This window comes from Kitasatospora sp. NPDC056138, from assembly GCF_042264695.1.
Lineage (GTDB): Bacteria > Actinomycetota > Actinomycetes > Streptomycetales > Streptomycetaceae > Kitasatospora.
This window is the reverse complement of sequence record NZ_JBHJVK010000047.1, coordinates 1-57,671: the sequence shown is the minus strand read 5'-3', so window position 1 is coordinate 57,671 and position 57,671 is coordinate 1. Positions and strand designations below refer to the sequence as shown.

The window sequence follows — 57,671 nt, the reverse complement described above, 5'->3', positions numbered from 1 at the left end:
CTCGCGTTCCTTCTGGTCGTCCCTGATCCGGTCCTCCAGCTCCCGCCTGCGCTGCCGCTTCTGCTCCAGGATCTCCTGCCGGCGCTCCCAGCGGCGCTCCGCCAGATCGCGCCGGTCCTCGCGCTTGAGGGACTCCTTGCGCTGCAGCTGGGCCAGCAGTTCGGCGGCGCTCATCTCGCCGCTGGCCTGCGCCCAGTAGGCGGCCATCTCCGGGCTGCCGGCGATCTGCTGGGCCGTCAGGGTGGACTGCCGCAGCGCGAACTCCCTGGCCTCCTTCTCCAGCAGCTGCTCGTGGGTCTGGTTGTCCACGTCCCGGTCCTGGTCGAACCGGCGCTGTCCCTCCTGGATCTCCTGGTCGTACTGCTGGCGCTGGACGTCCAGGCTGTGGTTCTGCTGCTGCTTCTCGAAGGCCAGGACGTTGGTGCGGTCCTGGTCCCGGCGCTGCCGCTGGAACCCGATCAGCTCGTCCGGCTCCAGCAGCTCCACGCTGGCGAACGAGACGGCCAGGCCGGAGATCTGCGGCGGACGCTCCGCCGTGTAGGCCATCATCTGGGCGTTCACGTTCCGTCGGACGGTGGTGATCTGGGAGATCCGGTAGTCCAGGCCGAGTTCGAAGAAGCGCTTGTGCTTGCGCAGGTACGCCAGCAGCGCCAGGCGTGCGTCGCCCTGCCCCTCCCTGACCACGATGGCCGGGTCGACCACCGAGCAGAGGAAGGTCACCTCGACCGTGAACTCCGCCGCCTCGGCGGAGGGGATCTTGAGCTGGACGGTCACCGGTGCGTTCCGCCGCAGGTCGACCACGCTCACGTGGTCGGCGGCCACCAGTTGTTCGTCACCCAGCCGCCGCCTGCCGGTGTCCAGCACGTAGCGTCCGTCCACCCGGTAGACGAGCACCTCGTGCCCGGCGGCCACGGGCAGTTCCTCCGGCGACCGGCGCCGGGCGCCCAGGCCGAACGGGCCGCGCTTGGGCGGATCCGCCAGCGGACGCTGTTCCACGATGGGATATGGCTTGATCATCCTCAACTCTCCGTGGCTGTACGGTGATGGGCCCTGTCCACCGCCGCGAGTAGGACTTCGGTCAGCACATCGGCCTGCGGCCGACGGGTCGAGTTGGCCACCAGTTTGGCCAAGTCCGTGGTGAACGGCTTGCGTTCGGGGAGGGGCAGGGCCCGGGCGAGCGCCTCGCCGAGCCGGCCGGCCTCGGCCGCCGCGTCCTCGCTGATCAGCTCCAGCTCCTCCAAGCCGGTCAGCAGTGCGGTCAACGCCCTTCTGCGCAGCGGCCGGTAGCAGATCACCGCGGCCCAGAGCCGGGCGATCTGCGGGGTCTTGTCCGGCGAGTCGCGCAGGTAGGACATCACGGCCGGGCCGCCGGTCCGCTCGTCCGGCGTGGACACCAGCGCCAGCAGGGTCTCCAGCAGCACGACCGAAGGACGCTGCCCCGGCAGCCGGCCGTCGGACGGCACCAGCTGCCGTTCCAGCCAGCCGGTGATCACCGAAGCCTTGTCGCCTGCCGAGGCGAGGATGCCGAAGAGCCTGGCCAGCGCCTGCTGCGCGGGCTCGCGCAGCCGGACGTCACCGCTCAGCATCGCCCACAGCTGCTTGGTCGCCTGGTGCGGGTAGCGGAGTCCCAGTTCGCCGGTGAAGGCCACCGCCGCGGCCCAGCGCCGCGCCCGGCCCGGGTCGTTCGCCCACCCCTCGGCAACGCTCAGCGCCACCGGCGCGAGCCCGTCGTCGGCCAGGCACATCAGCCAGACGGTGAACACGGCAGTCTGCTGGCCGGCCCACCCCAGCCTCCCGGCGGACCACGGTTGCAGATAGGTCCGCTCGACCTCCTGCACGTCGAGCCGGGCGAGCAGTGCCAGACCGGAGGCCACCGCCATCTGCAGCTGGGGGTCCTCGTCCAGCCCGGCCCGCACGGTGGCTGCGAGCCAGCCGCCGACCCCGTTCCAGAAGGAGCTGTCGAACCGGTCGCAGAGCTCGGCGAGCACCCGCTCGCGGTGCACCGGATCGCGGAAGGCCACCACGGTCCGGGTCCGGACGCCGTCCGGGACCCGCCTGGTGCAGATCAGCCCGCCGGCGCTGACCAGCGCCTCCCGGTTGGCCGGCAGCCTCGGCAGGACCGCCTCCTCCGGATCGGCCTCGGCCGGGGGCGCCAGGCTCGGCACGCAACTCGCCATCCTGGCCTCCAGCTTCGCCAGCCCGTCCTCGTAGGCCCGGACCCCGGCGCCGGCCGTGAACGCCAGGGCCGTCACCTCCAGTACCCGGCGCGGTTCGGGCCCGCTCCGGAACCACTCGGTGACGGCGGCCGACGCGGACAGCTCGAACTGTTCCAGCGCGTCCTGCGGCGAGGCCCCGGCCGCCAGCCGGCGGGCCACCTCGGCCAGGTCGTGCGGCCGGAAGTCCTCCGGCACGCCCGCCAGGACCTCCTCGACCACCTCCTCGGACACCTCGGCGCCGCCCAGCGCGCCGAGCAGCAGCCGACGCGGCTCGGGACGCTCCCAGGCCACCCGCCACGGCGGTCCGGCCGCCTGCACCGCCGTGGTGACCACCAGGTACGCCCCGGCGGCCCTGAGCGTGCTGCGCAGCCTGCGCCACAGGTGGTCGGCGTCCTCGGCCGAGGTCGCGTCCGCGACGCGGCCCGGCACCACGTACCCGCTTCCCCGCCCGTACTCGCGACTCGCCAACTCCTTGAGGGTGACGGTCGGTTGCAGCAGCAGCACCGGGCCCTCGACGACCTCGGCGAGCAGCGCGATGCCGCCGGTCCGTCGGCCCAGCCCGGCCGGGCCCCAGAGCTCCACCACGTGGTGCTTCTCCAGGTGGGCCAGCGCGCGCTCGTAGGAGGCAGGACGGGCGTAGCCCTGGATCGCCTCGTGCAGCTCCTCGTCGGTCAGCTTGCCGGTCTCGGCCGCCCGGCGGCGCGGCTTGCCGTCGCCGTCCTGGCGGCCGCCCGGCGCGCCGTGGCCGAAGACTCCGCCCCGGGCGTCCACCGTCCCGTTGAAGACCTGCATCACGAACTGGTGCTGGACGCTGCCGAGGCGGTCCGCCGCACCGCCCTCGGGCGGCAGGCCGTCGTCGGCCGGCGAATCCGAGGGCTCGGACGGCTCGGGTTCGTCCTCCGCGTCCGCCCGCTCGGGCCCGGGGTCCTCCTCGGCCGGTGAAGCGTCGGCCGCCATCAGAAGGTCCCGCTGGTGTTGACCGTGCCGTTGTTGATGCCGAAGACCGAACCGGGTGCGCGTACTTCGCCGTGCACCACGACCCGCATGGACTGGCCCTGTCCGGCGGGCGCGGCCGCCGGGGTGGGCGCCGGGACTGCCGGGGAGGCGGTCGGGGTGACTGCCGGGGCGGCAGCAGGGGAGGCGGTCGGGTCCGACGGGGTGGTCGACGCCGGGGCTGCGGCCGGGGCCGGGCCGGCGGGTCCGTGGTCGGAGTCGGAGCCGGAGTTCGGGCCGGGCTTCCCGGCGGGGTCGAGGGCGAGCGCGTGCACGTCCACGCCGGGTACCCGGAGCCAGGCGATGACGTCCCGCTCCTTCTTCTTCACCCGCACCTCCCGGAACTCCTTCGGCGACAGCTTGGTGTGCCGCTGGAGCACGGTGTCGGTGTAGACCTGGTCGGAGAGGATCACGGCCAGGCACGCCTGCGGCGCCAGCTCCAGTGCCCGACGCGGCGGCTCGCTGTCGACCAGCCGGCTGACCAGCACGATCCCGTGCCCGGCGAAGCCGTTGTCGGCCGGGATGGCGGTGCCGAAGTGGACGGCGAGCCGCATCCGCAGCCAACGCTCCGCATAGCGGCCGTCGTTGTGCCGCTCCAGGGCGGCCTGGAGTTCGGCCACGTAGTCGTCCACGACCCGGGCCTCCGAGATCTCGGCGGGCATGACGGCGAGTTCGCCGTCGCCGCCCGGCTGCCTGTTCCAGACCGAGCGGTCCAGCCCGGTGGCATCGGCCGCTTCGTCGAACACCCGGATGAGATCGCGCTGGATCGTGAGGTGGGAGCGCTCGTCGCCGCTGCCGTATCCCTTCACATCCGCGGAGAGCAGCAGCCTGCGGGTCACCTCGTGGGTCGGGCTCAAGTCCGCTCAGCCTTCCTCTGTGGTGGTGCATGTGGTGAATCGTCAGTTTCCTGCGTCCGCGCAGGCGGGATTCCTGATCGATACGGCTTCCCCCGGGCCGATCCCACCGGGGACGGGTGACCATGCTCACAGCACCTGATCCCTGATTCATCCGGGGTCGCCGATTCGTTACCGAGGTCCCATGGAGTCAACGACTTTCGCCTCCCGGAGGGCACATTGAGCGATCACCGAACAACCGCCCGGCGGCCGGACTCGTCCGGACTCGAGGTGGCCCTGAACGCGTTGACGATCTTTCAGGGATACGTCCAGCAGGCCGACAGCAAGGTGAACACCCTGCTGGTGGTGCACACCGGCGGTGCCGTGGCAGTGGTCAGCACCCTGGGCGGACGCGGCGATCTGCGGCATCCCGTACTCACCTGGATCCTGCTGGCCGGGTTCGCCACCGCGTTCCTGGTCTCCGGCTACCACGTGACCCAGGCGCTGCGCCCTCGCCTCGATCCGCCGGTGCCGCCCAGCCGGTTCGCCATCACCGGACTGGCCGACGACGACGGCCTCGGGGCGGTCGGGCCCGACACGGCGCGCTGGGACCCGGCCGCGCAGCGGATCGAGGCCTGGGCGACGGCACGGCTGCTCTCACAGATCGCGCTGGTGAAGAACCGGCACGTGGTACGTGCCACTCCCTGGACGGCCTCGATGCTGGCCCTCGGCATGGCGGCAGCCCTGACGGCCCTCTGCTGATCCTTGCTGCCTGGTCTCCGGTGCCTGGTCTCCGGTGCCTGATCCTCGGGGGCTGATATCCGGAGCCCGGTTCCCGGTGTCTGATCCTCGGGGGCTGGTCTCCGGTGTCCCTGCCGTGCGTACGCGGGAGGTCAGTCCCGGTCGGCGAACCGGCGCAGCGCCACCAGGTCGAGCACGGTGACCCCCCGGTAGTGCGGGCGGACCAGGCCCTCACCCTTGAGCCTGCGCATGGCGAGGCCGACCGCGTCCTCGCGCGCGCCGATCAGCCTGCCCAGCTCCAGCTGGGACAGGTGCACCCCGATCTCGTGGCCGTCCACCACCTCGTGACCGTGCCGGTCCACCAACTCGGCCAGTACCCGGGCGAGTCGGCCGGGCACGCCGAAGGCGGCGAAGTCCAGCCTGCGGCGGTTGGCCGAGTCCAGCCGGTCCGCCATCATGCTGCTGACGGCCTCCCAGGCATCCGGGTACTCGTGGAGGAAGCCCAGGAAGCGCTCCCGGGTGACCACGGTCACCAGGACGCTGCTGCAGGCCGTCACGGTGGCCGCCCTGGGCACCATCCGCAGGGCGGCCTGCTCGCCCACCAGGTCACCGCTCACCCGGATGCCGAGCAGGCTCTCCGTCCCGTTCGCCAGGGTCGCCGTCACCTTGGCGCAGACGACCCCGTCCGGATCGGCTGGCTGGATCAGGCAGACGTGGGTCGTCCGGTCGCCCTGGCTCAGCAGCACGCCCCCGGCCTCGTAGCGGGTGGGCCGGCCCAGTCCCAGCAGCTGTTCGGCCCGGTCCTTCGCCAGTCTCGCGAGGAACGTCCCCTTGGCCCAACTCGGGCCCCTCGTAGCGTCAGATCGCACGGCAACCGCCCTCGAATCGCCTCATGACCGCATTGAACCGGCCAATCGGCGGCAGGAGAAGTCCTCTGCGGGCAGGACCACTCCCCGTCCGGTCCGTCCCACCCGAACGAGTGGACGTCATGGTCCCGCCCGCCACACTGGTCCTGCCCGTCACACCGGTCCCGCCGTACCGAATCCGCTGCACCGGTCCCGCCGTACGTGTGGGGCCGGGGGAGTCCAGGGGCCCCCGGGTACCGCGGTCTGTCACATCGGCCGGGTTCCGCGGGTCACCGCTGTGACACGAGGCGACGGAGGAGTGGGACCGATGGACCGGAACGACTTTCTGGTGGAGCAGTTCGAGGCCCACCGCTCTCATTTGCGCGCGGTGGCCTACCGCATGCTCGGTTCCCTGAGCGAGGCGGACGACGCGGTCCAGGAGACCTGGCTCCGGCTCGACCGCGCCGACAGCAGCGGCGTCGAGAACATGGGCGGATGGCTGACCACCGTCGTCGGCCGGATCTGCCTGAACATGCTGCGCTCGCGCACCTCGCGGCGCGAGGACCCGCTGGGCGTGCACGTGCCCGACCCGGTCGTCGGCCCCGCGGACGGCATGGGACCCGAGCAGCAGGCGCTGCTGGCCGACTCGGTCGGGCTCGCGCTGCTGGTGGTCCTCGACACGCTGGCCCCGGCCGAGCGGCTGGCCTTCGTCCTGCACGACATGTTCGCCGTGCCCTTCGACGAGATCGCCCCCATCGTCGGGCGCACCCCGGCCGCGACCCGCCAGCTCGCCAGCCGGGCCCGCCGCCGGGTCCGGGGAACCCCGGCCCCCGACGCCGACCTGGCCCGCCAGCGCGAGGTCGTCGACGCCTTCCTCGCCGCCGCGCGGGGCGGGGACTTCGAGGCGCTCGTCGCGGTCCTCGACCCGGACATCGTGCTGCGCACCGACGCCGGGGCGCTGCGACCGGGTGTCGTGGTGCGCGGTGCGCAGGCCGTGGCCGGCGGGGCGATCACCTTCGCACGCCTGGCGCAGGTCGCCCGGCCCGCGCTGGTCAACGGAGCCGCGGGGTTCGTGGCGATCTCGGAGGGCCGGCCGGTCTCGGTCGCGGCGTTCACGATCGCGGGCGGGAAGGTCGTCGCACTCGACATCCTCACCGATCCCGAGCGCCTCGCCCGGCTGGACCTGACGGTCCTGGACGACTGACCGGTCGGCTGCCGGCCCAGGGGTGGGACCCCGGGGCGGGGCCCCGAGGCGCGGGCCCGGCGGTGAGAGCGTGGCGCGGGCCGGAGAGTGGCGGCGGGCCGGGGCAGGCCGGGGCGGGCCGGGGTAGGGAAGGCCGGGGCGGGGCGGCGAGCCGGGCCGGAGCGCTGACCCCGTTTCCGGCTCGGGGCGGGGGCGGGGCGGGGGCGGCGGAAGGACCCGTCCTCGCCGTCCGGGAAGCCCCGGTCCGGACGGTCCTCACCTAGGCGGTCCGTGGCGGGCGACCGTCGTGGTGGTGCGCGGATGCCGTCCTTCCGGTGGGCGGCTCCTGCCGGAGAGTAGGCGCGAGCCTGGAACGGGCTTCTCCGGGGCCGGCCCCCGGAATACGGGGAAACGGTTGCCCGGCAGCGGAGTTGGCGGTGCGGGCGGTGGCGCCCGTTTGCATGTCTTCGACAAGATGATGACCCGTCAGTAACATCAGCTCTGCGGCTGTCCCACGCCGCCTGCGTCTACTGATCTCGCGCGGTCGTGTCCTCGTCCGCCGCGCCAAAGGGGACTTGTTGAACAGCACAGCCCGCATAGTCGTCCTGCCCGCCCTCGCGGCGGCGCTCGTCCTCGGCGGTTCCGCCTGCGCCGCACCGGGGGCCGGGCCGCAGGCCGCCGGGCCGGCCGGGACGCCGAGTCCCGCCGACGCCTCGGCCACCGCGGCTGCCCGCCCCGGTACGGAGGCCCTCGTGGTGGCCGCCGCCCAGCCGGGGGCGGAGCAGTCCGCCGTCAGCACTCCGGGCACGGCCGGCCGGCCCACCGCCTCCCCGGCCGCGCGCAATGTGCGGCTCGCCTCGTACGACCCGTCCACCGGCACCGCCGTGCTCACGGCCGGTACGACGGGCGGCGCCGCCGGTGGTTCCGGAGGGGCCGGTACGGCTCCGAGCGCCTCGCCGGCCGCCAGGACTCCGGGCGCCTCCGCCGCGAAGCCGTCCGCGAAGCCCTCCGTCGCAGCGTCGGCCACGGCGTCGGCCACGTCCTCCGCCGCGGCGTCGTCGGGTCCGTCCGCCGCAGCGGACACCGTACGGGCCGGTCAGCTGATCGCCAGCCCGCCGACGGCTGCGGCTCCGCAGGGGGCACTGCTCGCCGTCACGGCGGTGCAGCCGGGCAAGGACGGTTCGGTCACGGCCGCCACCCGCCCGGCGACCCTGGCCGAGCTGCTCGGGTCCTCCGAGGCGGACGGCAAGGTGGCCGTCGATCCGCACGCGATCACGGTCAAGCCGCTGGTGAAGGACCTGAAGCTGTCGTTCGGTCAGGACGCCGGCACGACGAAGGCCGATGCCTCCGGCACGCTCCAGCTCGACCTCAAGGCGCCGGTCGCGCTGCCGGGCGGGAGCGCCGAGGCCTCCGGCTCGCTGCAGCTGCACCCTGCCGTGCACTTCGCGTACCACGGTGCCGCTCAGGGCAGCCCGCGTACGGCGTCCGTCGGGTTCGACCTCGGTGCGCACGCGCAGTGGCGGGTCAGCGGCGAGCTGGCGAAGTCCACCGGCGCGCCGATCCGGGTCCCCTTCGCCGAGCTGCACGCCAACCCCGTGCTCACCGTCGGGGGCCTGCCGGTGGTGGTCAACCTCGGCCTCACCTGCTTCCTGGAGGTCAGCGCCGACGGCAAGGTGAGCGTGGACGCCGAGCAGCAGTTCGACGGTGCCTGGACGGTGCAGGCCCAGTACACCGGTGGCCACGGCTGGAGCCCGGTCACCGACACCGGTGACACCAAGGTCTCGCCGATCCGGGCGCAGCTCTCCGGCAAGGCCTCCGTCCGTGCGGGGCTCGGCGCCGAGGTGAACGTCGGCCTGTACAACGCAGTGGGCGTGGACGTCACGCTGGAGCCGTACCTGCGGGCCCAGGGCGAGGGTTCCGTCGTGGTGGACACCTCGAAGAGCGGCGGGAAGCCGCAGCTGAACGGCAGCCTCGCGCTGTACGGCGGCGTCGATCTGACGGGGGCGCTGCTGGCCCACCTGAAGATCTTCGGTACGCCGGTGGTGGAGGGCCGGATCCCGCTGCCCGTCTTCCACCGGGAGTGGCTGCTCAAGTCGGTCAGTTCGGGGGCGGCACCGGGGTCGGCCTCCTCGGCCGGGTAAGTGCCCGGACTTGCTTCGGGGTGGTACCCGGGGCGCGTCGGGGTAGTGCCCGGGGCGCTTCGGGGGTGGTGCCCGGGGCCGTGGCGGGTTGGTGCCCGCCCGGCCGCCGGGTGACACCGGGCGTTGGCGCGCAGCGGTGGGGGCGGAGGCGGCTTCCGTCGTCCGGGACAGAATGATCATCGTTCCGGGTGGGGGAAGGAGGCGCGGGCGGTGCGCATCGAGGTTCTGGGGCCGCTCCAGGTGCTGGGTGGTACGGACGGGCGGGCGATCGAGGTCGGCGGCGCGCGGTTGCGCACGCTGCTGATCAGGCTCGCGCTCGATCCCGGGCGGCTGGTCGCCAACGAGCGCCTGGTGCAGGACCTCTGGGAGGACCGGCCGCCGACCGATCCGGCCGGTGCGCTGCAGTCGCTGGTCGCCCGGCTTCGGCGTGCCCTGGACACCGACGCCGGGACCGGCCGGGCCGCGATCGGGTCGCATCCCTCGGGCTACCGGCTCGACCTGCCGCCGGACAGCGTCGACGCCTGGGCGTTCGAGCGGGCGGCGGCCCGGGGGCGGGAAGCGCTGGCGGCGGGCGAGTACGCGCGGGCCGCACAGCTGCTGGGCGGGGCCCTGACGCTCTGGCGCGGGGACCCGCTGGTGGACGCCGGTTCGGCGGGATTCGCCGTGGCACCGGTGGCCCGACTGCACGAGGTGCGGCTGTCGGCGGTCGAGGACCGGGCGGACGCCGAACTCGCCCTGGCCGGGGCCGGGGCCGACGGAGTGACCGGGGCCGCGGCCGGGGGCAGGGCCGACGGTGGAGCTCCGGCGGGGGACGGCGGTGCGGACGGCGGCGGCGCCGATGGCGCCGGGGATGGCAGTGGTGGGGACGGCGGCGGTGGGGCCGGGGCGGTACCCCGGTTGATCGCCGAGCTGACCGGACTGTGCGCCTCGCACCCGCTGCGGGAGCGGCTGTCCGCCCGGCTGATGCGGGCACTCAGCGCCGACGGCCACCATGCCGCCGCGCTGGCGGTCTACGACCGCACCCGACGGTCGCTGGCGGAGGAGCTCGGTACGGATCCGGGCCCTGAGCTGCGGGACGTCCACCTGTGGGTGCTGCGCGGCGGCGCGCCGGCGGGCGCCCGGACGGCCGATGGCGGCCGGGGAGCCGGGGCGAGGGCGGCCGGTGGACCGGCGGACGATGCGGGGCCCGGCGACGCGCGGGCAGCCGGCGTACGGGCGGACGGCGCATCGGCGGACGGTGTCCGGGCCGCCGGTACTCGTGGGGGAGCCGGGCCGGACGACGGTCGGGCCGGGCTGCCGGCCAGGCTGACCAGTTTCGTCGGCCGGGACGAGGAGTCGGCCGAGGTCCGGGAGCTGCTCGGCAGGCACCGGCTGGTGACCCTGACCGGTCCGGGCGGTGTGGGCAAGACCAGGCTGGCCGTGGAGGCAGCCGCAGGTCGGGGCGTCCCCGGGAGCGAGGTGCGGCTGGTCGAGCTGGCAGCCGTCACCGGACCCGGCGGGGTCGCCGCGGCAGTCCTGGCCGCGGTCTGCCGTCCGGCGGCCGGGGTACTGGCGGGCGGACTGCCGACCGGGACCACAGCCGCCGACTCGTCCGGCGACCCGGTCGACCGGATCGTCCAGGCCGTGGCCGGGCGCCCGGTGCTGTTGCTGCTGGACAACTGCGAGCACGTCATCGACGAGGCCGCCCACTTCGCCGACCGTCTGCTGGCCGCCGCGCCGGAGCTCCGGGTGCTGGCCACCAGCCGCGAACCGCTCGGCGTGACCGGCGAGGCGCTCCGCCCGGTGCGGCCGCTTGCCGTACCGGAGCCCGGAACCGGTCCCGAGGAGGCCCGGACGCACCCCGCCGTGGTCCTGTTCGCCGACCGTGCGGCGGCGGTCAGCCCCGGGTTCGCGGTCGACCGCGAGAGCGCCCCGCACGTGGTGCGGCTCTGCCGGGAGCTGGACGGCATCCCGCTCGCGATCGAGTTGGCGGCGGCCAGGCTGCGTTCGCTGACGCCCGCCCAGCTGGCGGAGCGGCTCGACGACCGCTTCCGGCTGCTGGCCCGGGGGAGCCGCACCGCGCTTCCCCGGCACCGTACGCTCCGCGCCGTCATCGACTGGAGCTGGGCGCTGCTGGACGAGGACGAGCGGATCCTGCTGCGGCGGCTGTCCGTGTTCTCGGGCGGGGCGACCCTCGCCGACGCGCACCGGGTGTGCGCCGAGAACTGGCCCGATGGTCACGGGCCGGACGGTCACACGCAGAGCAGTCACGCGCAGGGCGGCCACGCGCAGGGCGGCGGGACGCCGGACGGCATCCGGCTCGACCGGCCCGCCGTGCAGGACCTGCTGGCCGCTCTGGTGGACAAGTCGCTGGTGGTGATCGTCCGGGCCGGGGAGCAGGGGACGGCGGACCCGGTGACCGAGGTCCGGTACCGGCTGCTGGAGACGGTCCGCGAGTACGCGGCCGGGCGGCTCGCCGAGGCCGGGGAAGCCGAGACGGTCGGGGCGGCGCACACCAGTTGCTTCCTCGACCTCGCCGAGACCGCGGAGCCGCTGCTGCGCACCGCGGACCAACTGGCCTGGCTCGCCCGGCTCGACGCCGAGCAGGGCAATCTGGATGCCGCGCTGAGCCGCGAGATCCAGGCGGGCGCCTGCCCGGACGCTTACCCGTACGCTAATCCGGACGTCCGACCGGGCTCGGGAGAACGGGCACTGAGGCTGGCCGCCGCGCGGGTGTGGCCTTGGCTGATGCGTGGTCAGGGACACCAGGCCGGGGAGCGGACGGCCGAGGTCCTGCGGACCTTCGGCTACCTGCCGCCGCCGGGTCTCGAACAGGCCCACGGTGTCTGCGTGATCGTCGCGCAGCTCACGCTGCCGCTGCGTGCCGGCAGCGCCAGTGGTGGTGACGGTGGTGGTGACGAGGCGGCGCAGGCACTCGGTGGCGCGTTGGTGACGCTACAGCGGTCCGACCACCCGGTCGCGCTCGGTGCGGCGCTCCTCCTCGCCATGGGTGGCCCACCGGGCAGTGCCGCCCGGGTCGCGGACGAGTTCTCCGCGCACCCGGACCCGTGGACCGGGGCCGTCGCGCAGCTGATCCTCGGCCGGATCGAGCTCAGCGGCGGCCGGACGCAGCGCGCCGAGCACTGTCTGCGGACCTCGCTGCTCCGGTTCCGGCGCCTCGGTGACCGGTGGGGCCTGGCGCTGGCGCTGATCACGCTGGCGGCGCTGCTGTCCGTCACCGGGGACGCGGTCGAGGCGACGGCGGCACTGGAGGAGGCCCGGCGGTACGACGCCGAGGTCGGCGGCGCGGGGGAGTCCCCCATGCTGCTGGTGCTGTCCGGCCAACTGCGGGCGCGCAACGGTGACCTGAGCGGGGCGAGGGCGGAGCTGGAGCGGGCCCACGACATCGCCGTACGCAACGGCGACCCGCAGATGCGACTGGCTTCGCAGTATGCGAGCGGTGAACTCGCCCGGCGTGCAGGGGACTTGGAGACTGCGGTGCGGTGCCAGCAGGATGCGGTGGGTTCGTTCCGGCACCCGACTGCCGACGCTGCCGACGCCGGTAACCCTGCCGCTGCTGGTGGTGCTGCCGACCCCGGTGGCGCCGGTGCTGCCGGTGGCCCGGAGCAGCTCCGGCTTTCGGTGCTGCTGCACACCAGCCTCGGCCGTATCCAGCTGCGCCGGGGTGGCCCGGGGCAGGCCGTCCCGCTGCACCGGCGTGCGCTGGAACTGGCCGCCGACTGCGGCGACCACCCGGCCCGGGCCACGGCGCTGGAGGGGTACGCCGAGTACTGCCTCGCGCTCGGCGAGGCCGAGCGGAGTGTGGCGGCGCTGGGTGCCGCGTACGCGCTGCGCGGCACCCACGACGCCGGTGATCCGGAGCTGCGTGAGCTGCTGGACGGCTGCGTCGGCGCCCTGGGCGAGGACGGTTTCGCCGCTGCCTGGGACCGGGGCCTGGCCCTGCCGCAGCCCGAGTCCTTGTTTCTCGCCTCGGGCTGAACCCCCGTGAACTCCGGTGAGCCGGCCGGCGCCCGGGCCGGTGCCCGGCGTGTCAGCGGAGGGTGTCGAAGGGCCGGTGGTCGGGCCGGCAGACCGTTGCGGGCGGGGGCAGCACACCGTCGACCAGGTAGCGCACCTCATGGTCGGCGGCGCAGCTGCTCGGATTGGCGAGGGCGGTGTGGCCGTACCCGTCGACGGTCAGCAGACGGGCACGGCCCAGGGACCGGGCCATGGCCTGCGAGCCCTGGTACGGCATGGCCGGGTCCCCGGTGTTGGCGACGACCAGGACCGGCTGGGCGGTCGGGCGGTTCCACGGCCCGGCGTAGCGGTCCGGGTCGCCGGTCGGCCAGGCGGCGCAGCGTTCCGAGGCCCAGGCGAAGTACGGGCCGAGCTCACCCGACCTGGCCCGGGCGAGGGCGGCCTGCGCCGGGTAACCGGACCTGGCGCCCGGGTTGGCGCTGTCCTCGCACATCGCGGCCATGGCCTGCTCCTGTCCCTGGTAGCTTCCGGCCCCGGCATCGGCAGCCTTGGCCGCCGGTGCCGGTGCCGGTGCCGGTGCGGGTGCGGGTGCAGGTGCGGGCGTGCCGGAGCCGGTGGCGGTCCACAGCTGCTGGAGCTGCTGTCCGAGACCCGGCCAGCCGGCCGCCAGGCCCGGTACCGGTGCCGCCGCGTAGAGCTGGAACAGCGTGCTCTCCAGCGTGGACGCGTACGTGAAGGTCATGGCCGCCGGCGGGCTGCCGAAGGTGACCGGCTGCTGCCGCAGCCGCTGCAGCAGGGTGGTGAACTTGGCGCGGGTTCCGGCGGCGTCGCCGGACGAGAAGGCGCAGGCCGAGGGCCCGGCGTGGCCGCACTGGTCGAGGAAGGCGTTCAGGGTGCGGCCCGCCGCCACGTCGGTGCCGGTCCGCAGAAAGGCGCCCAGCCGGTCGGCCTGCCCGTCGCGGCCGGTGGACCAGGCGATCGGGTCGACGGCGCTGTCCAGGACCATCGAGCGCACCTTGCCGGGGAACAGGTTGGCGTAGGTGGCGCCCAGGTAGGTGCCGTAGGAGGTGCCGAAGTAGTTGAGCCGCTGCTCCCCGACGGCCCGGCGGAGCAGGTCCATGTCCCGGGCGACGTTCGCCGTGGACAGGTGCGGCAGCAGTGCGGCGTTGTTCCGCAGGCACTCCTGGCCGAAGCGCGCGTAGGCATCGGTCCACACCTGTTCCTGTCGGTGCCCCACCGGGAAGCCTGCGGGCACGTCGGCGAGGAAGCGACGTTCGGCCGCGTCGTCCGCGAAGCAGCGCGTCGAGGTGCTCGCGCCGATGCCCCTCGGGTCGAAGCTGACGATGTCGAACCGCGCCCGCAGCTGCTCGGGGAAGTGGGCGGTCATCGCCGGCAGCGCCTGGGTGCCCGGAACACCCGGGCCACCGGGGTTGTAGAACAGCGATCCGATCCGGTGCGCGGGGTCGGTCGCCGGGTGCCTGATCACCGCGAGGTCGATCGTGGCGCCGTGCGGGGCGCGGTAGTCCAGGGGCACGTGGGCGGTGGCGCACTGGAAACCGTCGGCACACGCCTGCCAGTCGAGCCGGGGCACTGCCGCCTCGGTCACCCCGGCCTCCGCGGTCGTCGCCGTCAGGGTTGTCGGGGTCGTCGGAGGCGGTGCGGCTCCGGCGGAGGCCGGGAGCGCCGCCACGACCAGGCCGGTGACGGCTGCGGCGGCGCGCAGCCGTCGTACGGCCGCGGCGGGCCGCCCGGCCCGCGCCGCTCGTCCGGCGGAGTCGGCCGGCACAGCGGAGACAGCGGCGGTGGCAGCGGCGGAAGCCGTGGCTGCGGGACGGGTCCGGCGGAGGCGTGCGGCCGGGTCCGAGGCATGGGAGGGGTGAGTCATCGGGAGCCCTTTCGGTGTCCGTCCGGGACGGTCGCGACATCGTCGGCTGCGACCTTCCGTCCCGGCGTGGCTCACCCTGCTCTGCTGCGCTGTCAGGGCGCTGGCAGCGCGCTGTCGGGAGGATCACTGCTCGGCGCTCGGCGCTCGGCGAACCGGTCGACCAGGCGGCCCCACAGGCCTGAGCCGGGCTCCGGCCGATTGCCCGGTGTCCCCTCGCGCAGGGCTGCACTGCCCGGTGCGGTCACTCGTGCGGCGGTGGCCGGCGTCGTCCGGGGCGAGTCGGGCGACCACCTCGGCGAGGCCCATGCAGGCCTGTTCGATCTTCGGGTATTTCGGGCAGGGCACCCGGGAGCAGTTCGCGCTGCAGCGCCTCGGCCAGTTCCACCCGGGCCTGCTGGAGTTCGGCCCGCTCCAGCGCCTGGGCGGTCAGTCGCCCGAGCTCGTTGAGCAGGTCGTCGGCGCTGGCGGGCCGGGAGCGGTGTCGGGGCATGGACCCTCCGAGGTGCACCGGGTTGTCCGGTCGCCGCAGGACCCTGTGGACGGCCGGTGCCTCGGGGTCTCGTGACCCGGCTCTCACTGCACCTCAGCGGCGGGCCCAGTCCGAGCCGGACTCGTAGCGAAACCCCGCATTCATCATATTTCTGCGGTGCGGGTACCGCTGGATGGAGCAGCGCCTCCTGCCGGCGGCGCACGGGAGGGTGAATCCGGGCGCGGCGGAAGGCGGCCGAGGGGCGGTCGGTCCGGGGCAGTGGCCGGCTGGCGGCTTCCGGGCGCGGTGGTCCCCCGGGTGCACGGTGGGCCGCGTGCCCCCGTAAGCGACTGCCCGCCGTGAGCGCCCGCGCTCCGGCAGGCAGTCGCAAGCGCACGGGGAGGTGCCGGCCAGGTCAGTGCCAGAGGGCGTCGAAGGCGTGGACGGCCTGCCGGGCGGCGGGGGCGAGGGTGGTGGCGTCAGTGGGGGAGTCGGCCGGTCGCAGGAGGTGGTCGACGTCGGGGAGGGTGACCAGACCAGGACCGGTGGTGCCGGCGGCCGCCAGGGCGGCGACCAGCGGCCCGGTCGTGGAGCAGGGGATGTCGGCGTCGGCGCTGCCGCAGGTGACCATGGTCCTGGTCCCGCCGGTCAGCCGGCGGGCCAGGTCGGGCGGGTGGACGGCGTCGTCGGTGCGGACGTACTCAGTGTCGTCGTTGAAGTCCTCGAACACGGTGGCGATCGTGCCGGGCATGCCGGTGGTGTCGGCGGTCCCTCCCGCGCGCAACTCGGCCACCGCCTGGGCGATGGCCTCCTTGACGGTGGCGGCCTGGGCGGCGGTCAGCCGGTCGGTGGCGACGGCGGCGTCGAGCTGCTGGTCCAGCCGGAGGGTGGTGAGGTCGAGCAGGCGTTCGTCCTGCGGTGCCAGCAGGGCGAGCCCGGCGGGGGCGGGCCGGCTGAGCGTGGCGACCTCCAGGGCGACCACCGCGCCCTCGCCGTGTCCGGCGAGCAGCAGCCGGTGCGGGTCGGTGGTGGGCCGGGTGGCCAGGAACCGGTAGGCGGCGTCGGCCTGGCGGACGTAGGCGGCCAGGTCGGGTGCCGCGGCCCGGCCCGCGTAGGCGCCGAGGCCGGTCAGGCCGGTGCCGTACTTGTCGTAGCGCAGGGTGGCGATTTTGTCGTCGCCCATGAGCTGGGCGAGGCCTGCGAGGGTGTCCGGTTTGAGCTGGGGCTGGTTGCCGTCGCGGTCGGTGGGGCCGCCGTCGGGGAGCAGCAGGGCGGCGGGGAGCGTGCCGCCGGCGGGGTGGGCCGGGATGTGCAGGGTGCCGTAGGTGGTGGTGCCGTCGACGACGAACGAGATGTTGTGGTCCCCGGCGGCCAGGTCGGTCCCGGCGGCGACGCCGGCCGAGGTGCCGGACGAGGTGCCGGCCGGACCGGGGGTGTCCGCACCGGCACCGGCAGGACTTGCACTGGCCGGTACGGGAGTGGCCGGTACGGCGGCCGGCCCGGCCTGGCCGGTGGCGCAGCCCGTCAGCAGTGCGGTGCCCAGGACCGGTGCGGCGGCCCTGACCAGGGCGACGGTGGCAGTGGTCGGAGCCGTCGCGGCGCGGCGCGGCCGCCTGCGTTGGCGCATGGGGTGCTCCAGGTGAGAGCGGCGGCCGGCGGTGGCAGTGGCGGACCGCGATGCGTCCGGGGGCTCAGAACCCAGGTATAGGCGATGGCCCGGCATCCCGCGAGGCGGTGACGGCTGCCTCGGGCACGGAGCCGGGCACGGAGCCGGGCGCAGTGCGGGCGCGGGTGCAGCCGTCGGGCAGGCGCGGGTACGGGCGCGGGCGCCGGTCGCCGGGCGGGTGTGTCCGGCCGGACCGTGGGAGCCCCCGCCTGGCCGGGGGAGCCGGAAGTGCGCGGATCACCGGGCGAGTTCGCGCCTGCGCCGCGCCGGATGCGCCGGGTCCGTTGCCGCGGGCGTGAGCTCGCGCCGGCCGGACCGCGAGTACCCTGCGCAGCCGCTGTGACCTGCAAAGGCGCCGCGCCGACCGGGTCGCGGCCGGGTGGGGTGCCACCGGCGTGCGGCAGGCGGGTCTTCGGGGCCGCCGGCGGGTGCGGCCGGGTTGCCGGGTCGGGCACCGCCACCGCTGCGCCCGTCGCTCGTTGCACGTAGGCGAGTGGTGGACGGCTTACACCCCTGCGGGTGACTTCGAGGGAGTGCCTTTGTATGCTTCGCTCATTCTCTACACGTCTGTAGAACTTGGTGGGAGGCCCGTGAGGGCGGCCCGGGCGTCGGAGCCGGCGTTCGGGCGTTGCGTGTCCAGGTGGTGACGAGGGCGCACTCGCGCTCCTGTGCCGCCCGTCCGCTGCCCATCCGCATCGGCCGGGTGCCGAGGCCGGACGTGGTAGTGCAGCAGCCGAGCGAACAAGGGGTGTGGGCATGGCGGGACAACGGGCGCGCGCGCCCTACGACGAGGCGGAGGTACGGCGTCAGCGCCCGGTTCCGTCCGCCCGGCGTTCGGGCGAGGGTGCGGCGGGGCGTACCGGCGGGGCTCCGCCGCGGCGTCCCGAGCAGACCGGACAGGTTCCGGGCCGGCGCGGGCAGTCCGCCTTCCCGGGCCCCCGCACGTCGGCGGCCGGGGGTGCCGGAGCGCGCGGCGGCCAGCGGGACGCGCGTGCGGCGAACGTCCGACGCGGCGCCGGGGCACCCGCGGGCCGGCTGCCCGCGGTCTACCCGGCGATCGGACTGCCGCTGTTCGGTGCCGCGGTCGATGCGGTGGCCGGGTCCGGGGTCGGTGTGGTGTTCGCGGTCTGTGCGGTGCTGGGCGCGGCGCTCGCCACGCTGGTCAGCAGCCGGGCCGGCTGGTGGTGGGTGGTCACCTCCGCGCCCGTGGTGGTGCTCGTGGTCGCGGTCGGGGCCGAGTACCTCGCCGACGGCGACCGGTACCAGGGCAAGGCGCTGGCGACCGGGGCACTGCGCTGGGTGACCCACGCCTTCCCGGTGATGGCGGCGGCGGTGCTGGCCGCGTTGCTGGCGGTCGGCGTCCGGATGCTGCGTGAGGGAAGGGGCCGTCGTGGCTGACAGCGGGCAGGGACAGGCTCGGCCGCGCAGGCCGCAGGGCGGCAGGCCCGCCCGGTCGCGGCTCTCGCCGGCGCTGGTCGCCGGACGGGCCGCGGCCTGCGCGGTCTCGGTGGCGGTGCTCGGCGCGAGCGGCTTCACCTGGTACGAACTCAAGGACCTGTCCGACGGGTTGACCACCTCCAGCGCGCTGGACGAGGCCAGGCGCAACGCGCCGCCGCACCTGGACAAGTCCGTCAACCTGCTGCTGATCGGCCTGGACAGCCGCAAGGACATGGACGGCAACGACCTGCCGCCGGACGTGGTCGAGAACGAGCTGCACGCGGGCAGCAGCAGCGACATCGGCGGCTACAACACCAACTCCCTGATCGTGCTGCACATCCCGGCCAACGGCGGCAAGGTGACGGCGCTGTCCGTCCCGCGCGACGACTACGTCCAGACGGTCGGCGCCGACGGCAGGATGCACAAGATCAAGGAGGCGTACGGGATCGCCAAGGACGCCGCCGAGGGCAAGCTGCAGGGCAAGGGCCTGTCCAAGGCGGAGCTGGAGCGGCAGAGCCGGGAGGCCGGGCGTTCGGCGACCATCCAGACCGTCCAGAAGCTCCTCGACATCCCGATCGACCACTTCGCCGAGGTCAACCTGATCGGCTTCTACGACATCGCCAAGGCGCTGCAGCCGATCAGGGTCTGCCTCAACCACCCGGTGAGCGACCCGATCGTCGCCCGGACGGCCACCCACGAGGGCGGCGGCACCGGGCTCAAGCTCCCCGCCGGGTACAGCGACCTGAACGCGGCGGACGCGCTCTCCTTCGTCCGCCAGCGGCACAACCTGCCCAACGGCGACCTCGACCGAACGCACCGTCAGCAGGCGTTCATCGCCTCGGTCGAGTACAAGCTCAAGCAGCAGGGCGTGGTGGGCGACCTCGGCCAGATGCAGAAGCTGTTCGACGTGGTGAAGAAGGACGTGGTCATCGACAACCGGTGGGACATCCTGGACTTCGCCCAGCAGGCGCCCAACCTCACCGGTGGCAACGTCGAGTTCAACACCCTGCCGATCAGCGGCTTCAGGACCATCGGCGGCGAGGCCGTCAACACCGTCAACCCCGACCTGATCAAGCGGATCGTCCAGCAGCTGTTCGGCCACGACACGGCGCCCGTGCCCGCCCCCTCCGACAGCGGCGGCGGCAGCGGCGGCAGCGGCGACCCGGGGGCCTCCCCGGCGGCGGACTCCGGCAGCCCGCTCAGGGGCACGGTGGACGTCTACAACGCGTCGAACGTGTCCAGGGCGGCTGCCAACGAGTCCAGGGCGCTGGCCGACCTGGGCCTCAAGGCCGGACGGGTCGGCGAGGCGGGCAGCCACCCGAGGTCCACCACCGTGGTCTACGGGGCCGGGGCCAAGGGCAGCGCCGAGCAGGTCGCGGCCCGGTACGGGGTGACCGCGACCGCCTCCTCGGCGGTCCCGGCGGGCCGCATCGTGGTGACCCTGGGAACCTCGTACACGGCCGCGTCGGCCACGAGCTCGAACGACCCGTCGGACGACGCGGGTTCGGACCAGGGCTCCGCCGCGCCGGGCGACGGCGACGCCACCCCGGACCCGGCGTCCACGCTGCCGATGCAGGGCCCGGCCGTGAAGGCGGGCGGCATCCCCTGCGTCGACTGAGCCCTTGGTCCCGGGCCGGGGCACCGCCGTCACCCGCCCCCTCCGCCGCCCGGTGGGGAGGCCCCGCTCCGGCCGGGGCGCTACCCGGCGGTGGGGAGCAGGCGGGTGCCCGAGGGGAGGGAGCCCTGGGCGGCGGCGGTGCGCAGGTGGCCGAGGAGGGTGGCGCGCAGCTGTGCCGCCGCCCGGGTGAGCGGGACGTCACGGCCGTGGGCCAGGGCGATGGTGCGTCCGAGGCCGGGGCCGGCGAAGGCGGCCAGGTGGAGGCCGGAGCGGGCGGCAACCATGCCGGGGACGACCGCGGGGCCGAGCCCGGCCCGGACGAAGCCGAGCACGGCGTCCAACTCGCCGCCCTCGACGGCGAACCGCGGTTCGAACCCGGCCGCCCGGCAGGCGGCGAGCGCGCTCTCCCGCAAGGCGTACCCCTTGCGGAACATCACCAGCGGCCGGTCCCGCAGCTCCTCGACCCGGACGCGCTTGCGGGGCAGGCGGGTCGACGAGACCAGGACCAGCTGCTCGTGCAGCAGCTCGGTGACCTCCAGCGCGGGCGGGGCGACCTCGCCCGCCTCCGGGGCGATGACCAGCGCGAGGTCGAGCTCGCCGCTGCCCAGCGCGTCGACCAGGTCCTGCGAGCCGCCCTCCAGGACCGCCAGTTCGACGCCGGGGTGGTTGTGCCGGAACGCGCCCAGCACGTCCGGCACCAGGCTGCCGCACAGGCTCGGCGGGGCGCCCAACCGCACGCGCCCGCGCCGCAGTTGGACCACCTCCTGGACGGCGAGCCGGGCGCTGTCCGCGTCGGCGAGGATCCGCCGGGCGAGCGGCAGCAGCGTGGCGCCCGCGTCGGTGAGGGTGATGTTCCCCCGGGTGCGGTGGAACAGTTCGGCGCCCAACTCCCGCTCCAGTGACCGGATCTGCTGGGAGAGCGAGGGCTGCGAGACATGTGTCAGGTCGGCCGCCCGGGTGAAGTTGCGGGTCTCGGCGACCGCCGCGAAGTAGCGGAGCTGCTGCAGCTGCATGCCCCGACTATAGGCAGCATCGATAGGCCGTGCCTATCGTGGCGAGCCGCATCATGTCTTGGACGTACCGTGGAGCGCGTTCCTACCGTGTTCGGCATGGCACTCGCGACTGGGACGGGCCGGAGGCGTCCGTCGACCCTCCTGACACTCTGGCGCTCGACCGTGGGCAAGAAGGCGGTCATGGCCGTCAGCGGCGCGGTCATGCTGCTCTACCTGGTGGGGCACCTGCTCGGAAACCTGAAGGTCTTCTTCGGCCCCGACGAGCTCAACGGGTACGCGGCCTGGCTGAGGACGGTCGGCGAGCCCTTCCTGCGGCACGGCTGGTTCGTCTGGCTGGCCCGGGTGGTCCTGCTGGCCTCCGTGCTGGCCCACGGCACGGCGGCGTACCAGCTGAGCAGGCGCGACCGGGCGGCCCGGCCGCAGGGCTACGCGCACCGGCGGCGGCAGTCCGACTACGCCACCAGGACGATGCGCTGGGGCGGGGTGATCCTGGCGCTGTTCGTGGTCTGGCACCTGCTGGACCTGACCACCCTCACGGTGAACCCGAGGGCCGAGGCCGACCACCCGTACCAGAACCTGGTCGCCTCCTTCTCGACCTGGTACGGCGGCGGCATCTACATCGTGGCGATGCTCGCGCTCGGTCTGCACATCCGGCACGGCTTCTGGAGCGCCGCGCAGACCCTCGGCGTCAACAACCCGCGCCGCGACCGGGCGTTGAAGGTCTCCGCCAACCTGCTCGCCCTGGTACTGACACTGGGCTTCATCTCCATTCCCGTGGCCGTCATGACCGGAGTCGTCCGATGACCTCGTACCTCGACTACACAGTGGGACAGCCGATCTCGGACGCCAAGGCGCCGGACGGGCCGATCGAGCAGCGCTGGGACCGGCGGCGCTTCGAGGCGGGGCTGGTGAACCCGGCCAACCGGCGCAAGCACCGCGTGATCGTCGTCGGCACCGGGCTCGCGGGCGGTGCGGCCGGCGCCACCCTGGCCGAACAGGGCTACCACGTCGAGCAGTTCTGCTTCCAGGACTCGCCGCGCCGCGCGCACTCGATCGCCGCGCAGGGCGGCATCAACGCCGCCAAGAACTACCGCAACGACGGCGACAGCGTCCGCCGGCTGTTCTACGACACCGTCAAGGGCGGCGACTTCAGGGCGCGGGAGTCCAACGTCCACCGCCTGGCGCAGATCTCGGTGGAGATCATCGACCAGTGCGTCGCCCAGGGCGTGCCGTTCGCCCGCGAGTACGGCGGACTGCTGGACACCCGCTCCTTCGGCGGGGTCCAGGTCTCCCGGACCTTCTACGCCCGGGGCCAGACCGGACAGCAGCTGCTGCTCGGCGCCTACCAGGCACTCTCCCGGCAGATCGCGGCCGGCAACGTCGCCATGCACCCGCGCACCGAGATGCTGGACCTGATCGTGGTCGACGGCCGGGCCCGGGGCATCGTCGCCCGGGACCTGGTGACCGGCGAGGTCTCCAGCCACCTCGCGGACGCCGTGGTGCTGGCGAGCGGCGGTTACGGCAACGTCTTCTACCTCTCCACCAACGCCAAGAACTCCAACGCGACGGCGATCTGGCGCGCCCACCGGCGGGGCGCCTACTTCGCCAACCCCTGCTTCACCCAGATCCACCCGACCTGCATCCCGCGCTCGGGCGACCACCAGTCCAAGCTCACCCTGATGAGCGAGTCGCTGCGCAACGACGGCCGGATCTGGGTGCCCAGGGCGGTCGGCGACACCCGCCAGCCGCAGGACATCCCCGAGCAGGAAAGGGACTACTACCTGGAGCGGATCTACCCCGCCTTCGGCAACCTGGTCCCGCGTGACATCGCCTCCCGCGCCGCCAAGGTGGTCTGCGACGAGGGACGCGGCGTGGGGCCCGGCGGCCAGGGCGTCTACCTCGACTTCGCCGACGCCATCGGCCGGCTGGGACGGGCGGCCGTGGAGGCCAGGTACGGGAACCTGTTCGAGATGTACGAGCGGATCACCGCCGAGGACCCGTACCGGGTGCCGATGCGGATCTACCCCGCGATCCACTACACCATGGGCGGGCTGTGGGTGGACTACGACCTGCAGACCACCGTGCCGGGCCTGTTCGCGATCGGCGAGGCCAACTTCTCCGACCACGGCGCCAACCGGCTCGGCGCCAGCGCGCTGATGCAGGGGCTGGCCGACGGCTACTTCGTCCTGCCCGCCACCCTCGCCGACTACCTGGCGCGGCAGCCGGGCGCGCCCGTCGAGGCCGGCCATCCGGCGGTCCTGGAGGCCGTCGCGGACGCCACCGGCCTGCTCGACCGGCTGCTGGCCGTCGACGGCGACCGGACCCCCGACTCCTTCCACCGCGAACTCGGCGGACTCCTGTGGGACGAGTGCGGCATGGCCCGCGACGAGGCCGGGCTCCGCCGCGCGCTGGAGCGGATCCCGCAGCTGCGCGCGGAGTTCTGGCAGCGGATCAAGGTGCCGGGCACCGGCGAACAGCTCAACCAGTCGCTGGAGAAGGCGAACCGGCTGATCGACTACTTCGAGCTCGCCGAACTCATGTGCCTGGACGCCCTGCACCGCACCGAGTCCTGCGGCGGCCACTTCCGGGAGGAGAGCCGCACCCCCGACGGCGAGGCCGAGCGCCGGGACGAGGAGTTCTCGTACGCGGCGGCCTGGGAGTTCGCGGGCACCGGCAGCGCCCCGGTGCTGCACCAGGAGCAGCTCGTCTTCGAGTACGTCCACCCCACCCAGCGGAGCTACGCATGAACCTCACCCTGCGGATCTGGCGGCAGCCGGGACCCGACGCACCCGGCGCGCTCACCACCTACCAGGTCGGCGGGATCAGCCCGGACATGTCCTTCCTGGAGATGCTCGACACCCTCAACGAGGAGCTGATCCTGCGCGGCGAGGAGCCCGTCGCCTTCGACCACGACTGCCGGGAGGGCATCTGCGGCGCCTGCGGCATGGTCATCAACGGCCGGGCGCACGGCCCGGAGCGCACCACCACCTGCCAGTTGCACATGCGGCACTTCGAGGACGGCGACACCATCGACGTCGAGCCCTGGCGCTCCGCCGCCTTCCCGGTCGTCCGCGACCTGGTGGTGGACCGCTCCGCGTTCGACCGCATCATCGGCTCCGGCGGCTACATCACGGCCCCGACCGGCAGTGCCCCCGAGGCGCACGCCACCCCCGTCCCCAAGGAGACCGCCGACCTGGCCTTCGAGCACGCCGAGTGCATCGGCTGCGGGGCCTGCGTGGCGGCCTGCCCCAACGGCTCCGCGATGCTCTTCACGGCCGCCAAGGTGGTCCACCTCAACCTGCTGCCGCAGGGCGCCCCCGAGCGCGGCAGCCGGGTCCGCGGCATGGTCGCCGCGATGGACGCGGAGGGCTTCGGCGGCTGCACCAACACGGGCGAGTGCGCCACCGCCTGCCCCAAGGGCATCCCGCTGTCGGGCATCTCCGTGCTCAACCGCGAGTACCTGCGCAGCCTGCGGTAGCCCTCCGGGGTGCGGGCCGCCGCATCAGGGGCGTGGGAGCTCGACTCCCGCGCCCCTGAGGGCTTTCCGGCTCCGCCGGGCGGCTTCGCGTCACCCGCGAGGAGTCCTCGACCTGACGGTGTTCGGTGTGATGGGTTGCCCGGGTTTTCCGCCTGACGGCACGATCACAGAGCGGATTCGGCCCGGGGTGGCAGCACCACACCCGTGAGATGGAGCAGGGGAGAACGGGATCGGTGCAGAGGTTTTGACGGCGACGTCGAGTACGCCTCGGAAGGTGTCGATGGCCGAATGCGCCCTTCCGATGCGCCGTAGACACGGATCTGCGCCATGTCTTCGTAAAGCTGCCCGCGCCAAGCAGGGTCCGTGGGACCCGCCGGGTGCTGATGCACGCATCACACGACAATTCTTGACGAGAGGAATCCTGTCTCATGTGCGGCCTTACCGGTTGGGTGAGTTACGGGCGTGACCTGTCGGCCTTCGCGGACCTCGCCGACGCGATGACGCACACCATGGAGTGCCGCGGCCCCGACGCCGGCGGACTCTGGACCTCCGAGCACGCCATCCTGGGACACCGCCGACTGGCGATCATCGACCTCGAGGGCGGCAAGCAGCCCATGATCGCCGCTGACGCGGAGATCACCCAGGCGGTCCTGACCTACACCGGTGAGGTGTACAACTTCCGCGAGCTGCGCGAGGAACTGAAGGGCCTGGGCCACGAGTTCCGCACCACCAGCGACACCGAGGTGGTGCTGCGCGCCTACGTCGAGTGGGGCACCGGCTTCGCCGAGAAGCTCAACGGCATCTACGCCTTCGCGATCTGGGACGCCCGCACCGAGGAACTGCTGCTCGTCCGTGACCGGATGGGCGTCAAGCCGCTGTACTACTACCCGACGTCCGACGGTGTGCTCTTCGGCTCGGAGCCGAAGGCGATCCTGGCCCACCCGGAGTCCGAGGCGGTCATCGACCGCGAGGGCCTCCAGGAGATCTTCTCCATCGTGAAGACCCCGGGCCACGCGGTGTTCCGCGGCATGCACGAGGTCCGCCCCGGCACCATCGTGCGCTTCACCCGCGAGGGCCACCGCGAGGAGCGCTACTGGCAGCTCCGGGCCGTCCCGCACACCGACGACCAGGACGCGACCATCGCCAAGGTCCGCGAGCTGCTGGAGGACATCGTCGACCGCCAGCTGGTCGCTGACGTCACCGTCGGCACCCTGCTCTCGGGCGGCCTGGACTCCAGCGCGGTCACCGCGCTGGCCGCGAAGGCGCTGAAGAAGCAGGGCGTCGAGACGCCGATCAAGGCCTTCTCGGTCGACTTCACCGGTCACGAGACCCGCTTCCAGTCGAACGTCCAGTGGGCCGACCCGGACACCCCGTACGCGATCCAGGTCGCCGAGCACGTCGGCGCCGAGCACATCGTCGTCGAGCTGAACAACGAGGACATCCTCGACGACGACGTCCGCGACCAGGTGCTGCGCGCCCAGGACCTGCCGGTCTCCACCGGTGACATGGAGTACTCGCTGCTCATCCTGTGCCGCGCGCTCAAGGAGCAGATGACCGTCGCCCTCTCCGGCGAGGCCTCGGACGAGCTCTTCGGCGGCTACACCTGGTTCCACGACGAGGGCGCCGTCAACGGCGACACCTTCCCGTGGCACCACCCCTTCGAGCAGGCCGGCGGCATCGGCGCCCTGCGCACGGTCGGCCTGTGGGACCGCCTCGGCCTGACCGAGTACGTCAAGCAGCGCTACGAGCAGGCGCTGGCCGAGGTCCCCCGGCTGGAGGGCGAGAGCGGCCTCGAGGAGCGGATGCGCGAGCTGACGTACCTCAACCTGACCCGCTGGGAGAACTTCCTGCTGGACCGCAAGGACCGCATCAGCATGGCGGTCAGCCTCGAGGTCCGGGTGCCGTTCACCGACCACCGCCTGGTCGAGTACGTCTACAACACCCCCTGGTCGATCAAGAGCTTCGACGGCCGGGAGAAGAGCCTGCTGCGCGCCGCGATGCGCGGCCTGCTGCCGGACGAGGTGCTGGACCGCAAGAAGAACCCGTACCCCTCCACCCAGGACGAGAAGTACGAACTCGCCCTGCGCGACCGGGTCGAGGGCATCCTGGTCGAGGGCGCCCCGGTGTTCAGGATCGTGTCCGAGGAGGAGGTCCGCCGCCTGCTCGACGTCCCGGCCGGCTCCTACAACGTGGGTGGTCCCTGGAGCGCCCGCGCCATCCTCGAGCGCCTGATCGAGTTCAACAACTGGGTCACTGAGTACAACGTCACGGTCGACATCTGACCGGCCCGACCCGACCGGCCCGACCGCCGTGCGCCACGCCCCGACCGGACTCCTGCTCCGGTCGGGGCGCCGTGCTGCCGCGGGCCGCCGGACCTCCACCCCGATGGCCCGGCCCGGCGCGCCGGAGGAGGCGGCCGGGGCGATCCTGTTCCTGGCCCCGACGAGGCGAGCTCCGTCACCGGGGCGCTGCCGCCCGCGGACGGCGGCCACCCGGCGCGGCCGGGGCTGCCGGAGCCCGCTCGAAAAGATCTCCGCACCCGCTGTCGAGAACGCCGGACCCCGTTCGACGCAGAGGTAGGGCCCGGAAGGACGGGCCGAGGACCGACCGAGGAGACACGGCGATGCGATTCATGATGCTGGTCAAGGCCACCGCGGAGAGCGAGGCCGGGGTGCTTCCCACCGCCGAGATGATCGCCGAGATGGGCAGGTACAACGAGCAGCTGGACAAGGCCGGGGTGCTGCTCGCCCTCGACGGGCTGCAGGCCAGTTCCAAGGGCGCCAGGATCAGCTACGACGGCGAGCGGCGCACGGTCACCGACGGCCCGTTCGCCGAGGCCAAGGAGCTGATCGCGGGCTACTGGGTGATCCAGGTGAAGTCCCGGGAGGAAGCGATCGAGTGGGCCACCCGGGTGCCCTTCCGGGAGGGCGAGGTGCAACTGCGGCAGGTCTTCGACCCGTCGGACTTCCCGGCCGACATCCTGCCGCCCGAGGCCGCCGAGCGTGAGATCGCCTGGCGGGCCGAGCACGAGTCCAAGGGGTAGTCCGCGCCCGGCCCGGCCCCGCCCCGGGGACCCGGATCGCTGGCGCGGTGGGGCGTCGGATGGTCGAATGGACCGTCGTGACGGCCACCGACACCCACCGCGCCATCGACGCCGTCTGGCGGATCGAGTCGGCGCGCCTGATCGCCGGGCTCACCCGGATCGTCCGCGACCTCGGACTGGCCGAGGAGCTCGCCCAGGACGCCCTGGTCGCCGCGCTGGAGCAGTGGCCACGGGACGGCATCCCGCGCAACCCGGGCGCCTGGCTGATGACCACCGCCAAGCACCGCGCGATCGACCTGCTGCGCCGGCAGCAGCGCCTGGAGCAGCGGGTCACCGAGCTCGGGCGCGACCTGGAGAGCGAGCGGTCGACGAGCATCGCGGACGGCGACGCGGCCCTCGAAGCCGTCCTCGACGAGGCGGTGGGCAGCATCGAGGACGACCTGCTGCGCCTGGTCTTCACCGCCTGCCACCCGCTGCTGTCCACCGACTCCCGGGTCGCGCTCACCCTGCGGCTGCTCGGCGGGCTGACCACCAAGGAGATCGCCCGCGCCTACCTGGCCTCCGAGGCCACCGTCGCGCAGCGGATCAGCCGCGCCAAGCGGACCCTGGCCGAGGCCGAGGTCCCCTTCGAAGTCCCGTACGGGGACGAGCTGGCGCCCCGGCTGGCCTCCGTCCTCGAAGTGATCTACCTGATCTTCAACGAGGGCTACTCGGCGACCGCGGGCGACGACTGGATCCGCCCCGGGCTCTGCGAGGAGGCGCTGCGCCTGGGCCGGATCCTGGCGGGCCTCGCCCCCGGGGAGCCCGAGGTGCACGGCCTGGTCGGACTGATGGAGATCCAGGCGTCCCGGTCCGCCGCCCGGACCGGACCGGGTGGCGAGCCCGTCCTGCTGCTGGACCAGGACCGCTCCCGCTGGGACCACCTCCTGATCCGGCGCGGACTCGCCGCCCTCGACCGGGCGCAGGCACTGGCCGCCCGCACCGGCGAGCCGCCGGGCAGCTACGCGCTCCAGGCCGCCATCGCCGCCTGCCACGCCCGCGCCCGCACCCCGGACGCCACCGACTGGCCGGGGATCGCCGCGCTGTACGGGGAACTCGCCGCGCTGGCGCCCTCGCCGGTGGTGGAGCTGAACCGGGCGGTGGCCCTGTCGATGGCGTACGGGCCGGAGCAGGGCCTGGCCGTGGTCGACGGCCTGCTCGCCGAACCCGCCCTGCGCGCGTACCACCTGCTGCCCAGCGTGCGCGGCGACCTGCTGGTCAGGCTGGGCCGGCTCGCCGAGGCGCGGCGGGAGTTCGAACGTGCCGCCGGGCTCACCCGCAACACGCGTGAGCGCGACCTGCTGCTGCGCCGGGCCGCCGACTGCGCGGCGGACGGCTAGGCCCAATACTGGTGACTTTGGTGCATGGCCGGGTAGTTAGCGCTTGGGCCGGGGGCGCAAAGCTGCGGTCCTCGTCGGGGCGGCCGCCGCGTAGCGGCCCGTTCGGATTCTTCTGATCAATCCTCTTTCGGTCCAGCGGGCGAGTTGTCGATATGTGGTGACGGGGGTGACATCACCGAGGAGCTCGGCGACTTCTCTGGCTCGCCACTGCCGCTCGGGCTCTGCCTGCAGCGCGGCGAGGACGCGTGTCATGCGGTTGCCGACCTGGCCGGCGCCGACGTACTCCCGGACCATGGTGGTCGGCAGCGCGGGCGGAGAGGGCGGAGGTTGTAGGAGGGCAATCGTCACGGAGGCCACGGTCCGGCTCCCGTCGGGGCGGCCGTCCATCTTCCTTTCCGCATAGCGTGAGATGGGCGACTTCACCTTCCTGGTACTGACGCGAGGCCGACGTTCCGGCGACAGCGTCGACAGAGCTCGCCGTCCGATCGACCCGATCCCCTGCTCGACGATTCCTTCCGCACGTACCAGCAGGTCGCGGGCTGTTTGGAGAGCGATCGTGAAGCCACAGCGGTCGGGGTCGGTCCCCGGCCGGGACTCCGCAGCCCCGACCATGGCCCGACGCAACAACTGGTAGAGGGGCAGCAGGGACCACATCTCCTGCTCGATACCGACCGGGTCGCACGAACGCAGGACTCGCCCCTGCAGGATGGTGTGACGCAGGGCGTAGTAGGCGCTCTCGTGCTCCCAGCGTTCGTGATAGAGGCGCACGAGACGGTCGGCGGGGTAGCGCTGGGCGTCCAGTAGGGTGGTCACCAGCCGGTAGGAGCCGTCGAAGCCGCTACCGTCCGTGCAGACGACGCGCATCTGGGCCTCGATGATGCGCATGGCGACACCGCCGATGACCGAGAGAGTACGAGGAGTCCGCGAGAGGTTCCGGGACCGGCGGGCGGCGGCGCTGGCTGATGCGGCCAACGACGCGTGTGCCGGTGGCGTGCACGGAGGCGAGGAAGTCATTGCCGTTGAAGCCCCGGTCGCACAGCACCAGCATCTCGGGGCTCAGGTGATGCAACAGTCGGGGGGCGTAGGAGGTTTCGCCTTCTCGAGTGGGGCCGAACACTGCACCGATCACCGCGTGCGTCCCGGTCGCGGGCGGCTCTGCGCTTGCCCCGCCTGGTCAACGAGCGGCGGCGGCGCGGCGGCTTGCGGCCCTGGACCCCGAGCTCGGCCATGATCTCGGAGACCGTGTTCACCGAGACCTTCCACCCCTCGGCCCACAGGTCGAGCGTGATTCTCGGCGAGCCGCAGGTGTCGCCCGAGCGGCGGAAGAAGTGCGTGATCCGCTCCTCCAGTCGCGCGCGCCTGACCTCGCGGTCCTTCGGCTCGGCCGGTCGACGGCGCCACTTGTAGAACCGCGCCTCGGACACCCCGAGTGCACGGCAGGAGACGGAGTGCGGGATGCCGTGCTCGGACCTCTGGTCGCTGATCACCCCGACGAGCGCCGCCGGGTCCGCCGCAGCTACTTCACCCACAGGACCATGCAGCGTTTGAGGGCATCACGCCCCATCTCCAACTCACGGACACGCTTGGCCTGCTCGGCGGCCTGCCGCCGCACCCGGGCCAGCTCTTCACGCTCGGACTCGCCCAGCGTCCCGTCACCGCCGGCCTTCCACGCCCGGGAGACCCAGGAGGCCAGGGTGGTCTCGTTGATCCCGAGCTCCCGCACCACCTCCGCCGCCGACCTACCGGTCTCGGCCACGATCCGCACAGCCCCCTCACGGAACTCCGCGTCGAACTTCCGCCTCTTCTCCGTCATGACTCCCAACTTCCCCTTCAGTCACGGCCTCTACGCTACAAGGGGATGCTCACACGCCACCACGCTGGCACGGTCAACGCGGCAGCATCAGAGGCGCGTTGAAGCACTCGCCGGTTACGAAAATCTTGGAAGAGCCATCTTTCGGACACGCTTCCTGGGTAGGCACGGTTGGTTTGACGGGCCTCTACGTGACAGTCCGCAGGGCCTCAAGTCCTTTCGAGCTGTCATGGATTACTCGTTGGATGCCGTGTTCATGAGCAATAGCGAGGGCCTGTTCCCAGTGGTGCCGGGCTGGGATCAGCTCGCCGAGGTGAAGGTGGGCCCTTGCAGTCGCTGCAAGGGTATCGGCGAGCTGCGCCTGGTCGTTGAGCTCGGAGCTGATCACGAGTGCTTCCTGCAGGCCGACAAGGGCCTCGTTGGGGCGGTTGAGGGCGAGCAGGGTATCCCCGAGCTTGATCAGGGTCGCCACGACGCCCAACCGAACTTCGTGTTCGCGACAGGCCGTGAGGCACTTCCGGTAGGCGTTCTCAGCCGCTGTCGCGTCGCCGGAGGCCAATAGCACGCTTGCCGTCTTGAACAGGAACTTCGGGTCGTCTCTGATGGTGGCCGATTCCTGAGTCGCGCGTTCGAGGGCTGCGAGCGCCAAGTTGAGCTGCCCTGTCTCCTCGTAGTGCCTGGCCAGGTTGGTCAGGATTCCCGCAAGTCGTTCCGAGTCGCCAAGTTGGTCGAAGAGGTGTGCCGCAGCCTGAAGGTGTTCGAGGCATTCGGCATGGCGGGACGCCATGCCATGGAGGCATCCCAGTTGATTGTGTGCCTGTGCCTGACCCTCGAGGTCCTGGTGTCTGCGCGCCGTTTCGAGTGCGTGGGCCAGGTCGCCCAGCGGGTCTCCGGTCCACCAGGATGCCTGGTTGTAGCCAAAGAGGGCCTTGGCGGTCCGCCATGCGAGGTCGGGTCGGGTGCAGTCGCGAGCACGGCGGATGCTTTCCCTGAGCGCCGGAAGCTCGCTCGTGTACCAGGCCAACGCCTGGTTCTTACCGGCCAAGTCTGGCAGCAGGGCACGGATATCATCCGATACCGACAAGGGGGTGTGGTTGTCGCTGGGGTCCATCTGAACGTCGGCTCTGTGCGCAGCGGCGTAGTACCAGGTCAGCAGTCGAAGCAAAGCCCGACTGCGTTCGTCTTCGGTCACCTCCCGTACGGCTTGTTGGGCTGCGAACTCGCCCAGGAGGTCGTGGAAACGGTACGAGCCGATGCTCGGGTTCTGCAGCAGGTGGGCGTCGACCAGGACATCCAATACGTCGGCGGTGTCCTCGACGGCCTCGCCGAGCAACGCAGCTGCGGCCTGCAACGAGAGAGGGTACGCAGGCCACAGGCCCAGCAAGCAGAATGCTCGCGCGGCGTCGCGATCCTCCGGCCGACTGCTGTCACGCATGGCGAGATAGCTGGAGGCGAAGGTGGCGCGCACTCCCAGATGTCCGGTCGATAGGCCACGCAGACGCCTGCCGCCCGAATCCAGCCGTTGTGCCAACGTGCTCAGGGACCACGCCGGGCGGGCCGCCAGACGGGCACCGGCGATCCGCAGGGCCAAGGGCAGACCTGCGCAGGCGGCCAGAAGCCGCAGCGCACCGTCCGGGTCCTGGTGGACGCGGGCCGTCCCGCAGAGGGCAGACAGGAGTGCGCGCTGTTCCTCGACGTCCAGCGGGTCCAGGTGCACTTGGACGGCGGATGGCAGTGAGGTGAGGGTGTTTCGGCTGCTGACGACGACTGCGGAGCGGCTGTTGCCAGGGAGGAGTGGAAGGATCTGGGCTGCATCACGGGCGTTGTCGAGCATCAGCAGGACGCGCCGTTCGGCGAGGACGGTGCGCAGCAGGGCGGCTCGGTCGTCGGTGTGCTCGGGGTGCCGCCGGTTCCATGTGGCGTGCTCGTCGACGCGGCTGAGATCGGTGAGGAAGCCTGCCAGGACGTCGTGTGCCTCGCGTGGCTCACCGGTCCCGAATCCCCGGAGGTCCACGTATAGCTGTCCGTCGGGAAACAGGTGCCTCACCTGGTGGGCCGCGTGGATCGCCAGGGCGGTCTTGCCGACCCCTCCCATGCCGGAGACGATCAGCACACAGGGCTCGCCGCTGGCTGAGGCCGCAGTTAAGTGGTCGACTATTACCCTCAGATCGCTGGATCGCCCAGTGAAGTGGCGTGTGTCCGCAGGAAGTTGCGCAGGAATCTGCAGCGCCGGGGCCGTTCTTACCTGCGTAGCCGAACCGCTGTCCTCGGTGCCGATCGCGGTTTCGGCGGTTTCTTCAATGGAGTTGTCGGTGTCGTGCCGGAGTGGTTCGGGCCGCCAGAGTAGTTCGGGGTCGGCGAGCAGGACCTGCTGGTGCACGGCGCGCAGGGCCACTCCAGGGTCGACGCCGAGCTCTTCGGCCAGTCGGGTGCGGATATCCTCGAAGGCGGTCAGGGCATCGGCCTGGCGTCCGCTCCGGTAGAGCGCAGTGATCAACTGCACGTGGAAGGCCTCTTGCAGCGGATGCGTGGCGACCCAGCGGGTGATTTCGGAGATCGCGCTCTGGTGCCGCCCGAGGTGGAGCGCCGCCTCGAAGTGCCACTCGGCAGCCTGGAGACGGGCCTCCTGCAGGGAATGGATGTAGGGCGTTTCCTGCTCGGCGAGCACGGGCAGGTCGCCGAGCGGGGAGCCGCGCCACAAGGCGAGTGCGGCTGCGCTGTGCTCGCTGACGCTGTGCCAGTCGCTCTGACCGCGTGAGGTGTCGGCGGCGATGAGCTGACGGGTGAAGTCCTCGGTGTCCAGTTCGCTCTCGTCGACCCGCAGCAGGTAGCCCGGTGGGATGGTACGCAAGCGGTCGCCATCGTTCGGTCCGAGGAAGCGGCGCAGTTGGGCGACTTGGTTGTTCAAGGCGATCGCGGCGGTCGCTGGCGGCTTCTCGCCCCACAGGGCACCGACCAGACGGTCGCGGGACACCGGCCGGTTCGGCTCAAGCAGCAGTGCTGCGAGCAGGGCTCGGCCTTTTGGGGAGCGCAGCGTCTGGGCAGTACCCGAGTCGTCGTGAATCGTGAGGCTGCCCAACAGACCAAACCGCATGTATGACCTGCTCCATGTGTTCCCAAGCGGCTTCGAAAGGAGCTCTCAGGGATCTCTACCGGGCCGCCGACGAAAATCCATTATCCATACGTTATAGGTCGGTTGTCGGCGGCCGCCATGATCGACCTGCCAGGGTCGGCACCACCGGTGGTCAGGTCACACGGCTGCTCGCGGCTGGACTGGCATCGCGCGAGGGCGGGCCGGGCTCCGTTTGCCGACCTGCGAACCGACTGACATGGAACTGGAAACGATGCTGCACTACCACGCCGAGGACTACGCCGTGCTGCGGACACCCGTCCCGCGGGTGAGTGCCGAAGTGCCGCGGGTGGCCGACGTCGCTCTTGAGGACATGAGCGACGACGCGTTGCTCGCCTTCCTGCGGGACGTGGCCGGCCTGCGCCTCGTCCGTGAGGCGCTGGAAGTCTCGTCTCCGGATGTCTCCGCGCTCCTGGAGTGGGCTGAGAGCGGCTCCCGCCCGCCGCGCGCCTGTCTGGTCCGTGCAGTGCTGCTGGTGCCCCGGTACCTGCTGCGGGCCCGGACCAGGCCGACGCCCTTCGGGCTGTGGGCGGGTGTCGCGCCCGTGGTGTTCGGTGCGGCGCCGTCGGTGCGGACTGCCGGGGGCTGGCCGTACAGGAGGGTTCGGGCCGACCTCGGCTGGATTACCACGCTCGTCGCCGCCCTGGAGCAGAAGCCGGAAGTCCGTGCAGTGCTCCGGGTGGTGGTCAACGACCTGTGCGATGTCCGCGGGGAGCGTGTATATGTTCCGCTCTACGACGACCAGCGCGCCGAGCTCTGCGAGGACGGACTGTCAGACACGACTGGTCACGCATCGATCCGGCTCAACGCGGCATTGCGCGCGGTACTGGAGTTCGCCGTGCGGCCCGTCGAGTACCGGGAGCTGGTCGCGCACCTCGGCGAACGCTTCTCTTCCGTTCCCGCAAGCGGAATCGATCAGGCGCTCGGACGGTTGATCCGCCACAACATCCTGTTGACCGACCTGCACCCACCGCTGGATGAGCCCGACCCGCTCGACCACGTGGTGCAGAAACTGACCCCCGTCACCGGCCTGCCGGGACTCGACCAGCTGGGCGCCCTGCAGGAGTTCGTGTCACGCTACGAGGAGACCGAGCCCGGCGCTGGCCTGGGCGAATTCTCCGCCGCACGGCGGGCGGCGGCGCAGCCCCACCAGCGAGGTACCTTTACCCAGGTCGATCTGCGCTCGGCTCATCAGGTCGTGCTGTCCGCCGAGGAGGCCGCGGCTGCGGCGAGCTCACTCTGGCGCCTGTCGGTGCCAGTCAGTGAACTGTCCGTCGGGCTGCTGGCCCATTGCCGCCGTTTCCTGCAGAAGTACGGGCCCACAGCGCTCGTACCGCTGCTGACCCTGCTCGATCCCGATCGGGGGCTGGGGTTCCCCGCCAGCTACGGCAAGGTCGCGGGGCGAGAGGACGAACTCATAGCGGTCCGTCAAGAGGTGCTTCCCGAGACCGCACACCGCACAGCTCTGCTCGCCGAGCTCGCGCAGCCTGCCCAGGGCCGCGAGCTCTCAGAAGTGGAACTGGGCAGTGCCACGCTCGAAGGGTTGGCTTATCGCACCGATCTGCCGCTGGCTCCCGCCGCCGAGCTGTGTCTGCAGCTGGTTGCGGGCTTGCCGTGTGGCCCACTGCCCGTCGGGATGGTCGGTGACGTCGAGGATGTGAATGTACCGGGTGTCGACTTCCATCGCGACAAACACGTACGGCCGTCGCAGGGTGACGTCGCAGTTGATGTGGAAGAAGTCGACGGCTTGGATGACCGTGGCCCGGGTCAGCAGGAATTGGCGTCAGGTGGTGTCGGTCTGCCGCTGGGGCGCTGGCGGTATTTGCCGGTGTCTGAGAACGCTGCGGCTGGTGGATATTCCGACGCAGTGGACAAACTAGAGCAGTTCACTAGGGAGACTTTGCGTCGATGCTGTTCACGGCGGGTGGCACATCCGCTGGTCCGAGCTGGCTCGCAGCTTTCCTGTCGCTCTGTTCAGCGCCGCCGATCATCTACTTGGGGTCAGCCCCGTTTTCCAGCTTTGGTCCGCACCGGACGGCACTTTCTATCCGGCATCCAGAAAACGTGTCGAGGTCCTGCCCTCAATTACCCCCGCCGCTGCAGCCCTCAAACTATTCCCCATCCGAAGGCCGCGGCTACAGGCGGCGTTGCATCACCCAAGGCCCCGTTGTTCGAAATTTCCTTAAGCTTCACTTGGGGCCTTAGAGGATATTGGGGGCGAGATGGAATGATCGGAAGCTTTCAATCTAAATGTAGCAAGGTTTGATGGCGATCCGTCGCAGGCTTCCCCTCGATCAATCGGGTTGGCTTCTGCTCCGAAGGTTGGATATGTTCCAGACTTGCCGGATTGAAGGAAGCAATCCGTAGTGAAAGTTGAAAAATTTAACGCTGCAATGCTGCGACTCTAATCGGCGATGGAAAATTAACGAACCCACTCCGACCGGTCGCCTCTTTGGCGGGCTTTGGAAAGTCGCCAGGGAGTGAGGCGCAAAATTGCAATATGCCTATCTGGGGCGGGGACTAATTGGCATGTCAGTAAAGATTGGAATAACCGGGGCCGCGGGGTTCGTTGGGGTGAATCTGGCGCTTGCTGCAGAATCGGCAGGTTATGAGGTCACGCTTTATGATGTCGGCGACCGAATGGGGCGTCTTTCTGCCACCGGGCTCGCGCAGAGGGTGCGGTGTCGCTTTGCGGATCTTTCCGCCCCGGAGGCGGCCGTGGACAGTGACCTGGACGTCATCGTCCATCTCGCAGCGCTCCCGCAGGTGGACTTCTCGCTATATCATCCAGAACTTGTCGCCGTCAACAACGTCGCTTCGACGGTCGCCGTCCTGGGTGCTGCCCGAAAGTCCGGAATTCCTGTCCTTTTCTCCTCCTCGATCGAGGTATACGGGGGAAACGACGGGGCTCTGTTTGACGAAGACTCCCGCTTGATCCCGCTTTCCGCTTACGCAGCCAGCAAGATAGCGTGCGAGAATCTGGTGGGCTCGTATCAGAACTCGTACGGGACATCTTCCACGACGGTCCGTCTAACTAATCTCTACGGCCCGTGGCAGCTTCCCGATCGCATCGTTCCGCGTGTAGCTGTGCAGTCACTGCTCGGAATTCGCAGTGAGGCGGTCACCGGACGCCTCAGAGATTTTATGCATGTCAGTGATGCGGTATCTGCGATTCTGAAGCTCATCGAGCTGGGCTCCTGGGGAAATGTTTTCAACATCTCGACAGGGGAGGGTGTGGGGCTTGAAGGAGTAGTTTCGACTGTGGTGGGAAGCAACGACTTCTCTACAGTTTCACCGCCAATCGTAGACGGCCGCGGGGCTTCTTTGGTCGCGACATCGCAGCGGCTCTCGGATTCCGTCGGATGGAAGCCGGAAAAGCACTTCCTGAGCGGTGTGCAAGAGACCGTGGACTGGTACGGCTCGCACAGGTCCTGGTGGGAGAGATTCGAGCAGTTGGTGCGAGCCGACCGCAGCGGACCAGAATTCCTGGCTGACCACATGTTCCCGATCGGAGAAAAGGCGTGAAGGCAGTACCCGATTCTCGTGCGGGTCGCGCGGTAGTGCTCTCCGAACTGATCGCTGATGTGGTTAAGCCGACTGCGGCATCGGTTGACAGCAACGGCGCGTTCCCGAGTGAGTCGATCAACGCTCTCAAAGAGGCCGGGTTCCTTGCTCTGACGATCCCCGAAGACCTGGGAGGGATCGGTGCAACGGCGGCGGAGTTCAGCGACGTGGTCCTCGAACTCGCGCAGGCCTGCGCGTCGACGGCCATGGTGTACCTGATGCACGCCACTTCGGTCGGCTCCCTGGTCCTCCTCGCCGACCGGGAACAGCAGAAGCGTTACCTGCAGCCCGTACTTGACGGGCGCTGGCTTGTCACCGAGGCCATCAGCGAAGCCGGCTCTGGATCCCAGTGGTGGTCTGTCTCAAGCACTGCGACGCCTGTCGAGGCCGGATACCGGCTGGAAGCCGACAAGAGCTTTGCCACCTCGGCTGGCCACGCCGATCTGTACATCATCTCTACGCAGGCTCCGGATTCGGGTAGCAGCCGCGACCATGCCCTGTTCGCGGTGCCGGAGGACACGGCGGGCCTTCGCTCTGGTGAATGGAAGGGGCTTGGATTGACGGGCAACAGCAGCACGTGGTTGTCGTTCCACGGTACCGTTCCGCAGGAGGCGTTGCTGGCCGGCAGCGGTGGCGGAGACGGACTGCGCCGCTACAATGAGGTCAACCAGCCGCTCTACCACCTCGGCTTCGGCGCGGCCTATCTGGGCATCGCTAGCGCTGCCTTCGAGGCGTGCGTGGAGCGGATCAGGTCACGTCAGTACGTCAGCAGCACCACCACTTTCGGCACCGGGCTGAGCCAGTACCCCGTGGCGCGCCGCCATGTGGGCCAGATGGCGATAAGGCTGGCAGCCGTCAGGGGCATGGTCCGTGAACTGAGCTCCCTGATCGACAACGGCCGACCGCTTGAGGAGCAGGCGATACCTATGACGGCGCTGAAAGTCGCTGCCGCCGAAGCAGCCGTGGACGTGGCCCGAGAAGCCATGATGGCAAGCGGCGGCAGCTCGTACGCAAAGGGCTTCCTCACCATCGAGCGCCATATTCGCGACGCCCTCGCAGGTTCTCTGATGGGGCCCAACGACGACTTCTGCAAGGAGCTGATCGGTCGGCTGATCCTGGGCGGCGGTTCCTACCATGACCTCTGAGCCGCTCCGTTCGACCCCCGCCTCTACGAGCAGCAGGGAGTTGATCGCGAGAGAACGCAGGTCCATGAGGTACGGGCTGTCCGGGGTCGACGGGACACCGTTGGTGCTCGAAAGCGGCAGAGGCAGCGTGGTGTTCGACGTCGAAGGACGTCAGTACCTCGACCTCTTCGCGGGCGCGGGTCGCTGCCTTCTAGGACACGGACACCCCGAATTCGCGGCGGCGGTCGCCGAACAGGCCGCCAGGTTGGCGGTGAGCAGGCACGCCACCGCGGCACGTGTGGCATACATTGAGCGGCTCATGGAACTCGTTCCCACGGGGCTTGACCACATCACGCTGTTCTCGACCGGCAGTGAAGCAGCGGACGCCGCTGTGCGGATCGCCCGGCGCAGTACTGATCGCCAGGGGCTCATCGTCTTCCAGGGGGCCTTCCACGGCCGGACCACCGGCGCAGCGCCGCTCACGGATCCGGTCTGGCGTCCGACCGGATCGTCCGAGGAGCCATTCGTCCACCGGATCCCCTACCCCGCGGTCGCCAACGGGTCCGCACACCGGCCGGAGCAGGTGGAGGAGGCGATCCGTCAGCTTCACCGGGTGGCCGCCGGATCTCCTGTGGAGATAGCTGCCATCGTGATCGAGCCGGTGCAAGGGACAGCAGGCAACCGCCGCCCTATCCAAGGGTTCCTGTCGGCTGTCGAGCAGGCGGCCCGCGACCTCAGAGCGTTGCTTGTTGTCGATGAGATCCTCGCCGGGTTCGGCCGGTCCGGCCAGATGTTCGTCAGCACCGCCGAGGGCGTCCAGCCGGCGATGATGCTTATCGGTAAGGGCATGGGAAATGGGGTGCCGGTGAGCGCCCTGCTGGCGCGGGGCTCGGTGGTTCAGGGCTCCGCGTTCGCGGAAAAAGGCGCCATGTCCAGCACCTTCGGCGGAAACCCCCTGGCTGTCGCGGCATCTGCGGTGACCTTGGACGTACTGATCCGTGACGACTTGCCACGCGCAGCCGCTGGTCTCGGTACCCGCTGGAGCCAGGCTCTGCGGGAGGAGCTTGGCGAACACCCGATGGTTACTCAGATCCACGGACTCGGCCTCATGGCCGGTATCGAACTCGGAGGTCCTTGGCGGGAGGGCGTCGACGGCCGCCGTCGGACTCTGGAGGTCCTCATGCAGGAGCAGGGACTGCTGGTGGGAATGAGTGGTGACTTCCTCAGACTTAATCCGCCGCTGGTGACGAGCTGGGGGGAGCTGGAGGCGGCCACCTCGGCACTGCGCACGGCTCTGGATGGATTCCTGGACATGTCCACCGCAGAACTGGAGGGACGATGACCACAGAACTGCGGATCATCGGTGCGAGCTGCGCAGTGCCCAACCCAGGAGCGGCCACCTCCGGCTACCTGGTGACCGCCTCTCAGGGCACCACGGTGCTTCTGGAATGCGGACACGGAGCCGTCGGCGCACTGCGTCGGTACATCGACCCAGCCGTGCTGAGCGCCGTGGTCGTGTCACACATGCACCCCGATCACTTCTTCGATCTCGTTGCCCTGCGCAACTACTTCTACACGCGCGGCCTTCCCCCGGTGGACCTCCACCTCCCGTCCAACGGCCCGGAGATCCTGCTGGGAATCTCCCAGGCAATGGGCCTGCCGGACAGTTACTTCCCGCGCGCGTTCCGGATACTCCCTCACCAGGCGGGGACTTCGTTCAGGGTGGGAAGCCTGCGGATGGAGACCATGGCCGCTCGGCACAGCATCGAGGCACACGTCATGAAGGTCGTGGACGAGAACGACCGCAGCATCGTCTTCAGCGGCGACACCGCTGTGATGCCGGAACTCTCCGACTTCGCCGAAGGATGCGACCTGCTCCTCGTCGAGGTAACGGACAAGGACGCGAAGCAGCAGGAGCCCCGATACCACATGGGCCCAGCGGAGGTGGCCGGAGTGGTCCAGCGAAGCCGACCGGGCCTCGTCGTACTCACTCATTACGATGCGGCTCACGGCGACGAAATCCTCGCGCGGGTACGGCAGGAGGCGACGCAGGCCGATGTGCTTCTCGCGACCGAGGGAGAAGTCCATGGCATCGGCTGATCCACTGGTCTGTTATGCGGGAGTCGACATCGGGGGGACCAGCCTGCGAGCTGCCCTCGTCGGCGACGACGGCCAAGTGCTAGGCCGGCTCTACGACCGGCCTCGCGAGCCGGAGATCCGGAGCCAACTGGAAGAAGTCCGGGAACGACTAACCAGTGAAGCCGACCGGGTAGGGGTTGTCCCGGTCGCTGCTGGCATGGCGGTCGCCGGATCGGTGGACAAGGACACCGGGCGGATCACGTCCGCGCCTACGGCTGCAGAGATCCTCGGGACGGTGCCATCGGATCTGGACCTGGGGATCAGGGTCCTCACCGTGGCGAACGACGCCAATGCGGCATTGGTCGGCGAATGGCGACACGGCGCGGCCTCCGGCACCCGCGACAATCTCGGCTTCTTCATCGGCACCGGCCTCGGCGGAGGAGCTGTGGTGAACGGTTCCCTGCTAACCGGAAGCACCGGACTGGCAGGAGAGTTCGGGCACATCGCCATAGGGGCGGAGGGCCGAGCCTGTCCCTGCGGTGGCCAGGACTGCCTTGAGCAGTACGTGTCGGGGACAGCCCTCGCCCGTGGCTACCGCGAGCGCATCCGTGCTCCTGCCGAGATCTCCGCGGTCGAGGTTGCCACTGCTGCCGATCGAGGCGACAGGGCAGCGACAGACGCGTTCGACGAACTGGGTACGCGGCTGGGTGTGGCAGTGGCCGGTCTGGTCAATGTCTTCAACCCTGAGGTCGTAGTGATCGGCGGTGGGTTGAGCGCAGTGCACGGGTTGTTCATGCCCGCGGCCGTTCGTGGCATGGAGCGCCACATGATGCCCATGGCGGCCCGCAGAGTCCGCGTGGAGCTTGCTTTGCTCGGACGTGCGGCGGGTGTGGTGGGGGCCTCGGTCTTGGCGCAGGGCATGGTGGGCAGTGAAAAGCTCGTTCAGGGGCGGTAAGTCATGTGACCGCGGGATATCGAATCGCCGTCCTAGGCCGGCATCGTAGGCATGCAAAATAGACACTTAATATCTGATAGCATCAATTTCCCGGACGGGTTGAGGTGGCAAATTGCTGCGCCGATCGGGCACTGCATCTAACTTAGTATCCTTTGGGCCTTGATCTCATCTCTGTCGGGTAGTTAACGTAAGTTCAGTTCGAAGGGGGTCTTGCGATCCCCCCACATTGGGCTTGCATGTACGCTGGCGAATGGCCATAAACGTATCGAGCCACTGCCTCGCTAATTGCCCCCCGAGTCGATGCCCCTGTATTGATAAGCCGTCTAATTTGGCCAGACCGGTCACCCTTTTGCTGCAGCAGCCTATCTTGAAAGGTAACTGTGCACGAGAATCTCCAAAGCGAGAAATCGCCGGAGTCGTGCCCCCTCATGCCGGGGCAGCGCATTCACCATGACGATCTGATGTGCAGTCCAGAGCTCCGGACTTCCCTGTATGCTTCGTATCGGATTGACGGAGAGCTTGATGTCAACGGTTTCATCGTGGCGCTGTCACAAGCGGTGAAGAGTCATGAAGTGCTACGCATCGGGGTCTCGCAGGAGCCCGGCCGGGATCCGCGCCAATGGTTGCGTGAGGAGCCTGGCGGCGGATCGCTGATCAGCTGCCGAAATGTGCAGAGTGCATCGGAGGAGCAATTCAACCGCTATGCTCGGGCAGTGTTGGCCAAAGATCTGTCCGATTCGTGGGATCTTGGCAGCCAGTATCCATTCAGGTATCGACTACTGCGGTACTCGCCCACGGTGCACGCGTTTCTGGCTACTTTTTCCCACGTTGCTCTGGATGGACGCGGGAGGTCTCTGGTACTTCAGAGTCTTTGGCAGAACCTGGCGGGGGGAGAAAGGCACACGTCTCCTGTATCCGAATCCTCTGCAGCTGGGTTCATGGATTCTGCGCTCAGACATGCCGAGATTTCGCTTGCTGGGGGAGCGAGGACATCCGAGTTCTGGCTGAGCCGGCTCCGCCAGAAGCTTCCTCCGGTCCGGTTCTCCGCTGATTTGCTGACGGAGCCGGCGTCGCGGGAGTGCGCCACCGAGCGAGTCCTGGTGCAAGGTGAACGACTGGAGCGTATTCGGTCCCTTTCTCGGCTGAAGGGGTGCAGTGAATTCCAGTGGGTGGTGGCTGCGTTTGCTGATACCGTTTTCGAAGTGGTGCCTCAGGACAGGGTTGCCATCATGATCCCGGTGGACACCCGCCTCGCATCGGAGCAGAATGTCTCCGGGATGTTCACAGTCCCACTTCCGCTCTTTATCGAAAGGACAGAAAGCCTCGACCAGTCAATCCGGCAGGCGAGGCGGGAGATACTGTCGGTTATTGCGCGCCGAAACGTTAGTAGTACAATCCTGGATGGGATCCGAGAGGCGCTTTCCTCAGCTGATAGCGCCGACGCGCCGGGATTCTCGGTTACCTATGTCAATGGCCAGTGGAATCAGTCTGAATGGCACTGCGGAGACGTGGTCGCCCAGGAGGGTGCTTACCGACCCCGGGTCAGCCTGCATTCGACTGGGATGGATCTGCGCGCCGTAAGCGGAGACGATTCCCTGGAGCTCACCTTGACGCTGGATGTGAAGATATCATCGCCAGATGCCGTCTGCAGGGTGATAGCTTTCCTTGAAAGCCGAATTGACGGCTCGATTCCGGGTCGCTAAGTGCAGCGGTCCGTAAGGCCGTCCGAGTCATGACTTGACCGAATAGACCGTGAATCCCCTTACGGAGATTTGCGAAGTCCCTAATAGCCACCACCGCCAGGCGGATGGAATGCACACTTCGGTGAGCTCTGGCACTCCACTGAGCGGTGGGAAACCGAGAACAGTCTCTGTAGAGGAGGTGATTAGAATGGAGAACATCGAGTTCGAGAGCGTTGACATCAGCGTTCTCTCCGATGACGAGCTGTCCGACGTGGTCGGCGGCACGGGTATCGTCGTTCCGGCGGCGAAGTCGATCCGCAACTAATCGGCGGAGTTCGTCTCGGCTGATGGGTGATCTCTCCTCATGCGGGGCTCACCCATCAGCCGAGCGGTACGTGATCAGTGTCGTAGGGCCTTGCAGTGGAGAACCAACGCAGGGAGGTCGTTAGCGCTCGCCTGTGCCCTATCTATTTCGCACTTACGAGATCCCTGCAGCCGACCGGTGAAGAATGGAGCAGTCCCATTCAGAGTGATTTCATCAGTGAAGAGGCCATTCGCGGTGCCGTTCGGCGAACACTGACAGCCGCCTCCCGAGCGGAGGTGGACTTCAACATCGACACCAGACTCGACGACCTCGACCTGGACAGCCTGCTGATAGCTGAGGTGATAGTCGAGTTGGAGGAGGAGCTTGACGTCCTTCTTGACCTTCACATCAGTGAGAGCCTGCTGACACTCGGTGATCTCGCGCGTGCGCTGCGGCCGGTCCGGTCCTCCGAATGACCACGATGCCGCCCGGCGAACCCCGCACGTCGGCGTGGATCCGTGATCCCCACGGCTCCATCACTTGGGATGAGGCATCGTGTCAGGTGGACCAGCTGTGTGGTGACTTGCGCAGGGCAGGGTATTCACGGGTGGCCGTGGAGGTGCGCAACGGTCGCCAACTCGTCCTCGCCCTGCTCGCTGGGCTTGCGTCCGACCTGGAGGTGATTCTCGCGGGACCGGGTGCTCCTCGCGAGACGATTGCCGAACTCCGTCCTCAGGGCGTCGTCTCCATGGTCCAGGTCGACGGTCGGATCGAGATCCGGTCGGCATCCGCGCCTGGTGCTCGGAATACCGATCTGCTGTCCTCCCCAGGGATATGGATCTTCTCGTCCGGAACCACAGGCCGGCCAAAGGCAACCCATTGGCCCTGGGCGTCAATCGCGCCCGGTAGCCTCCAGGAGCCGACGCCCGCAGGAGAGTTCTGGGGCATCGGGTATGCACCGTTCACTTTTGCCGCTGCCTCTGCGGTGGGCCAAGCCCTGAGTCGAGCAGGTCGGATCGAGTTCCTGGCACCTCGGGATCTGATGTCCACCGACAGTTACGGCGATGGGTTCGACGTCGTCGCGGCAACTCCGTCGTTCTGGCGGATGGCGGCAGTGTTCGCACTGCGAGGCGGTCACCAGCTCCGCAAGGTGGTGACCGCATCGACGGGCGGGGAGCCGGTCGAGAACTCGCTGCTCGAAACCCTGAAGACCGTCGTGGCGCCCGACCGTATCGTTCAGATTTTCGGCACCACCGAACTAGGCACCCTGCTGTCCGTCACTGATGGCGAGGCTGGCCTGCCCGGCACTCTTCTCGGCAAACGACTGCCGAACGGTGCGGCCTTCGACGTGGCGGACGGATGCCTGCGGATATCCAAGGCCGCCGGTCTGCCGTTCCAATCCACGGGTGACACCGCGAGGGTGGACGGGGGTCGGGTGTACGTGACCGGGCGCGAAGGCCTCGTGATCAATGTCGGCGGCCGGAAGGTCTCCCCGCAGCGCGTGTGCGAGACGGTTCAGCGTCATCCGGAGGTTCTGGCAGTGCGGGTGTACGCGGTGCGGAGCGCCCTTCTCGGGCACGTGGTCGGAGTGGAGGTCGTCCCGCGTTCCAGCGGAGACCGGGCGGCATTTGCTGCCGAAGTCAAGTCGTATGCACGGCTGCACCTTGCACCGCACGAATGCCCGCGTTCTGTACGCGTAGTTGATGAACTGCGGATTGCACCTTCAGGGAAAGTAGATGCGCATGAGTAGAGGCACCGTCTTCGTGACGGGAGGCTCGCGTGGCATCGGGTTGGAGATCTGCCGAGCTTTGCTCGTCGACGGGTACACCGTGGTAGCGGTCGCCCGGCAGACGACACCCGATTTCGGGACCTTGACGCACGACTTTGCCGGGAGAGCAGAACTCCATCGCGCCGATCTCGCCGACGAATCTGACCGTACGGAACTAGCCCTCCGTATACGTTCCTGCCGCGATCTGTACGGGCTGGTCAATAACGCCGGTGTCGCGGTAGCGGGACTGCATGTTGGCATGCCTCAGGCCGACTGGACTCGGATGTGGTTGCTGAATGTAATTGCGCCGATGGCACTGTGCCAGGCTGCCGCGAAGTCGATGCACCGTGCGGGTGTCGGGAGAATTGTCAACGTATCATCCATAAGTACACAAAAGACCTTCCGTGGGCTTGGAGTCTACACGGCAACAAAGTCCGCTCTGGAGGGTTTCTCGAGAGTCCTTGCAGTCGAACTCGGAGTTTGGGGGATCACCGTGAATTGCGTAGCGCCGGGCTTTATCCCCACGGACATGAACGCCGAGCTCTCGCAAGGACTCAGAGAGAAAATCGCAAGTCGGAATGTGCTCAATCGTCAGCCGTCTGCCCAAGATGTGGCGAGGACCGTGCTCTTCCTGCTGTCTGAGTCGGCCGCCACGGTCACAGCTCAGGTCATAAAGGTCGATTCCGGAGCGAGTGCGTGAACTCTGTCGGCGCGGCGGTTTCGGACGACGTCTCGGCGATCGTCGCCAAACTGCTTAAAATACCGGACAGCTCGCGGTCCTTCAGAGTTTCTGAGCCTGCGGCGGATGCGGAGTTTCGGATCGGACGGGACCTCCAGGCGGCCTTGCGGGTAGTGGGTCTGCCATGCCGCAGAACCGGTGAGGGCGTGCACTTCGACGGCACCGACCTCCTCAATGTGGCTCTGCATCTGGACATCGGATCCAGGCAGCGAAGGGTGTTGGACTGGTGGGCACGTGAACTGTGCAGGCCATACGGCGACCTGCACAGCTACCAGGTCGACTATGTTGCGAGCTGTCCGGGTCCGCATCGTTGCAAGGACTGCGAGTTCAGCCTCCTTCGGCCTAGCAGAAGCCGCCTGAGAGTGCAACGCAGTCTGACCGAGCCCACGGTCGTGCACACCGAGCTGTTCATGTTGGCCAGGGTCTGGCCGCAGTTTCCAGCCAAGCTGCTCGAACTCATCGACGACTTCAGTTGGATCAAGTACCTGCGTCTGCCGGATCCACTCTGCTGGGACACCGAGTTCATTCTCAAGCGGGGAGTGGGCGACTGCTCCGGCTTCGGGAGGATTCTCGCCGCCGAAGGCCGCGCCCGCGGGCTGGAGTCACGATTCTGCTATGGACGATCACTCACTCCGCCTTTCTCTGCGGCCCACTACTGGGCGGAGTTCCGGATCGATGGCGTGTGGGTTCCGGTGGATCCGCTCCTCATCGATGCGCTGGTCGAATGGAGGATCCTCGATCCGGCTCTGTGGGGGCGGAATTCGTCGCTGGGAGCAATCATGGGCAGACTGGCGAACCGATTTCGGCCACTAGCCCTGCATAATGGCGGCCCCGCCCCAATTCGGCTGCGAGTCTATCATTCGGACTCGTGAGGGCAGTCAGAAAGTCTGGATTCTGGCGCTTTTCCGCCGAAATTTGACGAAGGTATCAACTGTCCAGGATTTGCTCATCGAGTTCTATGTACGGAACATGAAAACGGAAGCCATGCAGATGGTGTATCACAGGCACATTCTTCTCACCGGCCTGGTGGGGCCCGCCCCGTCCCTGCGTGGGCAGTCGGACTGGGCGTCGGCCAATACCGAGGGGGGCCTGCGGTGAGTGCCGGCGGATCGCCCGGAAGCCAGCAGCAGTGCGGCCAGGGCTCGGGTAACCGACCCAGGTTCCGCAGCCAGGCACTGTCCGCTCGCGGTGCATCGCGTGAGTACGGACCGCCCGTCGGGCCAGCCAGTGCCGCCGGACCGTCCCGGGCGCCTAAGGACCACCGCTTCAAGGGTGCAGCCGGGCCGTGGTGGCAGCTGGGGCGGGTACGTCGGGTGCCCGTGCGCCTGCAGGCGCAGACAAGCGACTGCGGTGCTGCCGCTCTTGGCATGGTGCTGGCGTTCCACAATGTCGACGTGCCGCTGCAGGACTTGCGGCAGGCCACCGGGACGGGCCGTGATGGTGTGTCCGCCCGTCAGATCCTCGAAGCTGCCCGTGAGTACGGCTTCAACGCCCGCGGTGTCCGGGTCGGACTCCACGGGCTGCAGGACCTGCCGCCGGCCACCATCCTCTTCTGGGACTTCACTCACTTCGTAGTTCTGGAGCGGGTCAGCGGGGGCTGGGCGTATATCGTCGACCCGGCCTTCGGGCGACGTCGGATCACGCTGGCTGCTGCTGGCGAGTCCTTTACCGGCGTGGCCCTGCAGATCACACCGGGTCTGGATACGGCACACGACAGGAGCGGCCGACGAACGGCACGTCGATCGGACAAGAACCCCTGGCTCTACCTCCGCCACTTCTTTCCTCACGGTCTGCGCTGGTTGCCCTTCATCGTCTGCTCCCTCCTGCTCCTCCTGTTCAACCTGGGGATGCCGCTAGCCACGAGGTATGTGGTGGATTCCGTGGTCCCCGGGCGCCAGTTCACCGGGGCGGGCTACCTGTGGCTCGGGATACCCGTTCTGGCCACTGCGTACTTCGCGCTGCAACTCATCCGCTCGCTGTCGATGCTCACCATCCAGACGGCGGTCGACGAAAACGTCACGCTGAGCATCCTCAACCGCCTGTTCGCGCTGCCGTACGACTTCTTCACCAACCGCAGCCCCGGAGACCTCCTGCAGCGGGTGAGGACCGGCTCCGCCATTCGCCAGGTGCTCTCTGTCTCGGCATTTTCCACTGCCTTCGACGGGATACTCATCCTCGTCTACATGACTCTGCTGGTGCTCGCGGATCACACGTTGGCCTTGCTGGTGATCGCGATGGCGATGTTCCAGGTGGGGCTGCTGGTCGTCGCTTGGCGCAAGCAGGAGTACGCGAGTGCTGACGCCCTGGAGGCGCGGGCCAGGGCAGAGTCGGAACTCGCCGAGATCCTGGAGGGCATGGCAACACTCAAGGCGGCCGGTGTCGAGGAAGCGGCCAGCCACCGGTGGAGCCACAGCCTCGCCGAAGAGCTCAACACCCGGCTGCGCAGCCGCCGCCTCTTGACCCTGTCCTCCACACTCAGTTCGGCCCTGCAGCTGGCGGCTCCGCTGGTCATCCTGGCAGTAGGCTCCCTCCGGGCCTCGGCTGGCATCCTCTCGCTCGGTGATGTGCTCGGCTTCAGTGTGCTCGCCATGGGACTACTGGGGCCGCTCGCCAACCTCGTCCAGGTGGGGCTGCAAGTCTCCGGGCTGGCACCCGAGTTGGCGAGGCTCAGCGACATTATTGAGGCTACTCCGGAGAAGAGAAGCTCGGCTCGGTCCATAGCGGTGCGTGGCGAGCTTGAGGTGCGCGACGTGTTCTTCGCTTACCAGACGGGCAGAGCTGAGGTGCTCAGTGGCGTCTCCTTCCGTGTGCCGCGGGGAAGTTTCACCACCGTGCTGGGCGCGTCGGGCTCAGGCAAATCGTCGTGTGCGCTGCTGTTGGCAGGGCTGCACAATCCGACCATCGGTCAGATCCTCGTGGGCGGACATGAGTTGTCTGTGATGGACACTATCGCATACCGGAGATCCATCGCGTTCGTCAACCAGGATTCGCGCCTGTTCTCCGGCACGATCCGGGAGAACATCGCCTTGGGCGGGTCCGAGGTGTCGGAGGCAGAGGTGACAGAGGCCGCGCGGCTGGCCGGAATACATGACGATGTGGCACGCATGCCGATGGGCTATGACACCCTGCTGGCGTCCGGCGGTGCTGGAATATCCGGAGGCCAGCGCCAACGGATCATCCTGGCCCGGGCCCTGGTGAGGCGTCCGCGACTCCTCATCCTCGACGAGGCGACCAGTGCCCTTGACCCAGTGCTGGAGACAGAGATCTTCGAACGACTTCGCCACCTGGGCATCACCCTTGTGGTGATCGCGCATCGGCTGAGCGTCATCGAGAGTGCCGACCAGGTCGTCGTACTGGAAGCAGGGAAGGTCGTCCAGTACGGCAGTCCACAGGAGCTCTCCAGCCAGACAGGTCCGTATCGAGCACTCGTGGGCGCATAGTGACAGCCATCTCGGTGCCGCCCGCCGGACGCGGACCAGCCGATTCACTCCCGAGGCGCTGGACAGGCGTACCAGGGCGACAACCGAGTGCCTCAGCGCCTTCATCACCCTGCACCGAAGAGGACATCGCCAATGAACAGGCTCGAGGTGGCCAGAGCAGCCTCCGCCGCCGGCGCAGCAGCCGCCCTGCGCTGCCACCGTGATCCCGACACCGCACAGTGGTGGAAATCCGATGGTTCCATCGTGACCGACGCCGACCTGGCAGCGGAGGAAGCGGTGATAGCGACGCTGCGCCTACTCGCGCCCGACGACGCGATCATCGCCGAGGAACGGGGTGGGCCGGATGCGCTGAGCGACGTGTGGATCATCGATCCGATCGACGGCACGGAGAACTTCAGCCGAGGGCATCCCGTCTGGGCAACCCTTGTGGCCTGGTCTGGCTCGAACGGAGAGTCCGTAGCGGCGATCGACGCCCCCGCGCTGGGCCGCAGCTGGTGGGCCGAGCGCGGTCGCGGAGCCCACAGCGACCTCGGCCCCCTCTACGTCTCCGGGATCAACGAGGCAGCAGCGGGAGGTCTCTGCTTCGGAGGAGTCCACGAGTACCCACTGGAGCTGCGAGCAGGCATCGGCGAAGTGGCGGCCCAGTTCCGCACGGCGTGGGGCTGGGGGAATTTCTGGGCCCACATTTTGGTGGCCGAGGGAGTCAGCGATGCCGCGGTCTCCTACGGGACATCGCTCTGGGACGTCGTCGCGCCTGCACTTGTCGTCGCGGAGGCCGGGGGTACCTCGACCGATGTACTTGGAAACACCGACCCCCTTGCGGGAAGCCTGGTGAGTACCAATGGCCGGATCCACGGAGAGGTCATTTCCGCGCTTGCCGCCGTCGGCTTTTCCGCACCATCGCACCCAGGAGCCAGAGGGTAACGGCCGACCGACCGTCACCGGGAGTCGTAGTCGCATCAGCAACGGCCAAGCACTACAAGCAGAGCAATCGAGGAACCATGTCGGACCTGACCGTCAAGTACCGGAATCTGTGGACTGAGGCTGACTCCGCGCTGCGCGCGGGCTCCTACACCGCGGACACCCTGCCGCGCCATGGCGATCCCCGGTGGGGGCTTAGTCTCGTCGTCGGTATCGAGAACGAGACGAGAAGTCGGATCGCCCAGGATCTGGGCCCGATCGCGACGGCTCTTTCGCCGCATCATTTCGTCTACTCGCCCGAAAACCTTCACAGTACGGTGCGAAGCCTCGAAGGCTATCAGGACGAGGTCCCACGAGAGCAGGTGAGCCATTACGAGGATCAGATCCGCCGCGCTCTTCGCGGCTGCCCGCCGATTGAGATCGAACTGGTGGGCCTGGCCGGCTCAAAGGGAGGGATCTTCGTCTGCGGGTACCCCAACGACGGGCTCACCGAGCTGAGACGCCGACTGCACGACCGGGCGCTCGCCGACGGTCCGCGAGCCTTCGCGAGCAACGACTACCGCAACGTCCGCGACACAGCCCATGTCTCGGCGGCCGTCTTCCAGGCGCCGGTCGTGCCTGAGCAGGTGATCGGCGAACTGGTCGCCGCCCGGTCGGAGAAGGAGTACGGCAGGGTGAAAGTCTCGGCGCTGGATCTTGTCAGCTACTCCCTCGACCAGGGCGCCATCACCATGAATCGGCTCGCGACCATCACGCACGAGTAGGAGGCCCTTGCCATGCACGGCGTGCGCGGCCTGATCTTCGCTGCGGGCCACGGCTCACGGCTACGGCCTCTCACCGAAACCGTCCCCAAGCCTCTCCTCCCAGTCCTCAACATCCCCCTACTGCACTGGGCGGTCCTCCGGCTGAAGGACGCTGGCATAACCGACATCGCGATCAACCTGCAGGAGCGCCATTTCGACCAGTTCAGGAGTTCGGTGGGGAGCGGCGAGCGATTCGGGGTGGAGATCACCTATCTGCACGAGAAGGAACCACAAGGCACGGGTGGGACTCTGCGCGCCTTGACGGATTACTGGGGGGACAGCACCCTGGTCGCCGTCGACGCCGATATCATCTCGACGCTCGATATAGCCGGACTGCTTGAGCACCACAGGTCCTGCGAAGCCGATGCCACCATCGGATGCCTGCGGCACCCGTGGAAATCAGCCGAGTTCACCGGCGATATACTCGACGTCGATCCTGGGACATCTCGCGTCCGCGAATACCAGCACATGCCCGGAGAAAAAGCAAAAGGGCGCATTGCGGCAACGGGGACCGTCGTGCTGGAGCCGTCGATTCTCGACTTCGTCCCCGAGGCGTCCGACGCGACTGCAGGCCCCGATCCTGTGGATCTCGGTCGTGACGTGCTGAGCAGGGCGGCCAAGGAGTCGTGCCGTGGCCTCTTCGCCCATGTCTCGCCGCACAGATTCGTCGATTTCGGCACACCGGAGCAGTTCCTGGCGGGTTCGATCATGGCACTTCACGGACGCCTGGGCACGCCTCCCGACCCCCATGGGCGGTGCGACATCAGGGCTGCACCGGGGAGTGCCACCATTGCTGAGGATTCGTCAGTTGAGCCGCCGGTCCTCATCGGCGAAGGAGTGACGATAGGCCCGGGCTGCCGTCTTACCGGGCCTGTGGTGATCGGAGACGCCAGCGAAATCGGTGCCGGTGCCGAGATCAAGTCCAGTGTCGTGCTCCCAGGCACGCAAGTGCCGGCGGGCAGAAGAGTGCATGACGCCGTTATCGGAAACGGGATACGCCTCCCAGACTACCTGGAGGAGAAGGCATGATGGTGCAGGGTGGACAGCGAGGCGAAGCCACGCCCGGAGAACCGAACGCAATCGTCGCACTGCTGAGCCGGGCGGCGAGGTCGAGGCCGACGGGATGGGCTGTGCGCGACTCGACCCGGGCCTTGACATATCCGCAGTTGCTGGAGGAGTCGGCCGAAGAAGCCGTGAGGCTCGGTACGGCGGGTATCCAGCAAGGCAGCCTGGTGGTCGTCGAGTCGACGCACGACAATGACTACCTGGTCTCGTACTTCGCAGCGCTGATCTGCGGCGCCAATGTCATGCCCTGCGACCCTCGAGCGGGTGCTGCCGAGATCGAGCGTGAGATCTCTGAGTCCGGCGTCGGGTACCACCTGCTTCCCCGGAAGAGCGGAACGCTCGTCACCCGCCGCGCCGTCAGGCAGGCATTCTCGCCCACAGGACTCGACGGCACCCCGCTCGCCGGAGGTGTGCTGCTCCCCACAAGCGGTACCGGCGGCCTGCCGAAGCGTGCCGTGCACATCGCGGAGCGGCTAGTGGCGAATGCCACTGCCCATGCCGATGCGGTCGGCTTGACCGGCGACGACTGCACGCTGCTGGTGCTCTCCCCAGCGTTCGGCTACTGCCACACGAGTCAGATCCTCGCGCACCTCGCGGTCGGCGGCAGGCTCGCGTTCGCGCCTAGGCCTGCGATGCCCGCAGATCTCGCGGCTGCCATGAGAGTTGCCGGTGTCACGAATACGACACTGGTTCCCCATCTCCTGGGCCCGGCCACGGTCAGAGCATTCAGCGGAATAAAGACCCTTCGCCAGCTGACTATGGGTGGTTCGGCTTGCAGTACCGACTTCCTGGGCGGAGTCGGCTCCGAGCTATCGCAGGTCGAGGTCATCCAGACCTGGGGGATGACCGAGTGCGGCCCCCGGGTCACGACCTGGCGGGCCAGCCGCGATCCGTTGAGGCCGGGATGTGTCGGTCTGCCCATCGCCGACGTGGAGGTGTCGGCGGTGGTGGGAGCCGGCAGCGATGCCGCCTCGCTGGGCAGCGAGGCGGGTGCGTGGGGCGAGCTCTACGTACGGACTCCGTACGCGATGACCGGGTACCTGAACAATGCCGATCCGAGTGTGCTGGTGGGCCCGGATCTGATCCGGACCGGCGATCTGGGTAAGGTCGACGCCGACGGATACGTGTATGTCCACGGCCGGATAAAGAACCTCATAGACGTGGGCGGCCAGAAGGTCTCTGCAGAGGAAGTCGAATCTGTCATCATGGCGCTCTCAGGGGTCGGGGCGGTGCGTGTCGTTGGCGAGGATGTGCCGCGGCGCGGCCAGAAGCCCGTCGCATATGTCGTGCGAAGTGGCTGCGAAACTCCCGATGCTCAGCAGGTGATCTCGGCTGTACGGGAGCGACTTGCCCCGCACAAGTGGCTCAGGGATGTTGTGTTCGTCGATGAGTTGGAGACCACTGCCACCGGCAAGATAAAGAGAAACTGAGCGGTGGACGCCGAACCCCGATCTTCCTGTGGCGAATTGTGGAGATTCGAAGAGATGACATGGATTGACGAGCTAGTCAAATACTCGGTCGAAAACGTCCCGTACTATCGACACCGGTACTCGGGTGCCGATGTTGCGTTCGCAGAGCTCGAGGTGCTCGAGAAGCGGGCGGTAGCTGGCCGCGAAGAGGAATTTATCAGCGACGAATACGCTGTGCGCGACCTGCTCTTCAATTCCACGAGCGGCACTACGGGTGTGCCGTTGCGCCGCTACTTCCGGGCTTCCGAGGCCAGCCGTACCGCAATGCCGCTCTGGCGGGCTCGCAGGCGGTACGGGGTGGTGGATCCGCGGCTGCCCTCCTGCCGGTTCTACAGCGACGATCACGGGCGGGGCCGGGTCTCCTCGGACGATCACCTACTCAGTCTCAGCGTCCGTGACCTCTCGGACTCCGCCTTCGCCGCGTACCACGCCGCGATGACAGAGCATCGGCCCGTATGGTTCCAGGTCGTGCCCAGTGTTGCCGGCCGGTTCAGCAGGTGGATGCTCTCACACGGTCTATCCGGACCGTCGAGTTTGAGACTGATCGAGCTGAATAGCGAAATCACGATGCCCACGGATCGCGCCGACATTGCCGCGGCATTCCCCAGCGCGCTGCTAGCAGACCATTACGGCTCCAAGGAGACCTGGTGTATCTCCTATGAATGCTTTCGGGGCCGGCGCCATGTCCTGACCGAGAACATGCACGTCGAGGTGCTCACCGATCGCGGCGTCGCCAGCACCGGAACTGGCCGGCTCGTGGTCACCAGTCGGCACTTTCGCACGATGCCTCTGCTGCGCTACTGCCTCGGCGACCGGGTCACGTTGTCGTTCGGCCAGTGCGAGTGCGGGCGGAGTGGCTCCGAGGTGGAACGCGTCGATGGCCGGATCAGTGAGTATGCAGTAGGCGATGCGGGAGAACCCGTCTACCAGACGTTCTTCGACATCGGTGTCAGGAGAAGTCTGAGCCGTTGGCCACGGTCCATCGGCCGTTACCAGTTCCATCAGATTGGGCGGACTCTGGAGGTGTGGATCGAGCCGGGTGAGCGTTGGAGTGCGGAAGTCGCCGACAGTTTGGTCCACTACCTGCAACCCACCTTCTTCGATTCGGATATCAGGGTGGTTCCGATGGACATTGCAGAAATCCCGCATAGGAAGTTCCGCTCCGTGATCAGTGATCGGGACAGTCCGATCTGACATGGCGCTGGATTTCTGAGTGCCGGGCAAGAACTTTAAAGGGGAAATCATGGCGATGCCGCATGAGTCGCAAGTCCTGCGGACTTTCGAGAACGGGCTTCTCGAAATAAGTAGCCGGATAGTTCCTCTTTCGTCGGACGGACTTGACGTCATGTCGACGTCGGCGCTCGCGGTAGCGAGTCGCGAGGTGGCGAAGGGCGACGATGCGGCGGCGGACTACACATGGACGAGTCGGCTGGTAGCGGTGATCAGCGACGGATCGGCCGTCCTGGGCCTGGGAGACCTTGGTCCTCGCGCGGTACTTCCGGTGCTCGAAGCGAAATGTGCACATCTGAAGGCAACCGCGGGCATCAACGCGATACCTCTGGTCTTCTCTGACAGGCGGATCGAATCGATCGCTGACGCACTGGCAGCGCTTCGGCCGTCCTTCGGGGCCGTGAGCATCGAGGACGTGAGCTCGCCGCGATGCTTCGCGCTGGAACAACTGCTGCAACAGAGGCTGGACTGCCCGGTCATGCACAATGACCAGCACGGCACCGCGGTGGCGGTGGCAGCGGCTCTTCGTAATGCAGCGGCGGTACTCGGCCGGGATTTTGCCTCGCTGCGTGTCGTCGTCGTGGGGGCGGGCGCCGCTGGCATCTCGACGGCATGCCTGCTGGTCAAGTCGGGAATCGCGGACGTCACCGTGGTGGATACCCGAGGTGTGGTCCACAGCGAACGGACGGATCTCAACAAGCCGAAGCGTGAAATCAGCCTCCGCACAAATCCAAGGAAGATCGTCGGAAGCCTGGCCGATGCTCTGGTGGGCGCCGAGGTAATAATCGGGCTGTCGTCGGGGAGGATAGCCATGGAAATGATTTCCCTCATGTCGTCAGACCCTATAATCTTTTCACTGGCCAATCCAGACCCAGAGATCGGCCCGGAAGTCGGCAGGTCTCTGGCTGCGATCTACGGATCCGGGCGGTCAGACGAGAAGAACTGGATCACGAATCTGCTCGCTGTGCCCGGGATCTTCAAGGGGATGCTCTCCGCCCGGGCCAGGCGAATGACCGACGCCATGCTTCTCTCGGCCGTGGACGGGATCGTCCGCGCAACGGGCGAGTGTCTTTCGCCGAACCGGATCGTGCCGAGTGCGCTTGATCCCGACACATGCAGGATTGTCAGTGCACACGTCGCTCTTGCCGCTGGCTGCGGGCGATGAGGTGCACGTCGAAGAGGGAAGAATGAGAGGCAAGGCAGAATGTCGATTGATACCAGAATATACGACATGATCGGCGACTTTATCTCGTCGGCCAAGGGAAGGCATGCGGCCGTCGAGTTCTCCGATGAGTCCCATCTCATCGACGACCTCGAATTCGACTCCCTCGATCTCGTGTCGTTCCTGGCGGAGATCGAGGATGCGTGGGGCTTCGCGATTTCGGACGAGGACTTCTCTGTAGATCGGTTCGCAACGGTCGGATCCGTCCGCTCGTACATCAGGGAACGAGTGGTCCCCCAGGAGGACCAGGGTCCGGCATCTCAGAGGTAGGACCGGTATCATGAGCAAAATAACCGATGTGTACGGTTCGATGCAGGGAGAGTTCCCTGCGGAAAATTACGTGGAGAATTCCGTGCGCTTGGCGTCCCTCTGTGAGAAGGTCGGGTTCAGTGGGGCGTTGGTGCACTTCAATCACCGCGTTCCTGACCCGTGGCAGCTGTCGTCGCTGCTAATTCAAAACTCGCAGACCTTCGTTCCCATGGTGGCCGTCCAGCCGTATTACATGCCACCCTTCGCGCTAGCCAAGACGATTGCCTCTATCTCGTTCCTGAATGGCCGCCGAGTGGCCCTGAACATGGTCGCCGGATCGACTCCAGGTGAACTGCGGCAGGTTGGGGACACCCTTGATCATGACGCACGCTTCAAGCGCATGGATGAGTACCTCCAAGCCGTCGGGTGTCTGCTGTCGGCCGATGGCCCAATCGATCACGAAGGGCCCAATTACCGCTACCGTAAACTTCGGGCGATCGACACGGTGGAAGGGACTGTCCGGCCTCCAAAGGTGTTCATCGCGGGCTCTTCGGATTCCGCAAAGGACCTCTGTATCCGGCATCGAGCTGTTGCAGTCACGAACCCTAGTCCGGTAGACCTGTTCTCAGCGGAGTTCGCCTCGAAACTCCAGGGGAAGACCGAGATAGGCATCAGGATCGGCTTGATCGCAAGAGAGACCCGGGAGGAAGCGTGGTCCGCCGCCAAGCAGTACTTCCCTCCCAGTCGTGTCGCATACATGAACGTCAAACTCAATGGCCGAGCCTCCGACTCGGTATGGCGAAAGGGCTTATCCGATCATTCTCACAGTGAAGTGCACGACAACGTCTACTGGCTTGGAGCGTTCCTGGCAGGCGGATCCCATTCTCCGTTTCTAGTGGGTACGTACGAGGATGTGGCCGAGTATCTCGGCAGATATGTTGCATCGGGTGTCACTGCTCTTATTCTGGCCAGCCCATGGGAGGAGTACGAGTCGAATGCCGATTTGATGGATAGGGCAGGATTGAGGATCTGACGATTATTGCCGGTTTGATCGCCTCGATCTTTCTGTATCGTCATTTTCGAAGTTGGCTTTGCCGAAAAACCTCATTTGTATGGAGGCGTTAAGAACTCGTAACACGATCTTGCTGATCGTTGCTGGTGGGGCGTGACCGATGTGACGATTCGTCCGTTCGTGATGGCGTGAGCAACAAACCGTGGAT

General features: G+C 68.8%; 43 protein-coding genes and 1 pseudogene (1 of these 44 running past the window's edge). 32 read left to right on the top strand and 12 right to left on the bottom strand.

Annotated features, from left to right (window positions below):
- The 3 genes in view from ACFC1R_RS25815 to ACFC1R_RS25805 are tightly spaced (at most 2 nt apart) and all read right to left on the bottom strand, a layout consistent with a single transcriptional unit that may run on beyond the window.
- Positions 1 to 1,017, bottom strand: the 5' portion of a protein-coding gene (locus ACFC1R_RS25815) for a hypothetical protein (protein WP_375942433.1). Its footprint begins 309 nt before the window's first position; only the first 1,017 of its 1,326 coding nucleotides appear in the window; its start codon is at positions 1,015 to 1,017; its stop codon lies off the left edge, out of view.
- A gap of 2 nt (positions 1,018 to 1,019) precedes the next feature.
- Entirely contained in the window at positions 1,020 to 3,173 is a 2,154-nt protein-coding gene (locus ACFC1R_RS25810) for a hypothetical protein (protein ID WP_375942431.1), read from the bottom strand.
- Entirely contained in the window at positions 3,173 to 4,066 is an 894-nt protein-coding gene (locus ACFC1R_RS25805; RefSeq protein WP_375942429.1) for a hypothetical protein, read from the bottom strand. Before ACFC1R_RS25805 ends, ACFC1R_RS25810 begins: the two co-directional genes overlap by 1 nt.
- Before the next feature lie 282 nt (positions 4,067 to 4,348).
- Between ACFC1R_RS25805 and ACFC1R_RS25800 the strand changes: the two genes are divergently transcribed.
- A complete protein-coding gene (locus ACFC1R_RS25800; RefSeq protein WP_375942427.1) occupies positions 4,349 to 4,804 on the top strand; it encodes a hypothetical protein in 456 nt (151 codons plus the stop codon).
- A gap of 131 nt (positions 4,805 to 4,935) precedes the next feature.
- Here ACFC1R_RS25800 and ACFC1R_RS25795 read toward each other — a convergent pair whose 3' ends face one another.
- Positions 4,936 to 5,652 (bottom strand): Crp/Fnr family transcriptional regulator, encoded by a 717-nt coding sequence (locus ACFC1R_RS25795; RefSeq protein ID WP_375942425.1) that lies wholly within the window; start codon positions 5,650 to 5,652, stop codon positions 4,936 to 4,938.
- Positions 5,653 to 5,956: 304 nt separating this feature from the next.
- On the opposite strand from ACFC1R_RS25795, the gene ACFC1R_RS25790 reads away from it, so the two are divergent.
- The 3 genes from ACFC1R_RS25790 (at position 5,957) to ACFC1R_RS25780 (ending at position 12,930) form a co-directional block, all read left to right on the top strand.
- Complete coding sequence (locus tag ACFC1R_RS25790; RefSeq protein ID WP_375942423.1) at positions 5,957 to 6,832, top strand: sigma-70 family RNA polymerase sigma factor; 876 nt, start codon at positions 5,957 to 5,959, stop codon at positions 6,830 to 6,832.
- Between the two features lie 557 nt (positions 6,833 to 7,389).
- The gene (locus tag ACFC1R_RS25785) at positions 7,390 to 8,952 is read left to right on the top strand and encodes a hypothetical protein (protein WP_375942422.1); all 1,563 of its coding nucleotides are present in this window, start codon (positions 7,390 to 7,392) and stop codon (positions 8,950 to 8,952) included.
- A 210-nt stretch (positions 8,953 to 9,162) separates the two neighbouring features.
- Positions 9,163 to 12,930: a BTAD domain-containing putative transcriptional regulator gene (locus ACFC1R_RS25780; protein WP_375942420.1), complete on the top strand. Its 3,768-nt coding sequence runs from the start codon at positions 9,163 to 9,165 to the stop codon at positions 12,928 to 12,930.
- A gap of 52 nt (positions 12,931 to 12,982) precedes the next feature.
- Here ACFC1R_RS25780 and ACFC1R_RS25775 read toward each other — a convergent pair whose 3' ends face one another.
- The 3 genes and pseudogenes from ACFC1R_RS25775 to ACFC1R_RS25765 form a co-directional block, all read right to left on the bottom strand.
- The gene (locus ACFC1R_RS25775) at positions 12,983 to 14,794 is read right to left on the bottom strand and encodes an alpha/beta hydrolase (protein ID WP_375942418.1); all 1,812 of its coding nucleotides are present in this window, start codon (positions 14,792 to 14,794) and stop codon (positions 12,983 to 12,985) included.
- A gap of 286 nt (positions 14,795 to 15,080) precedes the next feature.
- A pseudogene (locus tag ACFC1R_RS25770) lies at positions 15,081 to 15,284 on the bottom strand (serine/threonine-protein phosphatase); the annotation flags it as partial.
- A gap of 394 nt (positions 15,285 to 15,678) precedes the next feature.
- On the bottom strand, positions 15,679 to 16,890 hold the full coding sequence (locus ACFC1R_RS25765; protein ID WP_375942416.1) for an alpha/beta hydrolase: 1,212 nt from the start codon (positions 16,888 to 16,890) through the stop codon (positions 15,679 to 15,681).
- Positions 16,891 to 17,685: 795 nt separating this feature from the next.
- Here ACFC1R_RS25765 and ACFC1R_RS25760 point away from each other — a divergent pair.
- Positions 17,686 to 18,327: a DUF6542 domain-containing protein gene (locus tag ACFC1R_RS25760; protein ID WP_375942414.1), complete on the top strand. Its 642-nt coding sequence runs from the start codon at positions 17,686 to 17,688 to the stop codon at positions 18,325 to 18,327.
- On the top strand, positions 18,320 to 19,984 hold the full coding sequence (locus tag ACFC1R_RS25755) for an LCP family protein (protein WP_375942412.1): 1,665 nt from the start codon (positions 18,320 to 18,322) through the stop codon (positions 19,982 to 19,984). The genes ACFC1R_RS25760 and ACFC1R_RS25755 overlap by 8 nt, the downstream gene beginning before the upstream one ends.
- Before the next feature lie 80 nt (positions 19,985 to 20,064).
- Here ACFC1R_RS25755 and ACFC1R_RS25750 read toward each other — a convergent pair whose 3' ends face one another.
- Positions 20,065 to 20,997 (bottom strand): LysR family transcriptional regulator, encoded by a 933-nt coding sequence (locus tag ACFC1R_RS25750; RefSeq protein WP_375942410.1) that lies wholly within the window; start codon positions 20,995 to 20,997, stop codon positions 20,065 to 20,067.
- 96 nt (positions 20,998 to 21,093) lie between these two features.
- Between ACFC1R_RS25750 and ACFC1R_RS25745 the strand changes: the two genes are divergently transcribed.
- The 6 genes from ACFC1R_RS25745 (at position 21,094) to ACFC1R_RS25720 (ending at position 28,897) form a co-directional block, all read left to right on the top strand.
- Complete coding sequence (locus tag ACFC1R_RS25745; protein WP_375942408.1) at positions 21,094 to 21,801, top strand: succinate dehydrogenase cytochrome b subunit; 708 nt, start codon at positions 21,094 to 21,096, stop codon at positions 21,799 to 21,801.
- The gene (locus ACFC1R_RS25740; RefSeq protein ID WP_375942407.1) at positions 21,798 to 23,744 is read left to right on the top strand and encodes a fumarate reductase/succinate dehydrogenase flavoprotein subunit; all 1,947 of its coding nucleotides are present in this window, start codon (positions 21,798 to 21,800) and stop codon (positions 23,742 to 23,744) included. Before ACFC1R_RS25745 ends, ACFC1R_RS25740 begins: the two co-directional genes overlap by 4 nt.
- Positions 23,741 to 24,475 (top strand): succinate dehydrogenase/fumarate reductase iron-sulfur subunit, encoded by a 735-nt coding sequence (locus ACFC1R_RS25735; RefSeq protein ID WP_375942405.1) that lies wholly within the window; start codon positions 23,741 to 23,743, stop codon positions 24,473 to 24,475. The genes ACFC1R_RS25740 and ACFC1R_RS25735 overlap by 4 nt, the downstream gene beginning before the upstream one ends.
- Positions 24,476 to 24,903: 428 nt before the next feature.
- Entirely contained in the window at positions 24,904 to 26,757 is a 1,854-nt protein-coding gene (gene asnB, locus ACFC1R_RS25730) for an asparagine synthase (glutamine-hydrolyzing) (protein ID WP_375942404.1), read from the top strand.
- A gap of 341 nt (positions 26,758 to 27,098) precedes the next feature.
- A complete protein-coding gene (locus ACFC1R_RS25725; RefSeq protein ID WP_375942402.1) occupies positions 27,099 to 27,518 on the top strand; it encodes a YciI family protein in 420 nt (139 codons plus the stop codon).
- A gap of 59 nt (positions 27,519 to 27,577) precedes the next feature.
- On the top strand, positions 27,578 to 28,897 hold the full coding sequence (locus ACFC1R_RS25720; RefSeq protein WP_375942400.1) for an RNA polymerase sigma factor: 1,320 nt from the start codon (positions 27,578 to 27,580) through the stop codon (positions 28,895 to 28,897).
- Between the two features lie 36 nt (positions 28,898 to 28,933).
- On the opposite strand, the gene ACFC1R_RS25715 is transcribed toward ACFC1R_RS25720, so the two are convergent.
- The 4 genes from ACFC1R_RS25715 to ACFC1R_RS25700 all read right to left on the bottom strand — a co-directional run bounded on the left by ACFC1R_RS25715 (position 28,934) and on the right by ACFC1R_RS25700 (position 33,801).
- Complete coding sequence (locus ACFC1R_RS25715; RefSeq protein ID WP_375942398.1) at positions 28,934 to 29,782, bottom strand: hypothetical protein; 849 nt, start codon at positions 29,780 to 29,782, stop codon at positions 28,934 to 28,936.
- A 125-nt stretch (positions 29,783 to 29,907) separates the two neighbouring features.
- Complete coding sequence (locus ACFC1R_RS25710) at positions 29,908 to 30,321, bottom strand: IS3 family transposase (RefSeq protein ID WP_375942453.1); 414 nt, start codon at positions 30,319 to 30,321, stop codon at positions 29,908 to 29,910.
- 92 nt (positions 30,322 to 30,413) lie between these two features.
- A complete protein-coding gene (locus ACFC1R_RS25705) occupies positions 30,414 to 30,710 on the bottom strand; it encodes a transposase (protein WP_375942396.1) in 297 nt (98 codons plus the stop codon).
- Between the two features lie 184 nt (positions 30,711 to 30,894).
- The gene (locus ACFC1R_RS25700) at positions 30,895 to 33,801 is read right to left on the bottom strand and encodes a BTAD domain-containing putative transcriptional regulator (RefSeq protein ID WP_375942394.1); all 2,907 of its coding nucleotides are present in this window, start codon (positions 33,799 to 33,801) and stop codon (positions 30,895 to 30,897) included.
- Positions 33,802 to 34,036: 235 nt separating this feature from the next.
- Between ACFC1R_RS25700 and ACFC1R_RS25695 the strand changes: the two genes are divergently transcribed.
- The 20 genes from ACFC1R_RS25695 (at position 34,037) to ACFC1R_RS25600 (ending at position 57,484) form a co-directional block, all read left to right on the top strand.
- The gene (locus tag ACFC1R_RS25695) at positions 34,037 to 36,103 is read left to right on the top strand and encodes a lantibiotic dehydratase family protein (protein WP_375942392.1); all 2,067 of its coding nucleotides are present in this window, start codon (positions 34,037 to 34,039) and stop codon (positions 36,101 to 36,103) included.
- 263 nt (positions 36,104 to 36,366) lie between these two features.
- The gene (locus tag ACFC1R_RS25690) at positions 36,367 to 37,362 is read left to right on the top strand and encodes an NAD-dependent epimerase/dehydratase family protein (protein ID WP_375942390.1); all 996 of its coding nucleotides are present in this window, start codon (positions 36,367 to 36,369) and stop codon (positions 37,360 to 37,362) included.
- Positions 37,363 to 37,397: 35 nt separating this feature from the next.
- On the top strand, positions 37,398 to 38,546 hold the full coding sequence (locus ACFC1R_RS25685; protein ID WP_375942389.1) for an acyl-CoA dehydrogenase family protein: 1,149 nt from the start codon (positions 37,398 to 37,400) through the stop codon (positions 38,544 to 38,546).
- 64 nt (positions 38,547 to 38,610) lie between these two features.
- Positions 38,611 to 39,867, top strand: a complete 1,257-nt coding sequence (locus ACFC1R_RS25680; protein WP_375942387.1) for an aspartate aminotransferase family protein — start codon at positions 38,611 to 38,613, stop codon at positions 39,865 to 39,867.
- The gene (locus ACFC1R_RS25675; protein WP_375942385.1) at positions 39,864 to 40,625 is read left to right on the top strand and encodes an MBL fold metallo-hydrolase; all 762 of its coding nucleotides are present in this window, start codon (positions 39,864 to 39,866) and stop codon (positions 40,623 to 40,625) included. Before ACFC1R_RS25680 ends, ACFC1R_RS25675 begins: the two co-directional genes overlap by 4 nt.
- Positions 40,612 to 41,559 (top strand): ROK family protein, encoded by a 948-nt coding sequence (locus tag ACFC1R_RS25670; protein ID WP_375942383.1) that lies wholly within the window; start codon positions 40,612 to 40,614, stop codon positions 41,557 to 41,559. The genes ACFC1R_RS25675 and ACFC1R_RS25670 overlap by 14 nt, the downstream gene beginning before the upstream one ends.
- A gap of 428 nt (positions 41,560 to 41,987) precedes the next feature.
- Positions 41,988 to 43,262, top strand: coding sequence for a condensation domain-containing protein (locus tag ACFC1R_RS25665; RefSeq protein WP_375942451.1), 1,275 nt, complete (start codon positions 41,988 to 41,990; stop codon positions 43,260 to 43,262).
- A 399-nt stretch (positions 43,263 to 43,661) separates the two neighbouring features.
- Positions 43,662 to 44,021, top strand: coding sequence for a phosphopantetheine-binding protein (locus tag ACFC1R_RS25660; RefSeq protein WP_375942381.1), 360 nt, complete (start codon positions 43,662 to 43,664; stop codon positions 44,019 to 44,021).
- On the top strand, positions 44,018 to 45,295 hold the full coding sequence (locus ACFC1R_RS25655) for an AMP-binding protein (RefSeq protein WP_375942379.1): 1,278 nt from the start codon (positions 44,018 to 44,020) through the stop codon (positions 45,293 to 45,295). The genes ACFC1R_RS25660 and ACFC1R_RS25655 overlap by 4 nt, the downstream gene beginning before the upstream one ends.
- A complete protein-coding gene (locus tag ACFC1R_RS25650) occupies positions 45,288 to 46,013 on the top strand; it encodes an SDR family NAD(P)-dependent oxidoreductase (RefSeq protein WP_375942378.1) in 726 nt (241 codons plus the stop codon). The genes ACFC1R_RS25655 and ACFC1R_RS25650 overlap by 8 nt, the downstream gene beginning before the upstream one ends.
- Complete coding sequence (locus ACFC1R_RS25645) at positions 46,010 to 46,924, top strand: transglutaminase domain-containing protein (protein WP_375942376.1); 915 nt, start codon at positions 46,010 to 46,012, stop codon at positions 46,922 to 46,924. Before ACFC1R_RS25650 ends, ACFC1R_RS25645 begins: the two co-directional genes overlap by 4 nt.
- 222 nt (positions 46,925 to 47,146) lie before the next feature.
- Positions 47,147 to 49,492 (top strand): peptidase domain-containing ABC transporter, encoded by a 2,346-nt coding sequence (locus tag ACFC1R_RS25640; protein WP_375942374.1) that lies wholly within the window; start codon positions 47,147 to 47,149, stop codon positions 49,490 to 49,492.
- Between the two features lie 132 nt (positions 49,493 to 49,624).
- Positions 49,625 to 50,416, top strand: a complete 792-nt coding sequence (locus ACFC1R_RS25635; protein ID WP_375942372.1) for an inositol monophosphatase family protein — start codon at positions 49,625 to 49,627, stop codon at positions 50,414 to 50,416.
- A gap of 77 nt (positions 50,417 to 50,493) precedes the next feature.
- The gene (locus tag ACFC1R_RS25630) at positions 50,494 to 51,177 is read left to right on the top strand and encodes a 2'-5' RNA ligase family protein (protein ID WP_375942370.1); all 684 of its coding nucleotides are present in this window, start codon (positions 50,494 to 50,496) and stop codon (positions 51,175 to 51,177) included.
- Positions 51,178 to 51,189: 12 nt separating this feature from the next.
- The gene (locus ACFC1R_RS25625; RefSeq protein ID WP_375942368.1) at positions 51,190 to 52,245 is read left to right on the top strand and encodes a sugar phosphate nucleotidyltransferase; all 1,056 of its coding nucleotides are present in this window, start codon (positions 51,190 to 51,192) and stop codon (positions 52,243 to 52,245) included.
- Entirely contained in the window at positions 52,242 to 53,711 is a 1,470-nt protein-coding gene (locus ACFC1R_RS25620; RefSeq protein ID WP_375942366.1) for a class I adenylate-forming enzyme family protein, read from the top strand. Before ACFC1R_RS25625 ends, ACFC1R_RS25620 begins: the two co-directional genes overlap by 4 nt.
- Before the next feature lie 54 nt (positions 53,712 to 53,765).
- The gene (locus tag ACFC1R_RS25615; RefSeq protein WP_375942364.1) at positions 53,766 to 54,944 is read left to right on the top strand and encodes a hypothetical protein; all 1,179 of its coding nucleotides are present in this window, start codon (positions 53,766 to 53,768) and stop codon (positions 54,942 to 54,944) included.
- Between the two features lie 19 nt (positions 54,945 to 54,963).
- Positions 54,964 to 56,145 carry an NADP-dependent malic enzyme gene (locus tag ACFC1R_RS25610; protein ID WP_375942362.1) on the top strand — a complete coding sequence of 394 codons (1,182 nt, stop codon included), beginning with the start codon at positions 54,964 to 54,966 and terminating at the stop codon, positions 56,143 to 56,145.
- Between the two features lie 66 nt (positions 56,146 to 56,211).
- Positions 56,212 to 56,472, top strand: a complete 261-nt coding sequence (locus tag ACFC1R_RS25605; RefSeq protein WP_375942360.1) for a phosphopantetheine-binding protein — start codon at positions 56,212 to 56,214, stop codon at positions 56,470 to 56,472.
- 10 nt (positions 56,473 to 56,482) lie between these two features.
- Entirely contained in the window at positions 56,483 to 57,484 is a 1,002-nt protein-coding gene (locus ACFC1R_RS25600) for an LLM class flavin-dependent oxidoreductase (protein ID WP_375942359.1), read from the top strand.
- The last annotated feature ends 187 nt before the right edge of the window (positions 57,485 to 57,671 follow it).

Excerpts from the sequence above, each read along its gene's own strand:
- ACFC1R_RS25810 (WP_375942431.1), bottom strand. The coding sequence starts at position 3,173 with ATGGCGGCCGACGCTTCACCGGCCGAGGAGGACCCCGGGCCCGAGCGG.
- ACFC1R_RS25790 (WP_375942423.1), top strand. The coding sequence starts at position 5,957 with ATGGACCGGAACGACTTTCTGGTGGAGCAGTTCGAGGCCCACCGCTCT.
- ACFC1R_RS25775 (WP_375942418.1), bottom strand. The coding sequence starts at position 14,794 with ATGACTCACCCCTCCCATGCCTCGGACCCGGCCGCACGCCTCCGCCGG.
- ACFC1R_RS25765 (WP_375942416.1), bottom strand. The coding sequence starts at position 16,890 with ATGCGCCAACGCAGGCGGCCGCGCCGCGCCGCGACGGCTCCGACCACT.
- ACFC1R_RS25760 (WP_375942414.1), top strand. The coding sequence starts at position 17,686 with ATGGCGGGACAACGGGCGCGCGCGCCCTACGACGAGGCGGAGGTACGG.
- ACFC1R_RS25750 (WP_375942410.1), bottom strand. The coding sequence starts at position 20,997 with ATGCAGCTGCAGCAGCTCCGCTACTTCGCGGCGGTCGCCGAGACCCGC.
- ACFC1R_RS25745 (WP_375942408.1), top strand. The coding sequence starts at position 21,094 with ATGGCACTCGCGACTGGGACGGGCCGGAGGCGTCCGTCGACCCTCCTG.
- ACFC1R_RS25740 (WP_375942407.1), top strand. The coding sequence starts at position 21,798 with ATGACCTCGTACCTCGACTACACAGTGGGACAGCCGATCTCGGACGCC.
- ACFC1R_RS25735 (WP_375942405.1), top strand. The coding sequence starts at position 23,741 with ATGAACCTCACCCTGCGGATCTGGCGGCAGCCGGGACCCGACGCACCC.
- asnB (WP_375942404.1), top strand. The coding sequence starts at position 24,904 with ATGTGCGGCCTTACCGGTTGGGTGAGTTACGGGCGTGACCTGTCGGCC.
- ACFC1R_RS25725 (WP_375942402.1), top strand. The coding sequence starts at position 27,099 with ATGCGATTCATGATGCTGGTCAAGGCCACCGCGGAGAGCGAGGCCGGG.
- ACFC1R_RS25720 (WP_375942400.1), top strand. The coding sequence starts at position 27,578 with ATGGTCGAATGGACCGTCGTGACGGCCACCGACACCCACCGCGCCATC.
- ACFC1R_RS25715 (WP_375942398.1), bottom strand. The coding sequence starts at position 29,782 with ATGCGCATCATCGAGGCCCAGATGCGCGTCGTCTGCACGGACGGTAGC.
- ACFC1R_RS25705 (WP_375942396.1), bottom strand. The coding sequence starts at position 30,710 with ATGACGGAGAAGAGGCGGAAGTTCGACGCGGAGTTCCGTGAGGGGGCT.
- ACFC1R_RS25700 (WP_375942394.1), bottom strand. The coding sequence starts at position 33,801 with ATGCGGTTTGGTCTGTTGGGCAGCCTCACGATTCACGACGACTCGGGT.
- ACFC1R_RS25695 (WP_375942392.1), top strand. The coding sequence starts at position 34,037 with ATGGAACTGGAAACGATGCTGCACTACCACGCCGAGGACTACGCCGTG.
- ACFC1R_RS25690 (WP_375942390.1), top strand. The coding sequence starts at position 36,367 with ATGTCAGTAAAGATTGGAATAACCGGGGCCGCGGGGTTCGTTGGGGTG.
- ACFC1R_RS25680 (WP_375942387.1), top strand. The coding sequence starts at position 38,611 with ATGAGGTACGGGCTGTCCGGGGTCGACGGGACACCGTTGGTGCTCGAA.
- ACFC1R_RS25675 (WP_375942385.1), top strand. The coding sequence starts at position 39,864 with ATGACCACAGAACTGCGGATCATCGGTGCGAGCTGCGCAGTGCCCAAC.
- ACFC1R_RS25670 (WP_375942383.1), top strand. The coding sequence starts at position 40,612 with ATGGCATCGGCTGATCCACTGGTCTGTTATGCGGGAGTCGACATCGGG.
- ACFC1R_RS25665 (WP_375942451.1), top strand. The coding sequence starts at position 41,988 with ATGCCGGGGCAGCGCATTCACCATGACGATCTGATGTGCAGTCCAGAG.
- ACFC1R_RS25655 (WP_375942379.1), top strand. The coding sequence starts at position 44,018 with ATGACCACGATGCCGCCCGGCGAACCCCGCACGTCGGCGTGGATCCGT.
- ACFC1R_RS25650 (WP_375942378.1), top strand. The coding sequence starts at position 45,288 with ATGAGTAGAGGCACCGTCTTCGTGACGGGAGGCTCGCGTGGCATCGGG.
- ACFC1R_RS25635 (WP_375942372.1), top strand. The coding sequence starts at position 49,625 with ATGAACAGGCTCGAGGTGGCCAGAGCAGCCTCCGCCGCCGGCGCAGCA.
- ACFC1R_RS25630 (WP_375942370.1), top strand. The coding sequence starts at position 50,494 with ATGTCGGACCTGACCGTCAAGTACCGGAATCTGTGGACTGAGGCTGAC.
- ACFC1R_RS25625 (WP_375942368.1), top strand. The coding sequence starts at position 51,190 with ATGCACGGCGTGCGCGGCCTGATCTTCGCTGCGGGCCACGGCTCACGG.
- ACFC1R_RS25620 (WP_375942366.1), top strand. The coding sequence starts at position 52,242 with ATGATGGTGCAGGGTGGACAGCGAGGCGAAGCCACGCCCGGAGAACCG.
- ACFC1R_RS25615 (WP_375942364.1), top strand. The coding sequence starts at position 53,766 with ATGACATGGATTGACGAGCTAGTCAAATACTCGGTCGAAAACGTCCCG.
- ACFC1R_RS25605 (WP_375942360.1), top strand. The coding sequence starts at position 56,212 with ATGATCGGCGACTTTATCTCGTCGGCCAAGGGAAGGCATGCGGCCGTC.
- ACFC1R_RS25600 (WP_375942359.1), top strand. The coding sequence starts at position 56,483 with ATGAGCAAAATAACCGATGTGTACGGTTCGATGCAGGGAGAGTTCCCT.